Raw genomic sequence first — 57,671 nt, 5'->3', positions numbered from 1 at the left:
TGAACAGGAAAGTCTGGTCGGCCAACAGCAGCGGGTCGCCGTGCAGCAGGTTGATCTCAAACTGGCTGACACCCATTTCGTGCATGAAAGTGTCACGTGGCAGGCCGAGCGCGGCCATACAGTGATACACCTCCTTGAAAAACGGACGCAGGCCGTTGTTGGAGCTGACACTGAACGCCGAATGGCCCTGCTCGCGGCGGCCATCGCTGCCTACCGGCGGCAGGAACGGTTGGTGCGGGTCAGTGTTGGGGGCAAAGACGAAGAACTCCAGCTCGGTTGCCACTACCGGCACCAGGCCCAGTGCCGCATAGCGGGCTCTCACGGCTTTCAGCTGGCCCCGGGTGGACAGTGCCGAGGGCCGGCCATCCAGCTCATTGGCATCGCAGATGGCCAAGGCGCGGCCGTCATTGCTCCAGGGCAGGCGGTGCACCTGACCGGGTTCGGCCACCAGTGCCAGGTCGCCGTCGTCACTGCCGTAGAACTTCGCCGGTGGGTAGCCGCCCATGATGCACTGCAGCAGCACTCCCCGGGCCATTTGCAGACGACGGCCTTCGAGGAAGCCTTCGGCGGTCATCACCTTGCCGCGCGGGACGCCGTTGAGGTCGGGGGTGACGCATTCGATTTCATTGATGCCCTGGAGCTGAGCAGTGCTCATGACGCTTGTCCTTGTTGTTGTAGGCTGACATCAACATAGGCTGGGGGTGTTTAAAATATCAAGCAGCCTATTGGGTGGCTGTGCCGGCCTCTTCGCGGGTGAACCCGCTCCTACAGGTGGATGCGATCCTTGTGCCGGCATCGCCCCCCCTACTCCCGCAAAGTCATGCCATTGGCCGGCAACGGCAACGCCGTCTTGTAGCGCACCTGCTTCAGGGCAAAGCTTGAACGAATATTGGCTACCCCTGGCAAGCGCGTCAGGTAATCGAGAAACCGCTCCAGCGCCTGGATGCTGGGCAATAGCACCCGCAACAGGTAATCCGGGTCACCCGTCATCAGGTAGCACTCCATCACCTCGGGCCGCTCGGCGATCTCTTCTTCAAAGCGGTGCAACGACTGCTCCACCTGTTTTTCCAGGCTGACATGGATGAACACGTTCACATCCAGCCCCAGCACCTCCGGCGACAGCAAGGTCACCTGCTGGCGGATCACCCCCAGCTCTTCCATGGCCCGCACCCGGTTGAAGCAAGGCGTGGGCGACAGGTTCACCGAGCGTGCCAGCTCGGCATTGGTGATGCGGGCGTTCTCTTGCAGGCTGTTGAGAATGCCGATATCGGTACGATCGAGTTTGCGCATGAGACAAAATCACCGGTTTTTTGTGTTTATGCGGAATGTTTATCTGCCCCGCTCGGCAAAGGCAATCAACTTGAGAGAAAAATTCTCCTGCCGGGCCACTAAGATGTAGGTGACGCTGACTTACCAGTCACAAGCCGGTACTCAGCGGCGGCCGCTTCAGAGCTCACAAAAACAAACACCCGAGCGAGCGTAAAAAGCATGAACGAGTACGCCCCCCTGCGTTTGCATGTGCCCGAGCCCACCGGCCGGCCAGGCTGCCAGACCGATTTTTCCTACCTGCGCCTCACCGATGCAGGTCAGGCCCGTAAACCCGCTATCGATGTCGATGCTGCCGACACTGCCGACCTGTCCTGCAGCCTGGTCCGCGTGCTCGACGAGCAAGGCGACGCGCAAGGCCCGTGGGCCGAGGACATCGACCCGCAGATCCTTCGCCAAGGCATGCGCGCCATGCTCAAGACGCGGATCTTCGACAGCCGCATGGTGGTTGCCCAGCGCCAGAAGAAGATGTCCTTCTACATGCAAAGCCTGGGCGAAGAAGCCATCGGCAGCGGCCAGGCGCTGGCGCTGAACCGCACTGACATGTGCTTCCCGACCTACCGCCAGCAAAGCATCCTGATGGCCCGCGACGTATCGCTGGTCGAGATGATCTGCCAACTGCTGTCCAACGAGCGCGACCCACTCAAAGGCCGCCAGTTGCCGATCATGTACTCGGTGCGCGAAGCCGGCTTCTTCACCATCAGCGGCAACCTGGCGACCCAGTTCGTGCAGGCGGTCGGCTGGGCCATGGCATCGGCGATCAAAGGCGATACCAAGATCGCCTCGGCGTGGATCGGTGACGGCGCTACTGCCGAGTCGGACTTCCACACCGCCCTCACCTTTGCCCACGTATACCGCGCCCCGGTCATCCTCAACGTGGTCAACAACCAGTGGGCCATTTCCACTTTCCAGGCCATCGCCGGTGGCGAGTCGACCACCTTTGCCGGCCGTGGCGTGGGTTGCGGTATTGCTTCGCTGCGGGTTGACGGCAACGACTTCGTCGCCGTGTACGCCGCCTCGCGCTGGGCTGCCGAACGCGCCCGACGCGGCCTGGGCCCAAGCCTGATCGAGTGGGTCACCTACCGTGCCGGCCCGCACTCGACGTCGGACGACCCCTCCAAGTACCGCCCTGCCGATGACTGGAGCCACTTCCCGCTGGGTGACCCGATCGCCCGCCTGAAGCAGCACCTGATCAAGATCGGCCACTGGTCCGAGGAAGAACACCAGGCCGTCACGGCCGAGCTCGAAGCTGCGGTGATTGCTGCGCAGAAAGAAGCCGAGCAATACGGCACCCTGGCCAACGGGCATATCCCGAGCGCCGCCTCGATGTTCGAGGATGTGTACAAGGAGATGCCCGAACACCTGCGCCGTCAACGCCAGGAACTGGGGGTTTGAGATGAACGACCACAACAACAGCATAAACCCGGAAACCGCCATGGCCACCACTACCATGACCATGATCCAGGCCCTGCGCTCGGCCATGGATGTCATGCTTGAGCGCGACGACAATGTAGTGGTGTACGGCCAGGACGTCGGTTACTTCGGCGGCGTGTTCCGCTGCACCGAAGGCCTGCAGAACAAGTACGGCAAATCGCGCGTGTTCGATGCGCCCATCTCCGAGAGCGGCATCGTCGGTACCGCCGTGGGCATGGGTGCCTATGGCCTGCGCCCGGTGGTGGAGATCCAGTTCGCCGACTACTTCTACCCGGCCTCCGACCAGATCGTCTCCGAGCTGGCCCGCCTGCGTTACCGTTCGGCCGGCGAGTTCATCGCCCCGCTGACCCTGCGCATGCCTTGCGGCGGCGGTATCTATGGCGGCCAGACTCACAGCCAGAGCCCGGAAGCGATGTTCACCCAGGTGTGCGGTCTGCGCACCGTCATGCCGTCCAACCCATATGACGCCAAAGGCCTGCTGATTGCCTCGATCGAATGCGACGACCCGGTAATCTTCCTGGAGCCCAAACGCCTGTACAACGGCCCGTTCGATGGCCACCACGACCGCCCGGTAACACCGTGGTCGAAGCACCCGCACAGCGCCGTGCCCGACGGCTATTACACCGTACCGCTGGACAAGGCCGCCATTACCCGCCCTGGCAATGACGTGACCGTACTGACTTACGGCACCACGGTGTACGTGGCCCAGGTGGCCGCCGAAGAAAGCGGCGTCGATGCCGAAGTGATCGACCTGCGCAGCCTGTGGCCGCTGGACCTGGATACTATCGTCGAGTCGGTGAAAAAGACTGGCCGTTGCGTGGTGGTGCACGAGGCCACCCGCACCTGCGGCTTCGGTGCCGAACTGGTGGCGCTGGTGCAGGAGCACTGCTTCCACCACCTGGAGGCGCCGATCGAGCGCGTCACCGGCTGGGACACCCCCTACCCTCACGCACAGGAATGGGCTTACTTCCCCGGCCCTTCGCGGGTAGGTGCGGCACTGAAAAAGGTCATGGAGGTCTGAATGGGCACGCACGTCATCAAGATGCCGGACATTGGCGAAGGCATCGCGCAGGTCGAGTTGGTGGAATGGTTCGTCAAGGTCGGCGATATCATCGCCGAGGACCAGGTGGTGGCCGACGTCATGACCGACAAGGCCACCGTCGAAATCCCTTCGCCGGTCAGCGGTACAGTGCTGGCCTTGGGTGGACAGCCCGGTGAAGTGATGGCGGTCGGTAGCGAACTGATCCGCATCGAAGTGGAAGGCAGCGGCAACCATGTGGATGTGCCTCAGCCAAAGCCGGTAGAGGCCCAGGCGGCCCCGATTGCAGCCAAGCCGGAACCGCAGAAAGACGTAAAACCCGCCGCGCACCAGGCGCCCGCCAATCACGAAGCTGCGGCCATTGTGCCGCGCCAGCCGGGCGACAAGCCACTGGCCTCGCCGGCCGTGCGCAAACGCGCCCTGGATGCCGGTATCGAACTGCGTTATGTGCATGGCAGCGGCCCGGCCGGGCGTATTCTGCACGAAGACCTCGACGCCTTCATGAGCAAGCCGCAAAGCAATGCCGGCCAGGCACCGAACGGCTATGCCAAGCGCACTGACAGCGAACAGGTGCCTGTGATCGGCCTGCGTCGCAAGATCGCCCAGCGCATGCAGGACGCCAAGCGCCGCGTCGCACACTTCAGCTACGTGGAAGAAATTGACGTCACCGCCCTGGAAGCCCTGCGCCAGCAGCTCAACAGCAAGCACGGCGACAGCCGCGGCAAGCTGACCTTGCTGCCATTCCTGGTGCGCGCCTTGGTCGTGGCGCTGCGTGACTTCCCGCAGATCAACGCAACCTACGACGACGAAGCGCAGATCATCACCCGCCATGGCGCGGTGCATGTGGGCATTGCCACCCAAGGTGACAACGGCCTGATGGTACCCGTGCTGCGCCACGCCGAAGCGGGCAGCCTGTGGGCCAATGCCGGCGAAATTTCGCGCCTGGCCAACGCTGCACGCAACAACAAGGCCAGCCGCGAAGAGCTGTCCGGCTCGACCATCACCCTGACCAGCCTCGGCGCCTTGGGTGGCATTGTCAGCACGCCGGTGGTCAACACCCCGGAAGTGGCAATCGTCGGGGTCAACCGCATGGTCGAACGGCCAGTGGTGATCGACGGCCAGATCGTCGTGCGCAAGATGATGAACCTGTCCAGTTCGTTCGACCACCGCGTGGTCGATGGCATGGACGCCGCCCTGTTCATCCAGGCCGTGCGCGGCCTGCTCGAACAGCCCGCCTGCCTGTTCGTGGAGTGAGCATGCACCAGACTATCCAAACGACCCTGCTGATCATCGGCGGCGGCCCCGGCGGTTATGTGGCTGCCATCCGCGCCGGGCAACTGGGCATCCCCACCGTACTGGTAGAAGGCCAGGCGCTGGGCGGCACCTGCCTGAACATCGGCTGCATTCCGTCCAAAGCACTGATCCATGTGGCCGAACAGTTCCACCAGACTTCGCGTTTTGCCGGGGCGTCCGAGCTGGGTATCAGCGTAGCCTCGCCGCGCCTGGACATCGGCCAGAGCGTGGCCTGGAAGGACGGCATCGTCGACCGCCTGACCACCGGTGTTGCCGCCTTGCTGAAAAAGCACGGGGTAAAAGTGGTACATGGCTGGGCCAAGGTGCTCGACGGCAAGCAGGTCGAGGTCGATGGCCAGCGCATCCAGTGTGAGCACCTGTTGCTGGCCACCGGCTCCAGCAGTGTCGAATTGCCGATGCTGCCGCTGGGTGGCCCGGTGATTTCCTCCACCGAAGCCCTGGCACCGAAAGCCCTGCCGCAACATCTGGTGGTGGTAGGGGGTGGCTACATTGGCCTGGAGTTGGGCATTGCCTATCGCAAGCTGGGTGCACAGGTCAGTGTGGTGGAAGCGCGTGAGCGCATCCTGCCGACCTACGACAGCGAATTGACCGCTCCGGTGGCCGAGTCGCTGAAGAAGCTGGGCATCGCCCTGCACCTGGGCCACAGCGTTGAAGGTTACGAAAATGGTTGCCTGCTGGCCAACGACGGCAAGGGCGGGCAACTGCGCCTGGAGACCGACCAGGTACTGGTGGCCGTGGGCCGCCGGCCACGCACCCAAGGCTTCAACCTGGAATGCCTGGACCTGAAGATGAACGGCGCCGCCATTGCCATCGACGAGCACTGCCAGACCAGCATGCGCAACGTCTGGGCCATCGGCGACGTCGCTGGCGAGCCGATGCTGGCGCACCGGGCCATGGCCCAGGGCGAGATGGTCGCCGAAATCATCGCCGGCAAGGCCCGCCGCTTCGAGCCTACTGCAATTGCCGCCGTGTGCTTCACCGACCCGGAGCTGGTGGTGGTCGGCAAGACCCCGGAACAAGCCAGCCAGCAGGGCCTGGACTGCATCGTCGCGCAGTTCCCGTTTGCCGCCAACGGCAGGGCCATGAGCCTGGAGTCGAAAAGCGGTTTCGTGCGCGTGGTGGCGCGACGCGACAATCACTTGATTCTGGGCTGGCAGGCAGTTGGCGTGGCGGTTTCCGAACTGTCCACGGCGTTTGCCCAATCGCTGGAGATGGGCGCGTGCCTGGAAGATGTGGCCGGCACCATTCATGCCCACCCCACGCTGGGTGAAGCGGTACAGGAAGCCGCGCTGCGCGCCCTGGGTCACGCCTTGCATATCTGACACTGAAGCGGCCGAGGCCGATTTGGCCCGCTGCGCCGAGAGGCGCTGCGGGTCTTTTTTCATTCAGGCCATGTAAACCTCCAGAAAACAGCGCCATCTCTGAGCGGGCGCTACTCGGAAATTGCGTTCTTGCCTGCCCGCTTGGCCCTGTATAGCGCCTTGTCGGCACGCGCCAGCAGCGCGTCCTGGTCCTCCCCATCCAGCCGTTGCACCACGCCATAGCTCATGGTCAGTCGACAATCCCCCACCGGCTCCACCAGCTCCAGCACCTGGCGCAAGCGCGCTGCCACCTCCAGCGCCTCCCCCAATGCGGTCTGCGGCAGCACGATGACGAACTCGTCGCCACCCCAGCGCGCCAGCAGGTCCAGTTCGCGCAAGCAGGTGCGCAGGTTTTCGGCCACCCGCACCAGCGCCGAATCGCCACGGGCGTGACCGTAGCGGTCGTTGATCGGTTTGAAATCATCCATATCCATGGCAATCAGCGACAACGGCTGGCGAAAGCGCTGGGCGCGCTGGCACTCCAGGTGCAACGCGCTCTCCAGCCGGTAACGATTGGCGACCCGGGTCAACGCATCGCGTTCGGCCAGTTCACGGTTTTCGTCCAGTTGCCGCTGCAACTGCTGGTTAACCCGAGACAACTCGCGGGTGCGTTCGGCCACCTGAAACTCCAGTGACTGGTTCTTCTGCTCCAGTTGAGCCACCAAGCGCTTGCCAGCGTCGATATTGCGATGCGCACCCAGCATGCGCGCCACGGAACCGTCCTCGTTATGCGCGATGATGTAGCCGCTGTCTTCGATCCAGATGTAGCTGCCATCCTGACAACGGCAACGGTATTCAATGCGGTAGCGCTCGTTGCGCTGATTGATATAGGCCTCGAAATGCGCCATTACCCGTGGGTAGTCTTCAGGATGGATCACGCTCTCCCAGGTAAATACCGAGTTGGCCATGGAGTGGCTGGCATAACCCAGCATGCTGTACCAGCCCGGGTTGCGATAAACGTAGCCAGTATTGGCATTCCAGTCCCAGATGCCATCGCTGATCAAATCGAACAAGGTGTGCAACTGCTGTTCACTGAAGCCGGCAGGTACCGGCCTGGTTTCTTGACTCATGGACACTCTCCCTGATGCCCAGCAACTGCGCTCCGATCAAGGGGCTGCCGACAGTGGTGGTAATTGCCGCAGGCGGCAAGATCATGCCTGACACGGGCAAGCATATGCCCGCCCGCGCGTATCGGAAATAGCGCCAAGGCCCTGATTTCGGCCGATAGAATGCTGGCATGGCTTTTGCGCTTGGAAGCTGTCAACGAGATTTCCAAGGAGGAAACATGATAATTGCCCATAACGGCGTGAGCTGGCAGCCCACGCTCCATCAGCCTCGGCACGCCAACGATGAGCAGGCAATGGCCCAGATTGCGCCTGTCCGCACGCCAATATCCACCGCCAACACGGCGAGCCAACAGCAGAACGGAGGCAGTACCGCTCAGCAAAACGCTGAGGATGCTCGTGCAGAAGCTTTTGCCAAACTCAAGGTGATGCTGCAAAACCTGGGTTCTGCGACCAACGAGCCGATCATCGGAGAACCACTGCCACCCAAGACTGCCCGGGAGGAATTTCACGACTTCATGTCCAAGTCGCCTGGCGAGATGATCAAGGAAAAACTGCTGCGTGAGATAGGCCTGACCGAAGAAGAGTACGACGCCCTGCCACCAGAAATGAAAGCAAAAGTCGACGAGTTGATCGCCCAGCGCATGAAAGAAAACATCGAGCGCAAGGTGGAGGAGAAAGCGCAAGAGCAGGTCGCCAAGGTGGATGGCGACCAGGATGAAACGCAACAAGCAGCAAGCCCGATATAGTGAGCTGGCCAAGCGAAGGTGCTTTAACAGCAGCGCGGCGGCGACAAAGGAGACAATTATCGGAATGACAAGAATGGCGTCCCAGGCAGGAATTGAACCATTATCCCGGGGGGGTACCCTATCCAGCAGCACCCATACCACTCTACATTATTGATTTTAAGGGGTAATACCTGAGCATAGCCTCACACCTGAATATGGGTCTAGACCCCTGTTGAGGCTGCAAAAAGACCCTGAGGCCCCGGACACAAAAGCAGTCCTCTGTTGGGGAATGTGAAACGCAGATCTCACAGGTAGTCTTCGGAATGGTTCGGGTAATGAACATCGTTAGGCTATTGTGAGTTGTCATTGAAAACGCCCCGCTACGTTGGCGCATCCCTAGGATGCTATTGCATGCTCTTGGTGCCGCCCCGATGCGCTCTACATCCCACTGAACGAAACCTGAACTTGAGTTACCGACAAGGCGTCATGAACTCTTGGACGAGGTTAGGATTGAGGTTTCTGATCTCTTCACCAAAACCCATCGCCGGGGGCAGCCTCACCCGAGCGCCTGATGCTCGATGGTGTGCTCTGAGTACTCTTCTCGGGAGCTGCGTGGAGAGATGTGCCAGAGCGCTTTGGCCCGTGGTCAATTTGGCGTAACTAGGGGGCATTGGATCAGATGCTCAAACACTTTCATTTGAGGCTGAACCAGCAAGGCTTGATCGATCTGAAAAGCGGGATAATCGACTCAACCGCTATCCGCGCAACCCGACTCTCATCTAATACACGAAGGGAGGAAGCCTGACGAGCCTGCCGATCACGTTCTAGGCCACAGTCGCCGTGGCCTAACAACCGAAATTCACATTCTCTGCAACGCTAGCGGAACACCGTTGCGCTTTCTTCTCGCAGGCGGTCAAGCCAGTGAGATCAGTTACGCCCTGCCACTGCTGGACTTAGTCAGCGGCCCATCAAGCCAACGTGGCGCCCGCGTAAACGCTGTAAATCGTTGCTTGCTAAAAAGGGCTACCACGCCGAAGCGCTATCCGCTATTGCGATCAATATTCAATGCATCCCGCCATCCCACTGCACTCAATGAAGCGCAAACCAAAGCCTGGATTACCAAGACGTTTTGATCGCACCAAGTACCGACAGCGCAACATTATCGAGCACATGCTTGGCTGGCTGACACACTTCGACAAGCTCGCGGAAAGCTAAGAAGCTTTCGCTGGCTTGTTCCATGCGGTGTTTGTGACACCACTTTTGTACAGAGCGTAGAGATTGGTCGGAGTGCCTTCGAAACGGTGAGTCTAAGGATCGAGGGCGCTTGAAACGACCGTTCATCGGGAACGACAAACTAATAAAAAGTCAATTTGTTTTGAAAAACCTAATGTACAAAAAACAAAACCAAGACACAAAAAACCAGCCCCATCTAATTAAAAATACTCGATTTATCAGACGCTTACCAACTTACAACATCAAAAAAAACAAATCATAAGAAATAGAAGAAACGCCATGAAAATCAAGACTTTACATATATTAATTACTAAGAATTGACAATGCACGCACACCAACTAACGCCGCAGCCCAGTATTTAGCCTGCCTCAGATTAGCTATTGACACACCACCCACCCTCTTACTAGCGTGAAGCAAAGCACTAACTATCAATCATTGAAAGGCGCCTGGAAACCACGGCGCCCGAGTAATCTATAGGTGACTGAAATGCTTTGTAACTTTTTCTACACCACATCAATTTATTTAGGCAAAGAGCACCACACGCTCCGTTATTCAGATAGCGCTAGTCACGGAAAAGAGTTTACTCCCCTCACAATTCACCTACGCGAGATGATAAATCAAGGTAGCCACCCTGAGACAATCCGGATGGCGGGATACAGTCTTGCTAATTTTTTAGATTATTTTCAAGAGGGCCTTCGGCACATCAATCCGACGAAGTCAGAGATCAACATACTTTATCGTGAGTATCACTCTTTTCTGACCTCAGGCGAAGCGAGTCCCTCCAAAACCATTCGAAAAATCTGCGAAGTCAAGCGCTCCCCCCTGGTAGACATTTCGAGTTCAAGAACATATCACTCTTTCATAAAACCTTTTCTAAAAAACCTGCTTGACATCCAGCAAACTTATAACGAGTACATTGATAACGGATTAATAGCGGAGCCACCTGAAGCCTCAATGTTGATTGATAGCCTGATAAAAATAACTCCCAGCACTCCCAGGATTCAAGAAAAGGAAAAAAGGAAACTCGTACAGCATGCTACACCATTGACCGCATCAACCGGCTATAAAACGCACCGAGAAAGCCTGACTAGCCACATCCCTTACGAAGAGAACTTTCAAAAGCCTCTTGAGGAACACCAGTTTTTTCCGCTTGAAAAAATCACAGCTCTAGTTGAGAACGCAAGTTGCTACCGAAATTCGTGCCTTTACGCGTTAATCGCAGCGACTAATGCAAGAGACTCTGAAGCAGATCAAATTCTATGGCGCGATATAAACTTCGAATCAAGAGAAATTTTACTCATCGAGCCTAGCACGCGCCACAACCGTAGCGACGCTTATAAAGGTCTTAGCGAATTGCAGATAAACAAATTGCAGTGGAAAGGCCGGGGCACTCCATTAACAGTGTTATTGGAGCCCTACGCCACTTTATTTTTTAAGTACCTCGAGCTTTACATTCGACATGAATACAACCCTAGCTGTGGACATAATTTCATATTCCACAACAGGGATGGCAAACCTCTTTATCTATGCGACTACTCGTCAGTAGTTCTACATCAATTCAAGCAGGCTGCCGCCAGAACACTTCCCGATCAACCCCATATTACTCATAGATTAGGACTTCACAGCTTGCGCCATAGCAATATTTACTTTCTCAAAAACTATGTCGAGCATAGCAATGGGCAGGGCCTGACCGATAGCGAACTCTTGCTTCTAACTGGGCACAAGGATATTAGAAGCCTTCAAAAATATGCAAAAGCAGACCGAGAGCTTCTAATGGAAAAGATATCCTACGCTAATTTTTCTCGAAAGCATGGAGACACTTTATCTAGTACTGAATTTCAAATTCAGTACCTAGAAGAACGCCTTTCCACTTTCAAAGAAAAACTAAAAAATCTTAAATCATAGGAGGTGCAGCATGATCAACCTGACAAAGAAACTAATTATTATAAAGCAAAACAACGAACTAGCCCTCCATGCACTTGAAGCATTAGATTTAATTTCAAAAAACCTTACAACCAATAAGAATTTCAGAACAGCCTTAAAAAAAATTATACAATTATTCAACAACCACACACACGAGGAAGTGACGGAGGTTTTATCTGAGTGGTACAATTTTATCAGCTATAAAAACGGAGCATCTCACCACACCCAACTAAAGAGAAAACGGACATACCTATCGACACTAACAGCTACTGACATTAAGCCTGCAAAAACAATATTGCGAATTATATTTGTCTACCTGCACAAATCCAAGACTGTTATTCTATCTCACAACTTCACACGCCCGATCGGCTCAATCACGGCACTTCCAGAACTGCAAAAGAATTTTTACTCCGAAACCATTCATCCTTTTCTCGACCTTGAAACCAACTCACCAGCGAAATTACTTAATGAAGAACGTGAGTACACGCCCGCTCAGCGACTCTGGCAAACAGGCATAAAGTCCCTCTTAATGTCAACCTTCTTTACTCCAGAAGACATTAATACAAAGGACATTCAGAGTTTGAGGCTGGCACAGCTCAAAACGAAACAAAACCAAATCCTTCCAATCCCCACTACTGAAATAATAGACACGATTTGTAAGTACTTCCCCAACCGCACTCCAGCCGAAGTCAACTTCTGGCTCGAGCAAGCACTTACGGTCAAAGAGCAAGCTGCAGTGCAACACGGAAGCTGCGAAGCCATTATCACAGAAGCTCTAGAAAATCATAACGACCCAATTAAAGTCACGATGACATTATCCAGCTACAGAAGATATGGAGTGAGTAGCTTCTCTTGCGAAAGCGTAGCCGACTATAAACTAGATAACAATGTACACCGTGACAAAAAAATATTTATAGCAGCCTCAAAAATTTGGATAGCGGCTGAGCAAGCGTTTGTAAAATATCTGTCCCCGGAAAAAGCCAAGTCAATTCGCCTGGCGCTGGGAAAAATAAACTTATATCTTTTTGTATACTTACCGCTATGGCTCTCTCACAACCCCCACTCAAAATTTCAATATCCGGGCACACCTGCAGAGTTCACCGGCACTGTTCATTATGACTGCGAAGCGCCCTACTCTTCAGATAGACCGCTTTCAATGTGCGAACTTTTTCGCACACTTAACTATTCAGAAACTCATGGAACACAATCAGTAATACGCTCTTTTTTCAAATTTTTAATTGATTTTGGCTCCGACCTGAAAGGCTGTACTGGCGTCAAACAACCGGTTACAAAAACGCCCAAGAGCAAAAAGTACTACAACGTCACTAAAAACGTATTCACTGGCGACCAATTGAGACTTTTCATTGCTTATCATCACGCTTTAAACTCAGCTGCCGATTATTATCTAGAGAACTCAACTCGATGCATGGCGATCGTAAATAAGGCTCAGAAAAATAAAACGCACGTAGACACGGCTGCGTTAGGTTTCGTGCCGGTGATCTACCTTAACGGAAGAGTTACCTATATTCGTCGACTGCATCCAAGTAGCTTTCACTTCGTTATTCATGACCATACCCCTTACTATAACCCTGGCTGTGTAAGTTTCAGCCTATTTTTGTTGGAATGTGGCGTTCGAGGCCAGACACTACAATGGTTGGATGCTGAGACCTATGACCGAACATCTCAGAGATTGTCTTCGGACTCACTTCAGCTCACTACCTTGTGGCTGAATACCGATAAAATTCAAAAAACCCCTATTATTATCCTTACTACAATGGGTAACCTACATTTGCTGGATGAGCAACGATATTGGCGTAAGCTGATGATCGAAGAGGTAGGTATCACTAGTTTCACCAAGAAAATATTCTATGACAACCAACCTGATTCGCACTGGGGTAAAATCCTCCCTCTGTTTGCAGCTGACGTATTGACGGGAGAACCATTTACAGACTATCAATATAGCGAACTCTGGAAACACCATTGCCTCAATTTTCAAACATGGCTAAGAGACAACACTACCGAGAAAAGCCCTCTAGTTGGTTTCCTACCATTAAGAAACAACTCCTCAAAGACTCCCTTTACTTGGGAAGAATGGGTAAGAGGCATCAGTTCGGACGAAATACTGGTTCTGCACGGGTCACCAACAAATAAAGTTTATATCGGTGATTACACCCCTGTTTCGCTACGTGCTTACGCAACCCCTCATGGAGCCCGAGCGTCGTTTGTGACTGATATGTCTTCCTATCTGCCACCTGATGCTGTAGCACTACTTACCGGCCAAAGCATCAGCACAATTATTCGGTACAATAAAGGCCACGAGCTATTGCAGAGTAGGTTGAAAGGTGTATTTAACAATAAAGATGCGTCCTGGTTCCTCACCAATCCGTTCGACCCAACATTCTCGATGCGTGAAGCGAGAGATAGAATTGAGGACTCCAATAGGCAAGGCACTCTCTCAAGTACAATTGATAAGCTTGGCCTTAACTCGTTCCCGACCTCTAGCAGCCCGCGCGAAATGACTGGCCTTAAGCTCATCGCAACGGATAAATCGCTGAGCCTCGGGGCTTGTTATACCCACATATGTCCTTATAACTTTATTTGCCCAGAGCATATCCTACAAAAATTTGAAGGGCAAAAAAGATGTGCTCAATGTCCTTTTTCCGTTTTTTCTACTCACAACCTGCCAGCGATTGAAGCTCATCGGCAAAAAATGGCAGAAGAGTATCTTAGAATATGCAAAACAGTTGAACGATATACCGCAGGCAACGAAGTATCAACAGCCGAAAAAAGCCGTCTACAAGGGGAAATCAAAAATAGCGCCAAGGAGGTTATAAGCTGGATGCTAGTGGAGGAAGTGTTGTGGGCAAAGGTTGAGCTGCAGCAGGAGAGCACTCGAGAAGAAAAGAATAGAGACTTGATTACCAATGATCGAAAGACTATAGAAAGTGAGATTGTAAGAACTGAGTACAACCACGCGTCTGTCGAGGGCTTTCTCTCAAGACTGGACAGCGCTTGCACATACCCTGATTCTATATCTAGAAACTTTGAATACAAGATTGATCGCGCAACTCGCTTACTTATGATAAATGACGAAAACACCCTAGGCGCGGCAATGATGCCCTCAAGCTATCCAAGCGCAGTGAAATTAGCTGGAATGATTAGATCAAATTTAGAGTTTGATAAAATTAATATTGAACAATTCGTAGGCCTTATAAATCTGGATGATAGCGATTGGGAACAGGCACTGCTGTCATATCGACCGACTCATAAATAACTCACCCCCCAAAAAATCAGGAGAGATAAACTCTTCCTGCCAAATCCAACACCACTTACTACCCAGGATAGAATTGGAGGTTAGCAATGAAAACACCTAACACTTATAGATGGCAGCAGGAGCGCATACAAAAACGCTTGGAAATTATTGAGTCGGCGCTGACAGACATTGACCAACGCAAAGTCAAATTTCAGCAGATCACATACCTAGCCAAATATGTTGCAGAAGTCATCAGACATGCTGAGGCCCGATCACTTGAACAAATAAAAGGTCACGATTTAAAGGTATCAATAACTGGTGGCTGCCGAGGGTCTTCGCTACTTAAAAGTAAAATATATAGGGCTAGATTAGATATTTGGATGCGTCAACATTATAACAACCCGACGCCTGAGACCACCGAAATTACAGAGCTTCGATTTAAACTACTTAAACTCAGTAATGAGCACTCCATTACGCTCGACGAACTCCGAACACTGCAAGAAACCCACAGTCGCAGAGCCGATACTAATATGGTCACCACTGAGCGGAACGACGGAATGACAATAGCTCAGATGATTCTCAACCACTTTAAAGAGTTTTGTGAAATCCAAGATGGCGCTCTTATCGAACCCTCTCCCGGCAGACCTATTATAGTCCCAGCAAACTTGTTTGCTGCTTATTTGAAATGGACGTCTAGCCTCTATTGAAAAAATGCCCCTCAATAAAATCTAGAGATAAGATCTCATTTTGCTTATTCGTTGAACTAGGCTATTTCCCCACCCTCCTGAATTGCCAAGAGTCTAACCCATAGACTTTATATGATCGTATTCTCCGCGCACATCATCAAGCTGATGCCCTCTACTCTCTAGGGCCGGACGGGATCCTACATCCTCCAAAAGCTATTCTTGACCGATTCCTGTACTGCTCCCATGCCCTTTGTTGATACCTGTATGGCCATGCGTGCTTGACACCGTATAGAAAGCATATTCACTGATCAGCCATCCATTGGCGCCCTCAAACTTGGCCGATAAAAGGTCGTTGGTACTCGACAACCGTTACAGTTCGACCAATAGTCTTGTAAGCCTTTGAAAAAGCGACCAGTACAATTTTAACTTCAACTAAATCAAATCCATATATTGACAAAACTTCTTCCCCCGCTGAACACGAAGTCGACATATGACACTCGCATAGCTTGCTTTCCAAAGAGGATGTCCTAGCATAAAAACAATGGCACTCCTAGGAATTCCGTCATGGCTAAGATCTACCAATTCCCTCAACTACAAACCACCGAACTTCGTCCGTGCGGAACCTGTAGGCTCTGGTCAAGGAACGCTACAGAATTGAAGAAGCTTTATGAGCACTACGTGCTTTATGTTGTCACGAGTGATGACCACTTGGTGGACTCCATTATCCATGCATCACTAAATAACGAGCCGAACCCATTAAAAGTGGCTGCAGCATGGCAACTTGGCTCCACCCACTATAATGACCATAAGCTGCGCACCATATTGAAATCGACATTTCAAAATCTCAGCCAAATACGGTTCATGCTGATGCATAGGCTTTCCACCGCTGATGAAAAAATCAGCACGGCCAAGAGGAACATCTCAAAACCCTTGACTGACGGCTATGGCCTGCCAAAAATGCGCGCCTATAAAATTTTCAAAAAAATCTGTTTGGCCTCCTTTAACTGTGAAAGCGACGAATGCTGGATTGACAAAAAAATCTCATATTCGTCCTTTACGGAAGCCTTGCTTACTCACTTGATACAAGATGGCCTTATCAAAGGTAGCATTCTAAAATAATCGATCGCATTACTACACCCTCAGGCATAACCACTCATAAAACACATTATAACGGTTGCGAAAATCATTTCACTTGAGTAATAACGTTACGGGACTGAGGTAGTTGAACTTATTAATGAGCTAGACGTCTTCAAGACATCTGCAGGTATCTGGGCTTTTACTGATATGGAAACAGCAAGCTCGTGTGACATCCATTACTCCCGGACGCCTGTTGCTGTAGCTGCCTATCCAGCTATTGATCCTATATTCGCCGCAGGTCGCATCCCAAACTATGCACTTGTAGATTTGATCATCAAAATTCCGTGCATGGGAGCAATTGAACACACCGCGCTAGCCTTTATCTGCGGTGCAGAGCCGCCGCTTTTTCCTCCAGCAGCCCAGCGAGGAGAAATTCTTGGAGAAACCGCTTGGAAGATTGTGAATGAATATGGCTTAGAGAGCTGTTTCACCCAGCTCAGGCCCTATGGTGATGAAGGTCGTCACTACACAATGCGACCTCAGGGGTTCGACTATCACCCATAAGTCTTTCAAGGATTAATTTTTCCATTGAATAGCGAATAAGCCCTCGCTATTTGCCACTTATCATTCCTAAATTCCGCCAACACTTCATACCCTTCACAGATCGGCAATACAAACACTGAAGCAGCGCGCAAACCTAGACTGTCAATACATTGCAAATATTTGATATCACCCAGTCCTCAAAGCCCATCTTTCAAAATCAAAAAAATCATACTTGACAATTCGCCACCTCTGCACTTTATTGAGAAAACATCCCGCTAAACTTGGTGCCATCATGATCTACTCACGAGTCTTACAAGTCGAACACGAACAACCAAAGAACGAATATGGCGAAGGAGCTTATACTATCTTCAACCTAGTCCAGCCTTTCACGCTTAATCTTAAAAAATCAAAAAGCGTCTGGATCCAATCTCTTGCGGTACTATGGAACAACCAAATTGATACCCGCATTATTGCGATGATCGAAACAGCTCTAATCGAGGGTGCGCTGTCACCAGTACTGCTTCTCCAAGCAACAAAGGGAACTCTCAACATCGTGCATAGCAGCCATACTAGCCACAAGACTCAAGATTATTTCGAAAATACTTGGCATGAAATCGCGGGGAACGCCTGGTACGACGAATGGAGTGCAAATTTCATCTGTGACTCGCAAATTATCTTCAACGACTCAGGTGGTCGTATATTCCGCACTTATGCCGAAAAGATCCTGAGCGATCATAAACTCGGAATGCGCCTGTTCACCACCGACATGTTCCTTCACCACGAGGAATGGGAACCCGAAAAATTATTGGGGCCCAGTGAGTACCAGCCAAGGGGAACAGAGAACGACGATCAAGTTCCTGACGCCTTTGACGACAACATCAGCTTCTAGATGGTTCGCCTCAAGCGCTTTTGGCAGGCCCAATTAAATGACTCACCTGTAGGACTATCATGATGATCTCACTCGAACAAGTCGATCTCTCCAACTCACACCAATACGTGGTAAAAGCAAAGATTCTTCTTAATGAGCTTGGCGTTTTCAAGGATCCTCTAGGTACCTGGGCATTTACCGACAAGAAAACGGCAAGCTCGTGTCACATCCATCACTCCTGCATGCCTGTGGCTGTGGCCGCCTATGCGGCAATCGATCCTATCTTCGCCGCAGGTCGTATCCCAAACTACGCACTCGTAGATTTGATCATCAAAATTCCCTACATGGACGCAGCTGAATACACCGCCCTGGCTATTATCTGCGGTGCAGAGCCGCCGCTCTTTCCATCGGCAGCCCAGCGAGGAGAGATTTTTGGAGACACCGCTTGGAAGATTGTGAACGACTATGGCTTAGAGAGCTGTTTCATCCAGGTCAGGCCCTATGGTGATGAAGGCCGTCACTACACAATGCGACCTCAGGGGTTCGACTATGACCACGATGAGCCTATTCCAGAACTATTGAAGGCCATGCGTAAGGCATACCGATCCATGCGGCCGGTACAGCAGATCATGGTTCTTACCCTGTTGCACCTTTACCGTGGGGAGCGCGACAAAACTTTTCTCATCGGCGGATGCCCAACAAAAATTTCTGCAGTAGAGGCTCTCAAAGCCCTTCGCCAAGATGGCGAGGCTTTGAAGATTTGGGCGCACCTTGTAAGTCATTACGCCGGGTGGTGATCTCTCGGATCCGATTTTCCAGCCGTCTTCGAGTCCAGGAATGAAACCACAGCCCCTGCGGGGAAACACGACATCTCCCCCACCTTCACCAGGTCTCGTAGATTTCCAAGGCACCTCCGCCATAGTGGGGAGAACAGGTAGCGCAAACGGTGAAAGCGCCCAGCCGCGCTTGCCTTGCCCCCTCACCAGAGGGGATGCTGAAGATATTCCTGGCTGAAACGAGCCCTGCATTTGCAGGGTTTCGTCTTTTTGAGGTGCGATGGCGATCACTGCTTCTTGCTCCAGTCCTCGAGGCGTTCACACATATCGATGACGATCACTTTCTCAGCAGTGCTTGCGTCAGCGCCCTTGGAAAGGACGTAATCATCGGGCTGGTCATATCTAAACACCCGGCCCTGGCGAACCAGGTCTTCATAGCAATCCACAATATCCTCCAGGCCGGAGTCTGAACGCGTCATCAATACCTTCGTCTCAGGATCGAACGCCTGCAGCAACTGAGTCAGCTCAGCGACTTTCATGTACACCTCATACTCGATAAACAGCCGGCGTAGATACTCAGCTCAACCCATGCCATGCTGATCTCAGCATAGAAGGCCTCCCCCATCACATAGCCGGCTCTTCGAGCGCGGAGCTGCGACATAAGGCTCACTGCATTGCTAGCTAATTCAGTGGAGGGGTTGAAGCTTTTGCATGAGAACTCGCCGGCTTTCCACCAAAATTTGCCGATTCCGGTGGCCAAAACGATGTCAATGGACTTCCGAAGCGTTACCTCTGCAGCGCTGGGCAAGGGGTAAAGAACACCGCAAACTTTGGAGCTCCAGAGGAGAGCTGATGAGCTGGTCGGTCAGATGGGGCCTGTCTTGTACAGTGTCCGGCATCCTCGGACTCCTACCGGCCAGTGCCCCTTATAAAAAGGGTTGACATAAGTATCAACCGCCGTAGGATTGAGGAATGGTTGGCACTGAGCTCCAATGAGCGAAAGCTTACGACTCCTTGCAAAGACCACGAAACATCCGCCCCGGCCTCGAGCCGGGGTTTTCGTTTATGGATCACACGAACCGTTCTATCCCCTACATCCAAGCGGCCATCACATATCGTCTGCTCCTTGTCGGCGAGCCCGCAGCAGCGACGCTCTCAAACCGCCTGCCAACCCCGACCGCACACCCTCCGATCGCCGTGCATCTTCCTAAACCCCTCCAAACGCCGCCAGAAGTCACCCTGCCTCGGACAGCCGGAAGGACGCGACCGGGGCAAGCCGTGCTGGCGAACATGCATGTAACTTTTTGGGCGACTGGAAAGACAAGCTGATCTGCGACGACTTCGCCGGCTACAAAGCTGGTTTTGACCATCCACCTGTACAACCTGGCAACGCAACACACCCCGAACCTACACGCCTGCAACCACTCATGACTTCCGCCAACGCCACTGCAGTCGATCGTCCTGATCCAGAACCCACATGCCCGACCAGATCGCCAACCAGAATTGTGCCGTTACTAGCCACGGGATGCTCATGACCCAACCAATGGCCTTGGCACCTACGCGCACCCAAGGGGCAGCGTATTTGGGCCCGCCATTTCCGACGGGGACGTACATACCCGAACAGGAAAAAGTGCCAAACCAACGCCAGTAAATTTCTAGCTCCTGCTTGGCAAACTTCACTGCATCCAAATTCCAATGCATGTCCCAACGCTCAGACCACTGGGAGTTAAATGTCGACGTTTGGGTCAAGGTCTGCGTCATACCCTCCGCGATAGGGATATTGCGCCCATCACTCAATTCGATACTGCCGTGACAAAAGCGGTAGGTATCCAAAGAAAACCGCACCCTGTCATCCGTCACGTCGATAAGCTCGCACACTGGCTGGTTGTTCAACTTGAATACGGCGGGTGTCTCATCTACATCAACTGCGATGATCCGATCTTGGTACTTGACCCCCATGCCTCGACCTTCGAACACACATTCAAAACGGTTGACGGTGCCTTGCTTCGCTCTCAGAGCAATTTTGGACACCTGAGGATGCGGATCAGTGGACTCCGCTAGATAAACGCTGCACTCCAGATGCTCGCCAAGCGGCTCCCAAAATGAGCCAAGGCTATACCTACTTGTCCAGCGGCGATGTGAGTGGAGATAGGTTTTGTAAAACAGGGCCTTCTCGACCTTTCTCCAACACCATCCAGCCGCGAAAGCCAAGATTCCCCAAGGAACTGACAGGTTCATTCACTCTTCCTTTTATCTAAGCCTTGCGTAGCAGAGGCCGCGTGCGGCCTTGAACGCCTTGACCGCATGCCTCATTTGATGACCGATCCGTCGATGGCCATTATGGATCTGAATGCTACGCCATGAGCCTCAAACCCAAGCTTTGGCCAGTCAGACCTGTAATCTAGGCAATCATGATGATGTCCATGCACGACCATTTTTGCGCCCATTGCCTGGGCTAGTTCATCGATCTCTGAGAAACCGTGAGGGTGGCAGCTGGGAGCCTCATGGCAGACCAGAATATCCGCCTTCTCCATAGCGAGCGTGAAGTAGTCGTCCGGGTAGATTGCAGAAAGCGCGTGCTGCTTTTTCGTCGCTACGATGTCTTCGTGCTGAGGTCTGAGCGCCAGGCTCTCGAGAAATTCCCGGTAATTCTGGATGCCGGTATCAGGGCTGCCTGGTAGCCAGACTTGGGACTCGAAGGTGCCACCCAAACCAGCTATGCGATGACCTGCAATCTCCACTACCCGACCATGCAGGCTGCGGTCAGCGGAGCCGCTGCCGTGAAGGTTGTGCCAATAAGCCGGCCTATCAGTGTCATGGTTGCCGTGAATGAACCAGACCTCGGTGAGGCTAAGGATTGGGCGCAGGATCAAGTCCAATGACAAGCTGCATTCAAGATCGCCAAGGAAGACAACAGCATCAGGCCGGTGGAGCTTCACAAGCCGAATCACGTGTTCGAAGCCCCCGTGCACATCGCCCAGAAACCAGATCACTGACTCTGCCCGGTTAAGCGTATCCGTTGATGATGTCGCATTGGCACATTGCAGCCCCTCTAATGTAGCGACTCACCTAAGGCCCCGGCCTTATGAACTTGGTAGTCGATGACCGTCTGATAGAGATGGCCTGCCTCAAGGCGCAGACGTTCAGTCTCAGCCGCAGATCGCTTGTGCCACACCGCACCATTATAGGCTCAAATCGCTTCAAGAGCTTGCCTCATCAATGGCTAACCTGTTTCAGCCATCCAAAAAGGTGCGCTGCAATCCAGACATCTCTGGAAAACTTCCGTTGCCACCAGTACACGCGACGCCGCTGAGGATCGATACATAGCGAAAGCGCGCGAGTAATTGATAGATGAGCACGAGAGGTGTGATGAATCGCCCCAGAATAAGCTCAACGACATTCATGCACTCACTCATTCCACAACGAGTAGCGGGCGCAACTGCTCATCTCCCCTTGCCCTGCGATCTCAGCATAGGAGGCCTGGCGACAATACAGCCGATCTTTTCGAGCCCTAAGCAGCAATTGGCTTTATCCGGTATTAAATAGCGGATCCAGCGATCATCCGCATCGCAGGCTGTGTCAAGCGGGCCTCCTCCACCTACGGTGTGAGTGGGTTAATGTCACCAGCAGGTGCTGCCTTAATGACCAGGAGGATCTTAGCTTCCACGCCTCAGGCAACTGAATCTTCCCTTCAAGGCGCCTGTTCTCAGCAGAAAAGCTCCTCTGTGGCCAATTAAGATAGCAATTTGGTATCATAGAGCTCAAATGCTTGAACCTCCTTATCTGCATGAAGTAAGGGATTGCACCATGGGGTATAAATTTTTAATCAAGAAGCAAAATGGAGCCTGGCCAAAGGAAGGGTTACCAGCTTTTGTGCTCGAACAGGACAGGTGGGACGACTATGGATTCAGGACACAGTATCATCTATCTTACGTCACATTGGACGAGTCAGGGCACCGCATAGTTGATCACATAGGGCCCGTAAAGATTCTCCGCATAGGCCAAGCCGATAACGGGAAGGCGCAGGTTAATTCAAGCTTTGACGAATTGGATGATGATTTTTGCTCAGTGGGGCAATCTTTAGACTACTATCAAAGACTGGGACAACTCCCAAGACTCAAAAGAAAACAAGCATTGACTGGCTTACGTGACATTGTTTTCGAACCAGAATTAGAAGAAATCTTCCGAAATGAGAAAGGTTGGGCCACATCCTTATTCCGGGACGAAAAGGACGACAAGTATTTAAAAATCGCTTATGGCTTAGTAACTGGAGACTACACGGAGCTGCCGGGAGAAGAATTAGCCTTCTCGGTAAAATTCGATAATTGGCTGAATGGCTTGGATTTTGAGTTTATCAACCGTAGACCTTACCGACGCGGGCGATCAATCTTACCCGGTCGCATTGCGGTACTCGTAGGTGCCAATGGCTCGGGAAAAAGTACTGTACTCGCTCGCATCGCTCGACTAGCGTTCGCTACCATCGCAGAAAGAAAGGAAATGAAATCCCTCGGTGCTTTAAAGCCTCCGGGAATAGGATTTCCTCGCATTGTGACTATATCATTTAGCGCTTTTGATAGCTTTCTTTTGCCAGGATCAAATACACGAAACCGCAGAAAAATACTTGATGAAATGGCTTCTGGAACAGGTAGGTTCGCATATATTGGCCTGAGAGACCTCACAGCTGAAGGCTCAAGAATTGCAAGAGGCGCGGAGAGTGAAAGCAGTCCTTTCGGGGATGCTGATAGGCTCGGAGCCACCCGACTTAAATCCATTGAAAAAATCGCTGAAGAGTTTTACCTTTACCTATCCAGAATTACCGACCCCACAAAAATCACCATCTTAAAATGTTTACTCAAAGTACTCCTCGCAGGATCTGCATTTGATGAATTCTTAGATCGTGACTTAAGTGAATTAGATAAAGAAACAGTCCTTTCAGTCTTTCTAAAGTGCAGCACCGGCCATAAAATAGCCGCACTAGTCGTCACTAGCCTGATCGCTGTCACAGTGCCCTCATCCTTAGTATTATTTGACGAACCCGAAACACACCTACATCCACCTTTGCTCGCCGCCCTTATGTATGCCATAAGAGCAATAATGGAGAACAATAATTCGTTTTGTATCATAGCTAGCCATTCCCCAGTTGTTGTTCAAGAAACGCTGGGGGCAGATGTAAGTGTACTCAAGCGTGATGGCGACTGGGCCTTTGCTGAGGGTGTAAGCGGAGAAACTTTTGGAGAAAGTATCGGACTTATAACATCTGAAGTATTTGGACTCAACCCTGAGGCGACTGACTACCATCGAATATTGGACGATCTAGTGGATCGGATGGATGACCAAGAAGATTTAGAAGGCCTATTCTTACAAGGTCAAATGAGTCATCAGGCCAGGTCATATAGTATGAGCAGGCGCTTATTTCTGAAAAGGACGAAGAAATAGTGTGGAACCTGAAAAAACCTAGCCTAGCGTCTATTCGCTCCGACTTGGACGCGCTGTTCCCTGAGGGCGCTGGGGAAGGTATTTCCGACGATGACAAGCTCAAAATTTTAGAACTGTACAATGAATACGAGGAAGCGAGGGGTGAGCCTAACCCAGCGTGGAAGACAAAGTCGCTTTCTAATGACTCTAGAGAATTACTATTAACCGCATACGGGCAGGTGTCGGATAAAGGTGAGCTATCCTTGCTTCGGACAGCATTGAAGAAAGGTGCAAAGAAATGTCCCTACTGTGGGTTTGGCGAAATACGCGACCTAGACCATCACCTACCCAAAAAGCACTATAAATGTTTCAGTGTGTTCGCACTTAACCTAGTGCCCTCATGCTCAAAGTGTAATGGCCATAAACCACGAACGCCACCTTCTGCAAGGGAAAAATATCATATTCACGCTTATCTCGATGATGTCTCTAATTATAAATTTTTGGTAGCAGATATTGAGATTTCAGACGGTGGTTTGTCCGCAATATTCAGGATTGAAAAGCGCCCGGGGATGAGCAACGAGTTGACGAAGCGGCTGAGGCAACACCTTACCGATTTCAAATTAAACGAAAGATACGTTGCGCAGGTCACAAACTACCTAGAATCACAAGAGACTGGATTGGACGACAACTTCAGGCTGGGTGGCGCAGCTGAAGTCAGAGCGTATTTGCTTCGCACGGCCGATTCCATCGCGCGTACTAACGGCGCCAATGACTGGAGAGGTGCTCTAGTAGTGGCGCTAGCAGAATCGGAAGATTTTTGTGATGGAGGTTTCTATAAAGTGCTCGGTTTCACCTAGCGGCAAGCCGGCTCGTGCTGCTGCTAGTGAAAGCTTAGAATTCACTGGGCTATCGTTCACCGAACGAATATGCAAAAGGCTTGAGGCAGTTGGCTAATTAGCCAGCTTCTTGGCGTCCGTTGTCACGGGACAGGCCCACCTACGAGCTCTTGCATAGTATTTGAAACCGCTCGGAAATTGAACCTAGAGGTCGAAGCCTTTTTATTTCCCTTAGCTGGAGCGACCTCCCCCTGCTGCGACTTAATGGAGCCACAGGTCAATATTTGGGTGATGAAGCCATGGGCATCTGCTACGCCAGATTTGACCTTTTTAGCCGTCTGCCTAAGCCACCCAGCATGCTTCGGCGCGAGCTCCTGGATACATTTGCCTAGCCCAAAAAGCTCGCAGGTCGCTTCCAAAGCGTTTGTAGGCGGTGTTGTTCCTTGCCTTCCTGCCCTTCTAACCACTCGCCCCCGAACAAGCCTTTGCCGCGATGCACTCCGTAGCAAATTCAGCAGGATGCTGCCCTTGTGAGTCCCTGAGGTGAGAGGTGTCCCTTCCAAAACGATCCAACATTTTATACGTCCGCGCTGCCAATAATTTAGATGCACGTGATTTTAGGGCAATCGACTCAAGTCGTGTACCCGTCGTGCGAGATTATGGGTGAAGTGGATTTGATAATTGAACGCATCGGAACTTACCAATATCCTATACCGCGTACGAGTATAGGACATACGCAATTGCCTCAGTTGGCAGGGGCTTAAGCTGGATGCAGAAGAAGGTTGGCCCTTCGGCGGCCTGAGTCTCACTGGGCCAAAATAGGCACCACGTGCCTATGGTCGCTAAGGCTCGGGCAATGAACGGCACCACTCAGCGTGGGGTGTATTGATTGCCTTATGCCGGTTGTAGTCCGGACTGCCGTCGCTGCACCACACCGGGCCTCTCTCTCCTAGCGTCCTTTTCGCCTGATCCTCTGTTGATCGAGCGGTTCGCAACTGATCGGCATTCTCTGATGCCTTCGCTTCTTTGACGGCTCGCCGCGCCTCCATCAGTACGCGCACCAAGTGCTGACGCTCTTCATCAGAAAGTGCGGGATTGCTGCAGCGCCAGAGCTAACCTTTGACAACGAAATAGCGACCGTTTGGTGTCGTTGGATGCATAGCGCGGGTCTCATGGGCTGCTAGATATCAAAGACAACCAAGGGTCTGTTGTGACTGCAGGATTTTCCCTGTGAGAGCGAGCACCGTGTCACGCTCGAGGGCTCGCGGCTATCACCATTGTATTCAATGGCTTTACAGGTTTCGGATTGGAATGTGTTTCTACCCACAGCGCTCGCTGATGCATGTGCCAGGCATGATTTGCGATGCTTCTCCCTAAAAACAGCCACCAACAACTCAGCCTGGCTAGCGATGATGTTACGGCATTGGATGGCACACATCTGAACACAAATTCTTCGATAGCCGAGAGGGAGCAGTCATCCGGCGCCTCGTTTTTTGAGGCCTCCAAAAATCTGATCCCTTAGCTATTGAGACGCTTAAAGAAAACTAGTAAGGTCAACAAAAAATAATGGCGTATGGCCATAGCACCAAGGGGATACTGTAGTGATAATCGGCTTACTATTCAGAAACTTTAAATGCTATAGCGGTATCAATTATATCCCCGTTTCAATCGGTCATCATTTCAGCGCCTACATAGGTGAGAATGGTGCAGGAAAGAGTTCAATTCTAGAAGCACTTGATGTCTTTTTCAATGGTGGGCAATGGAACGTAAATAATGACGCTCTGGTAGGCGGCCTCTCAACTCGAAAGCCATTCATATGTCCGATATTTCTCCTCGAAAAAGACAAATGGACTTCCTTTGCAAGGACTACTAAAGAAAAAGAAGCATTATCTTTAGTAGAGAATATAAGCAAGGTGCTCTGGAGTGCAACCACGGATTCTTTCAACGCGGCCCAGCGAGAAGACGCCGCCAAGTTCATACAACATCGCGACCTATTAAAAACCAAAATAGATCACAACCAATATTTCCTTTGTGCCTTTGGCCAAGAGTACGAAACAACTGAAAAAAGATATATCTCTATTTTCGGGTCGATCGCAGAGCTACAGAATGTCATCGCAACAAACTATAAACAGCACACCCCAACTAAAGACTACTTAATCAGCGAAGCGACAGCTGCAATCAGCAAATTCGTTCTTCCACACTACACATATATATATACCCCCGCGGAAGTAGACGTAGAGAAATACACAAAAATTGAAAGCAGAGCAGTCCAGAAATTATCAGGAAAAAACATCGAGACAATTCTACGCAATGTTATTAGCGACACCACACTTAAGGATATCAATAAAAAGCTAGCTACTTTTATCACTGAAATTCAAGAAACTTTAGGTGACTATGAGTACAAAAGACCTCAAAAGCGTCAGTCAAACTTGACCTTCTCCGACTTGAGCTCAAAAGTAATCGAAACCTACTTCAACATCAGAGTACTGAACAAGTCTCACGGAAAAACGCGAACCCCTGTCAGCCAGTTGAGCTCCGGCGAAAAGAAGAAAGCACTAGTAGATATCGCATTTGCCTTTCTCAAAAATAATGGCGACCTAGGCCGCGAGGTGATATTTGCAATGGACGAGCCAGAGGCGTCCTTGCATACAGGAGCAATTTTCGAACAGTTTGAGAAAGTTGCGGCCCTGGCAGATTTAAACATTCAGTGTTTAGTCACCACTCACTGGTATGGTTTTGTGCCAACGCTAGCGAAAGGTGCAGCAATAAACATTTTAAAAACTGCTCAAAGCATTGAGACATCACTGATAGACTTATCTTTTTATAGAGAAACCGTAAGGCGACAAAAGGAGAGTAGCAAGGGTTTGCTTCCAGCAGATATCGGCCTCAAAAGTACAAATGATCTCATTCAGACCATTATGTCTTCCCTACGAAAAAAAGAACCCTATAGCTGGATTATCTGCGAGGGCAGCTCTGAAAGAATTTACTTTGAGCAATATTTCAGGCCTGAAATTCTTAGTCGCAAACTAAAAATTCTTCCAGTAGGCGGCGCTAAAGAAGTCAAAAAGATTTTTGACTATCTAGAGCTCCCTATAAAAGAAGACAGCAAAGAAATATATGGCAAAGTATTTTGCCTCATTGATACGGATGAACAGCAAATCGAGTGCGACTGCGCCGATTATAAAAATCTGAAATTACGACGACTACTCGATTTAAGTGGCAATATTATTTTAGTAAAGGGCAATGACAATCGAAAAACCCCACCAACCGAAATTGAGGATGCACTGGACGCTGAAATATTTCTAAAAACATTAGCTGCACTAGCGGTAAATGACCCACAAGTAGACGAACTTTTTAACAAAATACACAAGCCAGACTTCAGCAAATGCGCTCGCTCCGCTTTTGATTGGCGCTCATCAGAATACATTCAGCTAAAAACCATATTCAATCAAGAACATATGAAGTCAACTTTCGCGCACACCTACATACAGGAACTAACAACTGAAGAAAACACCCCTCCAGCTTGGATTGAGGAAATTAGACGCGAATTAACATAAATAGTCATCCTCCGATATATATCAGAGGGCATGCTTTAATATGACGAGCACACGACGTGGAGTCTTATCAGCAGGAGCCGTAGCAGCTGCACGGCTGCTAGCCTGCGGATCCAAGATATTATGATCTTGCGAAGGCTGTAGCCGTATTGCTTAGCCGTTCGGGGCCCGAAAACGGCTAAGCCTCGCTCTCATGGGGCGATAACGATCTCGCGGGCGGCTACTAGCCTTGGGTACAAACAGAGGCCACCCTTCCCGCGTGTAGGCATGACTAACGAACCTTTGGCCATAACATGCATGCATTCGCGACTTTAGCTCTGTGCTGTCATCCGCTCCGATTGGTGAATGGCAGGCTTGGGCAATGCCATGCGAAGGCTTTCACGATACTGCTCCGCCGGTGCCTCATGCATGACCTCTACGACAGCATCGTAATTTTCTCGAATGACCTTCTCGATCTCAGCAATCTCGGCTCTGAAGAATTCTTTCCGCCCATTGACCTTGTTGAGCCGGCCCGACGCAAAATGCTCGTGGAGCTTCGCTTCCAATGCAGGAGCGTTGTTCGAGAAAACCATCGCATGCACGTCGAACCAGAACGGTACCGATGCATCACCCAGCTCATCGACACGATCCATGGGTTCTAGGCGGCGAGTCATGCCGATCTTGTAGATGCCCTCTCCGAAAGCCCCTAGGTTCGAGATCACATACACATACCCGGCTTTGGCGTTTTTCTCGCGGTAATCAATGAGCTTTTCTTCGCTCTCCAGCTCGGCTCGGCCAGCCTCAACTTCGGCCAGCTTCACCAGCAGCGCTGAACGCTCCTCATCGGATTGCACTTGCTCAAGGCGAGCCTGCAGGTCACGCATAGCAGTCGTGAAATGCTTCCGCTCCTTGGCGATTTTCTCTCGCGCCGCGCGAATCTCTTGCTCGAGTTTTTGCTGCTCCCGCAGCTCTTCCCGGGCGCGTTTCGCCTCTTCCTTTTCCTCTTGCTTTTTGATCTGGAACTCATGGGCAAGGTGCAGCTCATCGAGCTTAAGGTCGAGGTAGACCCCAGAAATCTCTACGCTCATGATCTTGCCTAGCCGGTTGCAAGCTTCAAACGATTTGAGGATTCGCTTCTCTCCGAGCTCGACGTTGTCAAATTTCACGTTCGCCACGCAGGCATCAGCTTCGTTGTTGAACGAGCGAATCACCAACTTGATCATGTCGTTGACCAGCTTACGGCCTTGGGCCTGGCTGTTGTTCACCGTCCAGTTCAGGTTGCCGCTGGCCGCCTGCCCATTCTTGATCAGGACTTTCTGACGATCACGGATGTGATCCAGTCGAGCTTTGTACTCCTGGCTGCTGGTTAGCTTGAACTTAGGCTCATAGAGGGCAAAGCTTTCCAGGAGCAGCGTCTCTTCCCAGACGAGTATCTGTCCCTGCAGATCAGTGGAGCGCTGGGCGAGAGCCGCCAATTCCCTTTGAGCACGTTGTGTCTCATCGCGTACATCCGAGAGCCTGGCCTGCTCTTGCGCAATCAGCTGCTGAATATTCACTACATCCATGGCGCCGATCTTCGTAACCAGCTCTTGCAGTTGCGAATGCTGCAGCTGAAGCTCCGCAAGCTGTGTTTCAAGGGCTTCAGCACGCTGTCGATGGGCTGGGCCTTTCAGATAGTCGCTAAACGACATGGGATCCTTCCTCGTTTGAGTCGAATGCTTTGAGTGGGAAAGCACGAGGTAGATATGGATCGCCCGACAACGACCTGCAGTGCGGAGCATTTCTGGCGTTAGCTCAATACACCTCTTCCCTGCTGCGAATGAGCGTAACCGGAGTGAAATCAGAAAGCCATGATGAAGACAGCTAGGGTGAATAGGTTTACGAGTGACCAGCGGTGCTCATATCAAGCTGCTGCCTAGCTTCACTCAACTCCACCTCCGCTTGCCGTAGCTCATTCTTGATGCCCGTCCACATCAGAACCAAGGTGGCAATTTTTTCGCGAGAGGCGCTTAACTCCTCGCCCATCACAAGCAGCTCACTCTCAAGTAGAAGGCACTGGTGCTCGAGCAGCTCCTCTCTCGAGAAAAACCCGAAGCAGTCGCCCTGGGTCTCGTGTGAATTCTTCATAGCGCTCGTCACCGCATGGAGTACAAATGTTCTCCTTCTGAGCTTAGCGAGATACACTGTATGCATCAACAGTGCGTCGACGCAGGGGAACGCTCGTCACACCTCCTCGCTGTCCTGAACAGAGGAACATTCCATTCAGACTGAGGCAGGCCGTGACCTCTACGTGGCGTTACTGAGGACGAGCACATATGGAGGAGTTGTACATGTCACTGAAGTCATCATTCGCCATCGTGCTGCGGACGCTTCGCACCAGGCGAAAAATCTCGCAACGCGACTTCGGAGATACCAGCCGGACTTTCCTTTCCAAACTGGAAGGCGCCCGATCAAGCCTAACGCTGGACAAACTTGAGCAGGTGAGCCACCGGCTTGAACTGAGCTCATTGACGTTGCTGACCCTTACCCTGAGCCAGGAGTCTGGTAGAACTGCCGCAGAACTCATCGATGACGTCCGCTCAGAAATTGAGAGATTGGAACGCGATGGGGATGTGCCGGTCTTAGAACAGGCTGCCCGTCAATCGTGCATACCGCTGGCGTCGTAGGCACAGCTAACACAGATGTGCCCTCCAGCATCATGAATCACAGGCAGTATTCCTGCGAGTCGCCCGCTGGGTGTCGCATAACCTCAATCGCGCCCGGACGCCGCTGGTGATGAGATGGTCGGCCAAGGTTCGTCACTGCTCCAGGTTTCTTCAAGGATCGTTCTGAACACACCGCTGAGCCCGGGGTGCTTACCCGTTGCTTGGAGCTCTTGAACAAGCGCCTGCAGATCCCTGGCCTCTTGGGCCGTTAGGATCAAGTCGCAATAGTGCAGCCCTTCTGTAGCTTTTGTGAGCTGAGCTTTGTAGTCGTCCTGCATGAAAAAGCCTCTATGTGCGCCGGCGGCTACCCGTTTGCATGCTGGGTAGAAGAACCTCAAAGCTGTTCAGGATCTATGCGAGTAACCGACTTGTGTTCGTGCGACCCACTTCTTTTCAGCGCCGCCTGCATATCGCAACCTACCTGGTCTCAGCTCAAAAAAATTGGGGGCAGCTCTAAATTTGTTCACGAGGGCAAAGCTAGCCGGCCTGACGGCCGAAGAAAGCGACTTTTTTACCAAGCATCCTACCCAAAGTCAGGTGATCAACGCGTGCTGATGGTCAAAAAATAGACAGGATTTTCAGAGCGTAAAGGAATGGCAACAGCTGAAGCGGTAGGAGTGAAGCCTGATTTGGCGAGGGAGCCCGAGAGCTCGCTGCTTTTTGTTGATTACAAAATATATACTCCGTCTCGCAAAAAAAATTTCAAGGGGGGGGGTTGAAATTATTTTTCGTGAGCCCTTTTCTAATCCCCTGTCATCTACGCAAAAATGCCTGCTCTGCTGGGCGAACCAGCTCAAGCCGCACACGATCAGGCATCGCTCACATCCCGCCTTGGCGGGCTCAAAAGGCTCTGAACTGATGGCGGTTTCGAAACCGGCATCGAGTCAGTACGTCCATCCGCTTAAAGAGCATGGAGTCATTGATCGCCTGGAGCCTCTTCTATCCGCCCTACCGAAAGCAGACTCGCGATCCTGCATAGCCAGCGGGGCTACGCATTTGGTGCCGTTACTGATGGGCTCAGCAGATAAGACCTCGTTCTCAAGCCATAAAAAACCTCCGAAAGCGGAGGTTTCTTCAGTCCTTACGACTTACTTAGAGAGCCAGCTTTCTACTTCATCAGAACCGTATTCAGCTTTCCAGGATTTCAACTTCGAGTGGTTGCCGCCTTTGGTCTCAATAACTTCGCCCGTGTGGGGGTTTTTATATTGCTTGACCTGGCGAGCGCGACGCGGAGCTTTCTCAACCACTGCAGGCGCAGCACGGCGACCAGATTGCGGATCCAGTATGTTAATGATGTCACGCAAGCTGAAGCCGTACTTGGCCAGCAAATCGCACAGCTTGGTCTCAAACTCGATCTCTTTCTGAAGCTCACTGCTGCCCTTCATAGCTTCCAGCTCAGCCAACTGGGCAGCCAATTTTTGCTCAAGCTGACGAAACTCTGCCAATCGCGACATCGTGTAAACTCCCTAATATGTAGATGACCTTAAGAGAATCCTAACGCAGTTTTAGTTCAAAACCAAATAAAAATCAGGGCCACCAGTCCTCGACTTTCTTACTGCTGCTCCAGTAGCCGTACTCTGAGTTCGGCAAATCTACGGACAGGTCGATAACTTTAGAAATATCCACTTTTAATGGATCAAGGAGCTCAACTTGTTGTCTAGCCCAGCTAACCCACATCGCTAGTGCCATTTGAGTTGCTTCATCCTCAGGCGAAGCTTCGATTGTCGCCTCAATGAATGATCGCAGCCGCTGGGCGCGCTCCCAGCCTTCTAGATTTTTCATCACAATTTGACGCAACTTGTCCAGACGACGCTGCTGGTCAATCCCCTCTCTGCGCACTCGCTCCTCCTCAGCCCATCGACGGCGACTAGCTTCTTCGGATGATCGTTGGGCTTGCACAGATAGGGCGATACGAGCGAAACCTGTGAGGATCTGACCGAGCTTCGACTCAAGCCTCCCTGTCTTGCTGTCAGTCCAAGTTTTTTGAATGAGAACCTCGGATCGTGCGTCGACGATGAGGGAAAATACGCCAGTGGGCTCCCACCCAAAGCGAGCCGCTCTCATCGCGGTAACGTCAGGCCTCCATTGCTGCCCAGGCTTGAAAGGCTTCGGAGGAGGCGGTGGAATATCGAAGCGTCGCATCCGTTCCTGGATCGTGATGAGTAGCTCTTCCCCGTCGACTTGCACGAAGCTACCGTTACTACCAATGCCCCAAGTGTACCCCAACGACTCACTGGCTTTGATCAAGCTGTCGTAGAGAAGCGCGCAGCGATCCATCTCATTCCGGGATATGTGCGAGTTCAATACCCTGGTTTTGTCCAATACCAGTGCACTGTTGAGCTCCTTGGCCTTTCTCGCTGCACCAAGCCATTTTAGTACCAACGGATGAGGGTCAGTTAACTCCGTTGGCACGATCAACATCGTAGGATCTTTGATTACATTTTCTGGCCTCAGCCTGGCAGCCTTCTCGACATTCAAAACGTGAAACGTGACAGGTGTGGTAGAGGCTGGAGGCTTTGGACGACGCGGGCGCTTTGAGACCGGCTTGGCCCAGTGCCCCCGGGCAGGCAACGTGATCCCCGCTTTGCGGCAGGCCTTCGACAAGCCCACATCCGAGACACCTATTTCCTTTGCGATGATGAGAACAGGTCGCTCCCACACCATTTCAAATAGCTGCTGAGGTGTGAAGGTCTTTTCGACGTACATTACTCACCCTTTGTGGCATCCAAAGCGTTGTACCAATCAGCGTATGGCGAAAGGTCTACCCGACAGCGATTGTAGTCCGGGCTGCCGTCGTCCCACCAAACGGGCCCCCGCTCGCCCAGACGCACTTTGGCAGCATTCACTCGCGCACGCGCAGATTTGAGCATGCTCGAATCGTCGGCGCGCTTGGCCTTTTTGACATCTCGTCGAGCATCCATCAGGTCATGCACAAGGCATTGCCGATCCTGCTCATTCAATGAAGGGTTCGTGCAGCGCCAGAGCTGACCTTTGACAACAAAATAACGTCCGTCGGGTGTCGTTGGATGCATAGCGCAGATCTCGTGAGCGATACATCAGAGACACCGGAGTTGACTCAAAGGATGCATGTACGGGGGACAGATCGCCACATTATCTGACTCGTCCTTCGTGGAGGCAACGCAACCTGCCAGCTGTATGCACGAGGGGAGCAAGACAGCTTTCAATAGCGCCATAGAGCACATTTGTACTCCAAATATTCCTGTCACTGCATCCACCAACCACTCCTATCCTGCGTGTTTTCCGGAGCCCCTGTGACACAGGGTATCGTCGATGGCTGATCACTGAGAGACACAGGCAGCGTATGACTGAACATAACCAGCACGACGTACCGTCAGGCGCTTTGACGGCGCGGGACGTCTGCCAAGTGTTGCGAGAGGCGGTGTTCGGGCGCCGGACAATGACCAAGATTGGCAGCCAGTCCTGGGAGCAGGTGTACGCCTGCCATTTCGAAGTGGATGTAGAGGGATGGCGGATCACGATCTACAACGACTGTGATGAGCTGGACTATTGCGAGCGGTGCGTTAGCCCGGATGGGCAGCGCTGGGATTTCGATCCTGGTGACCGGACAGATCCGGTTGCCCTGTTATCGACATGGGAGCATCAGAGCCTGGAGCGCATGTTGAAAGCCTTGTAGAGCGTTTATGGCGTGCCCTACCGGGCCCAGCTGTCGTGAACCGAGCCATTCGCCTTGCGACGACTTGGCCCTTGGGCGACCTTTTATCAGCCCGGCGCGCTCCGCTTAGTGTCTGTCATTTAGTGATCTTTCGAAGACGGCTTGATGCCGCTAAGGCGGCTGCCGCTCCAGCCAGCCTCAGTCGGCTAAGCTGAATAGTATCGGCGATGGCAGTTGGAAAATTGCTCGCCGGGCCCTAGCCGGCCACTTCTAAAACGGACAGATTACATTTCGAGGGTGCAAAGGAAATGCGCAAGAAAGGTCAATCTTGGTTTCTGCCGCTGCTAGCTCTCCTCCTGATGATCTGGGCCATTGGCAAGAAAGATTCACCTAAAACTGAGCCACCAGTCAGCCAGGTACCGGTTAGCACTTTGGCAGCAACCTCGTCCGCAGAACCACAACCTACACAAGCCTCGGCGCCCGAGCATTTCGTCAACGCGGACAAGCTGAATTTGCGCGCTCAACCGGGAGGGAAAGTAGTCTCCAGCCTCAAGCGCGGGGAGAAGGTTCAGGTCTATGAGCAGAAACAGGAATGGGCGCGCATCAGCCTCGACGGCCAGCCGGAACGGTGGATTTCGTACACAAACCTCTGCAGCGGCTCGAACTGCTTCGTCACCCGGCAGCCGAAAAGAAACCAGCCAGCTCCCCAGCCTGCGCGCATCAACACGTCCGGCTATAGCTCTTCGTGCCCCTGCTCTTCAGGTCGAGTCTGTATAGGCCCCCGGGGCGGTCGCTACTGCATCACTTCTGGTGGGAACAAGCGGTACGGTGTGTAGTAGGGGCTTTCAGTGGCTAGGCTCCGCCGGCCCACCGAGCGCGCGCAGTTGATAGTCGGTGACTGCTTGAAACTGGTACTCCGCCATGAGACGAAGACGCTCAAGCTCAGCCCCCGTCACACCGTTGGCTTGAGCTTGGTGGTACCGTTTCAAAGCATCCACTGCATCGGTGTACATCGGATGGTCTGGAAGCAAAACCTTGCTGAGATCCTTCTTCATCTTGATTACTCTGATGACATGGGCATGGATAGCTCTGCGACGATGACAATGGCTCGACAGTTTTCAATATTTGGAGCATCGGACTCAACTAGATCCCAGTTGAGCAGGGAGGCCAGTTCAAGATTATTCAGTTTAGGCCACTCCCTCGGCGCGAAGCCCTTTAGCGTTCTGCGAATCTGAATGCTTACACTGTCATCGTCTCTCTACCGCAACAAAAGTGCAGCGGAAGACTCCCTCAAGAAACTGGGCAGCCCAGCAGGAGTCTCCATTGGCCTGTCCTGTGACAACGGACGCCCTGAGGCTGGTGATTAATCCACACAGGGTTCACAAAGGCTAGGACAAGGGGCTCTATCAGAACAACATCAATAAAGCCGTTCAATCAACGGCAATCCATTCATCTGCGGTCGAGCGAACAAGTACCCTTGCATCAAATCAATCCCCAACGCCCCCAGCGTTTGGCATTCTTCGTCAGTCTCAATCCCTTCGGCAATAAGCGTAATGCCCAACCGCTCGGCCACCAATACGATACCGGCGACGATAGCCTGGCGAACCGAATCGTGGTTGATTCCCCGAGTGAGAGCCATATCCAGCTTGAGTACAGCCGGCTGAAATTCTGCGAGTAGATTCAACCCTGAGTAACCCGAGCCGAAATCGTCAATCGCAGTGGTGAAGCCCTGTAGCTCGTACTCCTTGAAGATTGATTTCAAGTGTTCGGTGTCTTCGATCCGCTCGCCCTCGGTCACTTCGAACATCAGCAGATTGGCGGGGAAGTCGAATCTTCGAGTAGCCTCTAAGGTAGCCCGGATACATGTGCTAGCACGGTAGACGGCGTTGGGCAGAAAATTGATGCTCAATTTACACTCTTTCCGCCCCCCCAAGCCGAGCCCAGCCGCTTGCTCGATGGCCTTCACGCGACAGGCCTGATCAAAACGGTACAGATTGTCGGGCGATACCTTGGCCAAAATGTCCGCAGCGCTTTCACCGTTCAGTCCGCGAACCAGTGCCTCATAGGCGAACGGCCTACCTGAAGGCACATGGATTATGGGCTGGAACGCCATGGTAATTTCGAAATCCAGGCTAGCAAGGTCACGACATTGGGAGCAGCCAATCGCTAAAAAGGGCTGAGGGAAAACAGGTTTGCTCATGGGATATCGTAGGGGTTACGGAGTATGGCTTTGCAGAATGCTTGAATCTGCATCTCAAGCCAATCTCCCCCACCCAATCCATCTCAGTGGATTGACTGGCCTAACGTGCCGGCCTTGTGTAACTGGTAGTCGATGACTGTTTGATAAAGGTGGTCAGCTTGCACGCGAGGCCGTTCCACCTCGTCGACTGGTCGCTCTTGATCAACGGCTTGCTGATGGGCCAGTATCGCTTCAAGAGCTTGCTTCAAGAGGGACTCTCCCGCCTCAGCCATTCCCAAGATCGTTCTCTTCACTTAGGGTACCTGCAATGTCTGTTTGTGCGGTGAGTTTCGGACATCAGCATCCCAGATTCTGATCCGAAAGCGATAACCCTATGGCCGGTCGCTTACCGAATCGCCACGATGAACTATTGAGTTAGTGCATGCATGACGATCAGGCAGGTGAGTTCAGACAGTAAGGCCTGAGCATCCGCCTGGTAACCTTCGCACCACCGCTCGTGCCAATCCATCGGAGAACCCTGTTCCTCCCACTCAGCCAAGGCAAGTGCGTTGACGATCTCCATCTCAAACCAAATAGACTCCCACCTGGCAGCATCCGAGACCAGGGTTGTGTTCTGCCAGACAAACTCCGTCAGCTCCACGAACACCGACCACGACTTTAGATCCTTGTGTGCGCCACGGGCCAGTGCTATGAGCTCCGACGACGTGAGCATTGCTGTTCTACTATGACGCATTGTGGATATTCAAAATCTCGCACCTGATTAAGCTGCTTCCCGCTGAGCTGCTCGTATAGACCCTAGCGCCGCTACAAAATCTTCCGACTTCACTCGTTTGACACTGCAAGCGTTCCATAGTGATGGAATAGCATGAGTCTCGGCTGCAAGCAAAGCAGCCTCCCAGTAGCCTTTCAGTTTCAAGCTGCCACCACCCACTGCGAGACGCGAGGGGTTGAGCAAATTTATGATACTGGCCATCCCTAGCCCCAACGCCTCACCACCGGCCCTCACTGTTGCCGTGGCGATAGGGTCATCATCATTTGCCAATCGAGCGAGAGCTTCTCCACTGACGCCAAGCAAGTTGGCCATAGCCCCGCCACCGGCTATCTCATCCAGCCTCTTGACGGAACCATCAACATGCAGCGGTAGATACCCAAGCTCCCCAGCCCAGCCATTTACACCACGCAATTCCCGTCCGTGGGTCATGAATGCAGCACCGATGGCTGTGCCCGCCATGATCACGCCACCAGTAAAATCATTACTAACATCCTGCATTTCTTCCTGTAGGCCTCGACATCATTGATGACTGTTATTTGGCAACCAAGTGCTTTGAGGGAGGTTTCTGGACGCCAGCCTGTCAGATTTGGCAGGACATCGCAGCTAACGATCTCGCCATCAAAAGCGACAAGGCCAGGTACAGCGATACCAATCCTAACCGGGCACAGATTGACATCATCGATGAAGGCGTGGAGTTGGGCAGAAAAGTCTTCGGGGGAATAGCCAGGCCCCGTTTCAAAACGCTTTGAATAAGCTCCGCATACTAGCAATAACTTAGTACCGCCCAAGTCGGCGCCAATAATGATCTCATTTCCTTCGACGGCACTGTGCATTGCGATACCTTTGGTTAGCAAACGACTGGGTGGAAATATTCAGCACTTGAGTTGGAGTGGTGCATCCTCTTCAGTTGTGCGGACTGGGGAAAGCTTTAGACATTGCGCACGTCACGGCAAGTTGCCCAGCTCATCGCTCGTGATGCGGATCAAGCCTTTACCGCTAAAGGCTCGATCCTGCAGGCCTTCAAGATGATCTGGAAGACGCTCGAGCGAGGCGACATTCAAACTCTCAGGCTTCCACTCGCCCCTCCCCGATGAGGTGAGAACGCTCTCGCCTGCGTCTACGAGGTCTTGCCAGGCACGATCGTCACCGAACGTATGCAATGCCCACGGTGCACCTCGTGCATCGAAATTGTCCGAGTGACACTGTCCGAGTGACACACCTGACTTCGCTGCGGGTTTGGAAGTCAGATCTGGGCTTTAAGAAACAGATAAAAAAGCTCAGACTGCGACTTGATTCCTAGCTTACTGTAGATATGCTTGCGGTGAACCCTTACAGTTTCAGAAGATATCGAAAGCTTCCGACCTATTTCCTTGCTTGAGCAGCCGCTTAGCATCATGCGCGCAACTTCGAGCTCCCGCACTGTCAGCGGCGTTTCGACTTTATCTAAACCATTATCCAAGTGGCTTTGCCACTTAGGTGAGGGCGCGATATCCACCATTCCTTTTTCAAACCTGAACCGTTGGCGCATCGTAGCCAACACCCAGGGCTGCACTAAATTGAGTAGAGCGATCTGAGGCTCACTGAATCGCAGTCGGCTGCCCAGTGAAAGGCACAACGTACGCCCTGGGTCGAGTTGAACATTGTATTGAATTTCGTCAGCGACAACATTAAGTCGGAAATAGCGTTGATAGTAATCAGTTCTCTCGAAGCATTCAGGAGCTACGTCGTTTAAATGTACAAGGCCACTGATCGTCGCCTCTCGGCTTGCTCTATAGAACGGATCAAGGAGATAAAGACCTTTCAGATAATCCTGGAATAGTGGGTCTTCTCCACCATCTGCACCGGGAGATTCCGCATACACCAATGGCCGACCATCACTGAAAAGAAGCGCAACCCAGCTATCGAATTCAACGTATTGCTTCAGCAGTCTTACGAGACGGAGCCAGAAGTTGGGCTGATCCAGTGCTTCGAGCAACTGTCCGACTGAGCGATGCCAGGCGATGTCCTGCAGTGTAAGGTTCATGTCTACCCCATATGGGTTACCACAAGGGCGTAATTACCCTAGCCAGAGCAGCGGCGGCATACTCAATCGGGCATGGCCAGCCCGGTGCGCCTCTGTGCCACTTTACCTCAAGCTGCCGCGGTAGCTGTGCCAGACCTCTTCTTTGTCAAGCATGTGACCACCGCCGCGTCGTCAGGAGCGAAAATGAAAGTAGAACTGATCCAATTGGCTGGTCGCGACGGTGACACGGCTTACAACCTGGAGCGAACCCTCGAGGCGATTCACTCCTGTGCGTCAGACGCGGATCTCGTCGTGTTTCCGGAAACTCAGCTGATGGGTTTCCCCACCGAACAGAACATCTCGTTCATAGCCGAACCCCTCGATGGGCCCACGATCACCGCCGTGATCCATGCAGCGAAGCAGAAAAACTTAGGCGTTGTGGTGGGCCTTGCAGAAGCCGGTGAAGACGGTCGATTTTACAACACGACCGTCCTGATTACACCTGAAGGCATCGCCTTGAAGTACCGAAAAACGCATCTCTGGTCATCCGACAAGGGCATCTTCACTCCAGGTGACCGCTACGCGACAACGCTTTTTAAGGGCGTTCGGGTAGGACTTCTGATCTGTTTCGATATCGAGTTTCCCGAATCCGCGCGGGCGTTGGGGCAGCTCAGCGCAGACTTGATTCTGGTCACCAATGGCAACATGGATCCCTACGGGCCAACGCATCGCACGGCGATCAGCGGACGGGCGATGGAGAACCAGGCCTATGCGGTGATGGTCAACCGAGTCGGCGTAGGCGATGGGAATTTGATTTTCGCAGGTGGAAGCGCGGTGGTTGATCCATACGGCGAAATTCTTTGCGAAGCAGGTCGCGAGCCTTGTCGGATACAGATGGAGATCGATATGTCACGCGTGCCAGCTGCAAGGAAGGATTACAGCTATCTGGCCGAGCGCCGCTTTAACCTTCCCGGCCAGCTCAACGAGCATCCTGATGGGTTAAGGGAGCTTCTCATCCCGGCCAGCTGAGTCGCTCAGCAAACCTCATTTATATACATGCCAAGGCCTCGGCTGCGCCTTGGCAAATCCACTCCATAAAAAACACAAACCGGAGTAATAGACATGGCCCAATTGAAGCGAACCCTTTCGCTGAGTGCGGTTACGCTGTTCGGTATCGCCTACATGACGCCGATTATAGTCTTAGGCACCTTCGGAATTCTCGCCGACACCACAGGCGGATCGGTACCTTCAGCCTACCTTGCCGCATCCATCGCTATGCTCTTCACAGCCTTGAGCTACGGAAAAATGGCGAAGGCATTCCCGGTAGCGGGATCCGCCTATACATACGTTCGAAAATCCATTAGCCCGAAGCTCGGTTTCCTGGCCGGGTGGGCAGTGCTTCTCGATTATCTGTTCCTTCCCATGGCCATCTGGCTTATCGGTGCGGCCTATTTGCATTCAGCGTTCCCAAGCGTACCTCACCCGTTCTGGGTTCTCGCCTTCATCTGTCTCACCACCGTTATCAACATCGTTGGCCTGCAGTTGGCCAAAACGATCAACGGCGTCCTGATGTTGCTGCAGTTCTTGGTATTGATAGCTTTCATCGGGCTAGCTGCGCACTACGCCACCGGGGATCTCAACCAGCCCCTCTGGTCGCTCAAACCTTTCTACCAGGACAGCTTCCAACTGCCTCTCATCATGAGCGGCGCGGCCATTGCCTGCTACTCCTTCTTGGGCTTCGACGCGGTGAGTACTTTGACCGAAGAAACGCATGAGCCGCGAAAAACCATTCCTCGGGCAATTCTTCTGATCACTGTGCTGGGCGGTATCATCTTCATCGTCGCAAGCTATTTCGTACAGCTAGCACACCCTTCCACAGATTTTGCGAATGCAGACTCAGCAGCTTATGAAATTGCCAAAAATATTGGCGGTGACATCTTTGTGAGCTTCTTCCTGATCGGCTTGATCGTTGGCCAGTTCACCTCCGGCTTATCAGCGCAGGCAAGTGCTTCTAGACTTTTGTTCGCGATGGGCCGAGACGGCGTCCTCCCGAAGCGCCTTTTCGGTCGCTTGAGCGAACGTTTCGGCACACCCGTCATGAGCATCATCCTCTGCGGCATTGTTGCCCTGCTGGCGTTACGAATGGACGTTACCACCTCGACCTCCTTCATCAACTTTGGCGCATTCCTGGCGTTCAGCCTCGTTAACCTCTCAGTGATTTTTCATTACTGGCTTGCTGAAGGAAAACGTGGCCCTAAGGCAGTAATTTTGTATCTCGTCTTTCCTTTGAGTGGATTGGTAGCGGATCTGTGGCTTATGGCGAGCCTGGATCACATGGCTATCTACTTAGGACTCGCTTGGCTAGCCGTCGGGATGATCTATTTAACCGTCATCACCGGAGGTCTGCGTCGGCAGCCGCCCGAAATGCACTTCGAAGAAGCATGAGCAAGGGATAGAAGGTACCAGCACTGACGATTCAAGCCATGCGCCGCCCACCTAATCAAGCACCTGCTGTGTTGGATAGAATTAGCTGTTACTACCAGACGTTGACGTACCCCTCTACTGAATTTTCACGCAAAATAGGACAGTTTTAACCTACCCTACAAGATTGACCTCGCCCGCCTAGTAGCGGGCATTCTTTTGCTCGCAATTACCATCGGCTCGGGCCAATCGTCCGGTAGGCTGTCCGTGACTTGTCCCAGAGCAAGACCAAGCCCGAACTTTTTTCTCGTGGAATGCTGGGCAAGCGAGGAGTCAATAAGCGAGCATCAGCAGACGCTTCACTTTATTGAGGGCCTTAGAGAAATTGAACCCTCCCACTGACACAGATGTATAAACTCGAAGAGCGCGCGTTGGCAGTACATACCCGAGCCAAGCCCGACAAGCGCTTCTACGGGATCTACCTCAGTAAAGCTGGCGAGGCGTTGCTTCTCCAACTCAGCAGCATCGCCATCGAGAGCGACCTTGAGGCGACCTCGGCCCTTTGTGATAATGAGCGCAACACGCTGTTTGAATTACTCAAGAAGGTTTACCAGGACGGAATTTCTACGGCGGCGAACTGCTTCGCCTTGTGTCTGCGGTGCTAGGGGCCTACTTGCCCACTTAGTTAAACGCCCTCTTACTGACCAGCTTTCGCCTAAAGCCCCCGCATGCTTCACCGAATCCCCGCGATTCAGTCGGTAGCCATGCGCGCTACCGCTTCCGGTACAGAAGATTGCTTAACGATTACCGTCCGCGAAGGAATGTCCACGAACAGGCATTGACCATGGATGCCCCCGGCCATAACGACTTGGCTGTTACCATTGAAGACATACCATTGGCTGCGGTATGAGGCGCTGGGCGTCCATTCAGAGAAGTCTTGATTGGCGGCGTAGATAGCGGAATCCGCTCCGCGAATAACACGCTCTATCGCGCCTGGCGCAATCAACTGCTCGCTGTTGTGCTTGGCCACGATCACCGTTTTCGATAAACGTCTAAATACGTCCTTTCAGCGTCAGCCATTGCATTTACCCAATCATGGTGAATGTGAGTACAACGGTGATAGTGGCCTGACGTTATCAGCGGCTTGGCCACGTCCAAAGCCCTCGATTACAGCCTGAAACGCTGGGTAGCGCTGACGCGCTACTTGGACGATGGTGCTGTGCCCATCGACAACAATCAGGTAGAGAACCAGATACGGCCATGGGCGCTTGGCCGCTCGAACTGGTTATTTGCCGGGTCGCTGCGCAGTGGAAAAAGGGCGGCGGCAATCATGAGTCTGATCCAGTCGGCGCGTATGAATGGGCACGATCCGTATGCCTATCTCAAGGATGTGCTGATGCGGCTGCCGACACAGCGGGCGAGCGAAATCACGCAATTACTCCCGCAGCATTGGGTGCTTGCCTGAGACAGGCTAAGTGGACTTCGCCAAATAGTCAGCTCAAAGGCTGAATGGCATCAACAATTCGGAAGCGACTTTTCTCAGCATGTAGGTTTCGCGCAAAATTGATTGCCCCATCGAAGACTCGTGACGCTGCATGACGGCTTCATTGTGCGTGATGGCTTCATGCAGGTTGATCCAGACAGGCCGCATACCATTAGCGATTTCGTGGCTTTCCATTCTCACGGGCTCTAGCTGGGGCGCTACTTCGCATTGATAAAAATGCGAGGTCATGTGCATCAGGTCGTACTGTGGTTTCCAGTAGGGCCGGTACTCCTCGATGTAACCGTAATGCTGGAGCACCTGTATCTCACGAGCACCAGTCTCTTCCTCAAGCTCACGCTTCAGGCCTGTGACAATGTCCTCGTCACCATCAAGGCCGCCTCCAGGAAAGCTGAAGTCGTTATAGCGCTCGGTGAACAGCAACAGGATCTGTTCACCCCGCATCACGATGCCGCGTGCTGCATGTCGACGGAATACTCTGCCCTGCTTGGATTTCAGCTCGGGGTGAACAATTTCAGTTATGAGTCGCATATGGTCTCGTTACGGCAAGATCAGTTAGTCATCGTCCAGGGTGGCCATGGCATTTCCGCAGTTCTGGAAAGATGTGGCCAGTGGAACTGGCTCAGCGAAGCAGCAATACGGGTACAGTGGATGTACGCAGCATCGTCGTGGTCGTACTGCCTATCAGAAACTGCCTGATGCGTGAGTGCCCGTACGCTCCCATGACCAAGAGGTCAATGCCGTGCTCTGCCTGATACGCATGCAGTGTCGACTCTACTTCGCCTGGGCGGATCTCGGTATGCACCCGCGAGCCAGAAGAGGCAAGCGTGGTTCGTGCTTTCTCCAGCGCGTTCTGGTTGTCTTCAGAATCCGTTCCAACCATGACGATATGAATTGGCAGGCCTTCGCACAGCGGGCTTGAAGCAAGGGTCTGCACAGTCTTGCGGCCTGTCGCGCTGCCGTCAAATGCCACCATGACCGTTTCTGGCTTCTTAAACTGGCTGGTTGTAATCAAGATGGGACGGTGGATGGTTCGGACTACCGCTTCAATCTGGCTGCCAAGGCTCTGGGGTCTGCGCGTGCTGTCCTCACCGACCCTCCCAATCACCAATAATCGAATATCCTCTTGCAGGTCGCTCAGGCTCTCGACGAGATGGCCATGGCGCTGCTTCAGATCAGGTGACATGGCGCCAGAGATGACTGTACGCTCGCGAGCTTTTTCAAGCATGTGCTGCCCATGCTCCAAGGCCAGTTTTGCCCGCTGCGCATCCAGCTTAGCCAACTCTTCCAGTAGATGTTCTCTGCTACCGAGACCGATATTGCCACTGAGGTCAGCGGATGCAGGAAATTTCTCCCTATCCAGCACATGAAGCAGGGTCAGGGGAGCGCTGAGTCGTTGCGAGGCCCATGCTGCGTAATCGCAGACCGCCAATGAGGATTGTGAGTTATCAATGCATGCCATTACATGGGTCATTGTCGTTCTCCTTAGTGGCTCATGAGCTTGTCGATGGCACCGGGTTTGTCATGCACGCCGAAGCGGTCAACGATTGTTGCGCTGGCTTCATTAAGACCGAGCACTTCAACCTCAGCGCCTTCACGGCGGAACTTGATCACGACCTTATCCAGCGCTGCGACGGCGGTGATATCCCAGAAATGCGCCTGTGTGAGATCGATGGTGACCTTGTTAAGCGCTTCCTTGAAGTCAAAAACCTCAGTGAACTTGTCTGCAGAGCTAAAGAACACTTGGCCCACGACGTGGTAAGTCCGATGCGATTTTGACTCTTCCAGAGTGCTCTTGATATCCAGGTAGTGCCCGACCTTGTTTGCGAAGAACAGGGAGGCCAGCAGCACACCTACCAGTACGCCGTAGGCCAGGTTATGAGTGGCCACGACGACCACGACGGTCGCCACCATGACGAGGTTGGTCGACAGCGGATGCTCTTTCAGATTACGCAAAGAATCCCAGCTAAAGGTGCCGATGGACACCATGATCATCACAGCCACGAGTGCCGCCATAGGGATTTTGGAGAGCCATTCGCCAAGAAATACCACCATCAGCAGCAGGAAAACCCCGGCACACAATGTCGAGAGACGGGTGCGGCCACCAGATTTCACGTTGATGATCGACTGGCCGATCATGGCGCAACCTGCCATGCCGCCAAGCATGCCGGCAGCGATGTTGGCCACACCCTGGCCTTTGCACTCGCGGTTTTTGTTGCTGATGGTATCGGTAAGATCGTCGACGATGGTCGCGGTCATCATTGATTCGAGTAGACCCACTACTGCCAACGCAGCCGAATACGGGAAGATGATGCGCAGGGTTTCAAAATTCAGCGGAACTTCAGGCCAGAGGAAGATCGGGAGCGTGTCAGGCAGTTGGCCCATGTCACCGACGGTGCGGATATCCAAACCGAGGTAAATGGCGATGGCAGTCAGCGTCAGAATGCACACCAATGGAGAGGGGATCAGCTTGCCGATTTTCGGTACATACGGAAACAGGTAGATGATTCCCAGGCCCGCAGCGGTCATGGCATAGACATGCCAGGTGACATTGGTCAGCTCAGGCAATTGCGCCATAAAAATCAGAATCGCCAATGCGTTTACGAAGCCGGTGACTACCGAGCGTGAAACAAAGCGCATCAACGAGCCAAGCTTCAGGTAGCCGGCAAGGATTTGAAGTACGCCACATAGTAGAGTCGCGGCCAGCAGGTACTGGAGTCCATGCTCTCTTACCAGCGTAACCATCAACAGTGCCATGGCGCCTGTCGCCGCCGAGATCATTCCGGGGCGTCCGCCGACAAAGGCGATGACAGCACAGATACAGAAGGAGGCGTAGAGACCGACTTTGGGATCTACCCCGGCGATGATGGAAAAGGCGATGGCTTCCGGGATCAGCGCGAGTGCGACCACCAGCCCCGCGAGCACGTCGCCACGGACGTTGGAAAACCACGTTTGTCTAAGTTTTTGCAGCATAGAAAATATCCAAGGCAAAGCATCGCGCACGCCAAGGGAATGGCGAGCGAATCGATACAAATTCAAATTTTGAGGATTTTTTTGCTGTGTGCTGAAGGTGTAAAATCAGGCGTACAGCAGTGCGCACCCGCGAGCGAGGCTAGCGGAAGCAGGTTGTTGCGAGGGGGCGTAGCGCTAAGGCGGCGTAGGCTGCCAGTAGATCGTTTGGAGTACAGTCATGCTGGTGTTCCTGTAGCTCAAGGGGTATGCGGAGCAGAAGTATACAATGAAGCCATCGTCGATTGCGACCCGCTACCAAGCTCCGCATGAGCTGCGTCAGATACAGACTTCTCCGATGGGTACACCTGCGGGCAAGGCTTTGTTTTCCAACCGTTCTTGTCTGAGCCGGTCTGTGTGCTGAGAGGTGAGTTGGCCAGACGGTTACCGTTTGAGGTCTCTCATTTAGTGATCTTTCTAAGAGGGCTTCAGACCGCTAAGGCGGCTGGCGCTACAACCAGCCTCACTCGGCTAAGCTGAATAGTATCGGCGATGGAAGATGGAAATGAGGTATGCCTTCGAGGTTTCTCGATGCTCCGAATCATGCCGCAGGGCTGCTGAATGAGTCAGCTCTCACGCATATGCCGCTCTTGGCGCTCCTCGCGCTCCTTCGCCTCAATACTCAGCGTCGCTGTAGGGCGCAATAGCAACCGCCGCAAGCCAATGGGCTCGCCGGTTTCCTTGCACCATCCATATTCCCCGCGTGAGATTCGCTCCAAAGCTTCATCGATCTTGTCCAAGAGTTTTTTCTCGCGCTCCAGAAGGCGTAATTGCCACTGCCTCTGCTCTTCAACCGTACCCAGATCGGAAGGATCGCTGCTTGGCTCAAACTCACGCATCACCTGGAATTCTCCAGAGATGCGCTCTTGAAGCTCCGCCCGCTGACACAGCAAGAGCTCGCGAAAAAACTCCTGCTGCGCAGCATCCATGTAGGCCTCATCGGGCATTGATAGCAGTTCTTGCTCGGTCATGTCGGTCGCTTCCACATCAGTAATGAGGTTTATCAGGAACGCTGCGCACCGAAGGCGAGTGGTAACCCTTGGCAACCCTCATTAAGCCGCCTTTCGTGCCATGCAATCTGCCCAGATACGATTGTGGTGCTAACACGATGACGCAGCCGATGATTCTGGAACGGCGTCCACTGGCAGTGAGCAAGGATGGGATCAAGGCTGACGGGGCGTGGACTTTCAAGCCGCTCAATCAATGCCAGATCAGCCCAGTAACCTTCGCGCAGGTATCCACGCTCTTGAATCGCGAACAAATCGGCGACCGCATGGCTGGTTTTGTGCACCAGTTGAGTAATCGGCAGAATCCCCTCCTCGACCAACTCGAAAAGAGCCGGAAAAGCATGCTGCACTAGCGGCAGGCCTGAAGGTGCCGATGCATATGGCCGCTGCTTCTCCGCCAAGGTGTGAGGCGCATGATCAGTGCCGATCACATCGATACGGTCACAGAGCAATGCTTGCCGCAAAGCATCTCGATCCTCACGAGTTTTGATGGAGGGATTGCACTTGATGAGATTCCCAAGGCTTGCATAGTCACGGTCATCGAACAGCAGATGGTGCGCGCAAACCTCAGCGGTGATCAGCTTGTTTGCCAGCGGCCCGGGCTCGAACAATCCCAGCTCTTTGGCCGTAGTCAGATGCAGCACATGCAACCTTGTGCCGAATTTGTTAGCCAGCTCCACCGCCAAGCGGGAAGAACGGAAGCACGCCTCCACATCACGAATTTTCGGATGCATCTGCGGCGGAATGAAATCACCGAATTGCTCCCTGTAACGCGCCTCATTAGCCAGGATTGAAGGCGTGTGTTCGCAGTGCGCCAATAGAATCGTGGGTACGCAGTCAAAGAGGCGCTCAAGCACCTTGGGATCATCAACGAGCATGTCTCCCGTAGATGCCCCCATAAACACCTTCACCCCAGCCACATGGCGAGGATCTAGCCCCGCAACGATATCCAGGTTGTCTTTGCTTACGCCAAAATGAAAGCCATAGTTGGCTACTGAGGACGCCGCGCCCCGTGCCTTTTTGTCGGCAAGGGCGTCGACAGAAAGTGTCGCAGGATTGGTGTTAGGCATGTCCATGAAACTGGTGATGCCACCTGCGACAGCGGCTCGAGACTCACTTGCCATGGTCGCTTTATGCAAGGCACCTGGCTCTCGAAAATGCACTTGATCGTCGATCATCCCAGGCACAAGCCAGCAACCTTGCGCATCGATTTCGACAGGCACGTTTTCGCTACCGATGCTTCCGGCGATCTTCTCAATCCGACCGTAGGCAATAAGAACGTCGGCATCGAAGACTTCACCCTCGTTCACTAGCCGAGCATTTCTGATAAGGATGCGGGTCATGCTGGAGCCTCCCCTGGATTGCCAGTCACCACCACCTCATCACCGTCAATTACGTTATAGAAACAGCTGCGACGACCCGTGTGACATGCGGCCCCGACCTGGTCGACGAGTAGCAGCAACGCATCTCCATCACAGTCCAAGCGAACCTCCTTAACGTGCTGAACATGCCCAGATGTCTCGCCCTTACGCCAGAGGCCCTGCCGAGAACGCGACCAGTAACAGGCCCGACGGGTTTCCAAGGTTTCTCTGAGCGCGTCTTCATTCATCCAAGCAAGCATCAGCACCTCACCGCTGTCATGCTGCAGCGCAATTGCAGCGACGAGACCTTGAGAGCTCCAGGGCACCTGACTGAGCACGTCACTTAAAGCGAAGCGGCTTCCCGCCTCCGCCTGTTCGAGCTTGAGAAACATGATCCGAGATCCAAATCGCAACAGTTATGTTATAACATATCATAGATTTGCTCTAGCATGAGAATTTCACCTCCCAATTCAGACCCATTAGGTAAGCATTTATGAGCGAAGCCCCTACCCTCTCCGTCAACACTGAAACGTACGCCGACACCGAGCTGGCTTGCCTCGCGGGAGCTAAAGCTGCCCTCTATCGGTGGGCAGCAACCGTCGCTACTCGCGATGTCGACAAGATTCTTGAGCTCTATGCCACAGATGCCATTCTGGTTCCTACCCTGTCCAACCAGGTGCGTGATTGCGATGACAGTCGCCGGAACTACTTCGAGAATTTCCTAGCCAACGATGGCCTTGTCTGTGACATCCAGGTCTTCAAAAAACGGGTAAGCCGAAAGCTGGGTACCGTGGTTGTTGGAGGGCTCTACACCTTCGTCTACCGTGATGGTGGCGAGCAACGCGTTGTGCCAGCGCGATTCCTTTTCACTTTTGAGCGCATCAACGACGAGTGGCTGATCACTGGCCATCACTCTTCGATCGAGGCTTGATCCAATCTAGGCTTGTCCCTATACGGATGAGCCTGCTCTTCTGATTGCTCGCTTATACAGATTGACTCATGAATCACTTTCCAGCACTAGGAAGCTATCCTGCCGTACGTCTTCGTCGCAATCGTGCTGACGATTGGACACGTCGGCTGGTAGCTGAAAACACGCTGTCCGTAAACGATCTGATATGGCCAATTTTCCTGAAAGAAGGTGCGGGTCTAAATGAACCCGTGAACTCAATGCCAGGCCAGCTAAGGGTGAGCCTGAATGAACTCATTGACCATGTCGGGCGAGCCATGGAGCTCGGAATTCCCGCTATAGCGCTGTTTCCGGCGACATCACCAGAGCGAAAAGATAGCGAAGGCAGCGAAGCGCTTAATCCGGACAACCTGGTCTGCAAGGCAGCCAGATTACTGAAGTCGACCTTCCCTAACCTCGGTCTCATTGGCGACGTAGCCCTGGATCCCTACACCGACCATGGTCACGATGGCGTGCTGCGCAAGGGTTTGGTAGCAAATGATGAAAGCCTTGAGCTTCTGGCGCGACAGGCCATTGTCCAGGCACAGGCTGGCATCGACACGCTCGCGCCTTCGGACATGATGGATGGACGCATCGGCGTATTGAGATCAGCCCTGGACGCAGCAGATCTCAAAGACGTACGACTCATGTCCTATGCGGCCAAGTATGCCTCTGGCTTTTACGGGCCATTCAGGGACGCCCTCGGCTCCTCTGGAGCACTGAAAGGCGATAAGCGCACTTACCAGATGGATCCCGCAAACAGCGACGAGGCCCTGCTAGAGGTTGCTCTGGATCTGCAAGAAGGTGCGGACATGGTCATGGTCAAACCAGGCATGCCTTATCTAGACATCATTCAGCGCGTAAAGGCGACATTCGCCGTTCCGACTTTTGCGTATCAGGTAAGCGGTGAGTATTCCATGATCAAGGGCGCCATTGATCATGGATGGCTGGATCCGGACAAGGTCATCCTGGAGTCCTTGATGGCGTTTAAGCGAGCCGGCTGCAGCGGCGTACTCACCTACTTTGCCATCGAGGCCGCTCAGCGATTGACCCGCGGTTGACATCAAGATCTCGCAACGTTGAGCAGGCTGCAACGTCGCGAGAGTACGCTATCCCTCAGGCTGTTTCGGCTCTGGCCTGAGAGGCGATCAGACTGCCTGGTGGTGGCTGCTGCCGGAAGTAGCTATCCACCCCAGCGAAAATCGCATCGGCAATTTTGCGCTGGTGACGTGTATCGTGCAGCCGTCGACAGTCCCCGACGTTGGAGATGAAACCTGTTTCGACCAAAATTGATGGTATGGCGGCGGACTTGAGTACCGCGAACCCAGCCTGCTCAACCTTCGACTGATGCAGCCCCGAGACCTGTCCCAACTGCGAAAGCACCTGATGCCCAAGATCCAAACTGGTTGAAATGGTGGCATTCATCGACATGTCGAGCAGCACACCAGCAACCATCGGATCTTCTTTCCTTAGCCTCACGGCCAAGCCACCACCGACAGAATCAACCCCGTTTTCTCGCTGAGCCATCCAACGCGCCATTGAAGAACTGGCGCCATTCTGCGACAGCGCAAAGACTGATGCCCCTGAAGCGGTAAGTCTTGGGGCTGCATCAGCATGAACAGAAACGAACAGATCAGCGTTCAGACGCTGCGCTACTTCTGCCCGCTTGCGTAGCGGAATGAATATATCGCCGGAGCGCACGAGCCGAGCTTTGTAACCCTTCTGGGCATCAATTCGTTTAGCCAGCAGCGTCGCGATCTGGAGTGCAATAATTTTCTCCTGCTCCCCTTTTGCACCAACCGCACCCGGGTCTTTACCGCCATGTCCCGCATCAATGACTACTAGGAGGTCTCGGTTGACCTTCCCCTTTGCTTGTACCGGTGATTGCTGAGTAGCTGCTGCGACGGCACTCCCCCTGACAGGTAGATCAGGAAGAAGCAGCTCCAACTTACGCCCATTGCCTGAGATAGGCCGAAGCTCCCCTTGAATACCTGACTTGGCCAGATCCAGGACAATTCGCAGATTCCCCGTGGGTGTTTTTCCGCTACGTACAGCGCGGATCGGTGTACCGTCGAGCAAGAGACCGTCCAACGTCGTATCGAGTGCTGCTTGCTGAAGATCAAGTACCAAACGCGGCGGAGACTCCAAGCTGAAGCTGCTCGCAGTTACCGGGCCGGTCAGGTCAAGCAGAAGCTTGGTAGATCCCCCCGAACGAACGACACTCACCCGCCGAACTGCCTGGGAAGCCTGCGCAGCAAACGAGGCCGGCAGCGCTAGACCAGCCAAGATAAATTTCAACAAGCTACGTCTGTCCATACACCTTCCGCACATTCAAAAATTTCCGCTGGCCAGACAGAATCTCGGCACTTCATACGCCTTCAACCGCCCGGAACCCTGACACGCCCTCGCGATTTTTTTTGTGGCGTGCTCATGAGTGTTACGTTATAACATGGCTTTTATGGATATTCAGACTCAAGTTTCACGTTCGACAGGGGGGCCGCATGCAATTGACCACTAACCAGCAACGGGTGCTGGCAACCCTTCAGCAGTCGAGCAGGCCGCTGAGCGCATACAAGATCCTTGAGCGCCTCAAGAGCGAGGGTTTCAAGGCCCCCATACAGATTTATCGAGCACTCGGCTGCCTCGCCGAACGTGGTTTGGTGCATCGCCTGGAATCTCTGAATGCTTATGTGAGATGTGCTCCCCCTTCTACCGAGCAAGGGGTAAGGGCGTTTGCAATCTGCGACTCATGCGGCCACGTCGATGAGTTCATCGTCCCATCGCTCAACCGGTACCTCGGCACCTGGATGAAGCAAAACGTGTTTTCCCTGGGCAGCTCAACCATAGAGCTCCATGGGAAATGCGCGACTTGTAGCAAGCTCGATCGCACCTCCGACAGTTAGCACCGACGAGCCCCCTATTTTCGTCACCCTTTTCCGTGAGGCCTCCTGATGACAGCCCAACATTCAAGTGAAGCGAAAAAGCTTCCTGTGACAGTCCTTTCTGGCTTTCTGGGAGCCGGTAAAACCACGTTGCTCAACCACATTCTGAATAACCGTGAAGGTCGACGGGTCGCGGTCATTGTCAATGACATGAGTGACGTCAACATCGATGCTGCATTGGTTCGTGAGGGAGGCGCAGAGCTTTCCCGTACCGATGAGAAGCTGGTTGAAATGAGCAACGGCTGCATCTGCTGCACCCTGCGTGAAGACCTGCTGCTTGAGGTAGATCGCCTCGCCAAAGAAGGACGATTCGATCAGCTAGTCATCGAGTCGACTGGCATTTCTGAACCCCTGCCCGTGGCGGAGACCTTCACCTTTGAAGGTGAAGATGGTCGCAGCCTCGGCGAGGTAGCTCGGCTCGACACCATGGTCACCGTAGTGGATTCGTTCAATTTCCTCCGCGACTACAGCTCGCGCGACAGCTTGCAGGCACGAGGTGAATCGCTGGGAGAAGAGGATGTTCGCACCGTAGTAGATCTGCTGATCGAGCAGATCGAGTTCTGCGATGTGATCGTTCTCAACAAGATTGATCTGATCAGTGAGGACGAGCGGCAACAACTCATCGCGATCCTCAACAGCCTGAATCCTCGGGCAAAGATGGAGATCTCAGAGTTTGGCAAAGTCCCTCTGGATCGTGTGCTCAACACAGGCTTGTTCGACTTCGACGAGGCCTCTCGAGCCCCGGGCTGGCTGCAGGAAATGCGCGGCACCCATACACCTGAAACGGAAGAGTATGGGATCCGCAGCTTCGTATACCGCGCCCGTCGGCCATTCCATCCCGAGCGATTCCATGAGCTAGTGGAGCGTGAATGGCCAGGCGTCGTGCGTTCAAAAGGCTACTTCTGGCTCGCCAGCGAGCCGGCAATGGCGGGCAACTGGTCGCAAGCAGGCGCAGTGGCCCGACATGGCCCAGCGGGCTACTGGTGGGCAGCCATCCCACAAGACCGCTGGCCGACGGATACCGAGTCCGTCGAGAACATTCGCGCCAAGTGGGACAAGGACGTGGGCGATGCACGACAAGAGCTCGTACTCATCGGCATGGACATGGATGAGCCCGCGCTGCGCGCAAGCTTCGATGCCTGCTTGCTCACCGATGAAGAAATGGCGTTAGGCCCGAAGGGCTGGATGAAATTGGCCAACCCACTTCCAGGCTGGAACTGAATTGAAAGAGCCCTCCTGTCATGGGAGGGCCAGACACCTGCGGACATACCAAATGAGTGCACAACTACCCGACGTTTCCGTCACCGATCTTGCCCCGACCCTTGGCCCTCTGGAATGGGTTGGCATGCAAGGCATCGACATACCGGTGACGATTGACGAAGCGGGCTATCACCGCGAGCTTCATGCCAGAGCGGACGTACAAGTCGATCTACCTGCCCCCCAAGTCAAGGGCATCCATATGTCCCGGCTCTATCGCCTGCTGGACAGCTGGGGAGAAGGTCATCACATCTCACCACCGCATGTTCGCGAGTTGCTTAGCAGCATGATCGAAAGCCATCACGATTGTGACAGCCGAAGCGCTCGCCTCCAACTGGACTTCGATCTCCTCGTGCGCCGCCCGGCACTCGTCACCGAGGGTTTGTCTGGCTGGAAATCGTACCCAGTGAACGTGAATGCATCCTTGGTAGAGGGCGCTTTTTCCTTGAGCGTTGAAGCCACGATCGGCTACTCATCAACGTGCCCCTGTTCAGCGGCGTTGTCGCGGCAGCTAGTCGAAGAAAGCTTCCTGAAAGCGTTCACAAATCAGTCCGCAGTTGAACCGGCGATCGTGGCGCAATGGCTGCGTGCAAACGCATCCATAGCAACTCCACATAGCCAGCGGAGCGAGGCGCATGTCTCTGTCTTGATTGATCAAGACGCTGCCAATTTGGGTCTCCTCTCGTTGATCGACTCGGTAGAAAATGCGCTGGGTACGCAGGTGCAGACCGCGGTGAAACGAGCCGACGAGCAAGCCTTCGCAGCACTGAATGGGCAGAATCTCATGTTCGTAGAAGATGCCGCACGGCGGATTCGTGCAGTCCTTTCGAACTACCGAGCCCCGAGAGTCCACGTCAAACACCTGGAAAGCCTACACCCTCATGACGCTGCTGCGTGGTCTGCTCCTCACCGACATGAGGCTGATCATGGGAAGTGAATCGCAGCGCTCGTTGATCCCCGTCACGCTGCTGACTGGATTCCTGGGCAGCGGCAAAACGACATTGCTAAACCAGTTGGTGAGGCAGCCGGCGTTTGCCAACACGCTGATCATCATCAACGAATTTGGTGAGATGGCTCTCGACCATCTTCTGGTTACCTACAGTAACGAGAACATTATCATGGAAATGGGCAGCGGCTGCGTCTGCTGCACCATTCGCGGAGACCTTGTCCAGATGTTGCAAGACATCACATGGCGTTTCTCGCGGGAGGGGAGCCGCCAGTTTGATCGTGTACTAATCGAAACGACCGGCTTGGCCGATCCTGCACCGATCATCCACACGCTCATGACGCATGCTCAAATTGCGCCAAAGTATCGACTTGATGGTGTAGTCGCGACAGTAGACCTAGCCACCGGAATGGCAACGCTTGATGGTCATCAGGAGGCGATCAAGCAAGCAGCCATGGCTGACGTGCTGCTGCTCACCAAAGGTGACCTCGTGAGCCCAGAACACAGGGCCGATCTGCTTGAGCGGCTCGCCGACATCAACCCGGCAGCACCTCGGTGGGAAATTCAGAACGGCGAGCTGCTGGCTGAGAAGATTCTGGGTTTGGGCCTGTTCACCCACGAGGGTAAGTCGCCCGATGTCGAAGGCTGGTTAAAGGAGCACGCATACAAGGCCAGCTCTGCCCCTAAATTCCAAGTCGCACCTCAGCCTGAGAACAGTATGAATCGAGGGCTGTTCTCTGCGGGCTTGCGAGCACCTCAACAGGACGTAAACCGCCACGGCGACCGAATTCGTGCGTTCTGCTTCACAATTGACAACCCCATCAGTGAACTTGCTTTGGAATGCTGGCTCGAGGTGTTAATGACCTTGCTGGGAAGCGACATCCTCCGGGTTAAAGGCATCCTCAATATTGAGGGACGAGACACGCCGATCGCCCTCCATGGCGTGCAGCACATCTTCCATCCGTCCGCGCCGCTTCCTGCATGGCCGACTGAAGACCGGCGTTCCCGCTTGGTCTTCATCACTCAAGACGTGACACGAGAGATGATCGAGGCGACGTTCAGAGCCTTTAAAGACAAGGCAGGGCATATCGAAGGCATCAGCGTATGAGGTCGAGCATCCACCTTCACAACACCCTCACCCGGCAGAAAGAAGCGTTGCGCACAGAGCAGCCTGATCGGGTGACCATGTATGTATGCGGCCCTACCGTCTACAACTACGCGCACATCGGCAATGCTAGACCTGCAGTTGTCTTCGACATCCTTGCCAGAGTCCTGCGCCACGAATTTAACGAGGTCGTTTACGCGCGAAATTTCACGGACGTGGACGACAGGATCAATGCTGCAGCAATCGCGTCAGGCTCTCCCATAGCGGACATCACCAGCCGCTTCATTGATGCCTACCATGAAGACATGGCAGCCCTTGGAATCGCCTCACCCGACCTGGAACCACGTGTTACCGACCATATTCCAGAGATCATCGCGCTGATCAAACGACTCGTTGAGCGCGGCCATGCCTACGTCGAGCAAGAGCATGTGCTCTTCCACGTCCCCTCGTACCCCGCATACGGCCACCTATCAGGGCGCTCACCCAAAGACATGTTGGCGGGGGCAAGGGTCGAGGTAGCTCCCTATAAGCGCAGCCCTTTGGACTTCGTTCTCTGGAAACCTTCGACCTCTGAAATGCCCGGCTGGAGCAGCCCTTGGGGACGAGGTAGACCAGGATGGCATGTAGAGTGCTCTGCCATGATTGGTCGACACCTGGGCCATACCATCGACATTCATGGTGGAGGCCAAGATCTTATTTTCCCTCACCACGAAAATGAGATTGCTCAGGGCGCATGTGCGAACGGCACACTCTACTGCCGCATGTGGGTGCACAACAGCTTCGTTACCGTCGATGGGCAGAAGATGTCCAAATCACTGGGCAACGTATTGTTAGTCCGAGATCTGCTTGCTCAGGCACCTGGAGAAGCGATTCGATTCGCGCTGCTGTCTACCCATTACCGCCGTCCGATGGACTGGAATACGCAGCGCCTGCAGTCTGCTGTCCAAATCCTGATTAGGTTCTATACCTCACTGTCGAAGGTCAGTTCGTTGATCGCTCCTGCTGATGTGGCGCCGGACGACCAAGTGCTGAATTCGTTAAAGAATGACTTGGGCGTAACCGAGGCACTGGCCCGGCTGCATGTAATCAGGTCGGAGCTCGATCAGGCGGGGACAGATGAAATGCGGTCGCTCAGTAAAGCACGGTTGCTCAAATCTGCTGGACTGCTCGGCCTACTGCAGCAAGAGCCTCACGCCGCCCTCGCTGCCTTGACCCCCCCAGTAGTGCCTTTGGAACAACCGCTGAGTCATCGACAGCATCTTGAGTCATTGCTGGAAGCAAGAAACAAAGCACGTAGTGCGCGCGACTTCGCGAGAGCCGACGCCCTGCGTGACGAGTTGCTAGAAGCTGGCTTCAGCATCGAGGACAGCCCAGAAGGCTCCAAGCTGCTCCCGGCAGCAAGGAGCGTGATATGAAGCGATGGCCGAACACGATTCTGATTGCGCTGGTGCGCG

The 57,671-nt window shown here is 53.2% G+C and carries 54 protein-coding genes and 5 pseudogenes (2 of these 59 cut by a window edge); 31 read left to right on the top strand and 28 right to left on the bottom strand.

Translation table 11 applies throughout. The features are described 5' to 3' along the window. Nucleotides 1-574 carry the beginning of a glutamine synthetase family protein gene (locus QCL51_RS07225; protein ID WP_162149605.1) on the bottom strand. 668 nt of this gene lie to the left of the window's left edge, so only the first 574 of its 1,242 coding nucleotides appear in the window; the start codon lies at nt 572-574; its stop codon lies off the left edge, out of view. Between the two features lie 230 nt (nt 575-804). Then, nucleotides 805-1,290: a Bkd operon transcriptional regulator BkdR gene (bkdR, locus tag QCL51_RS07220; protein ID WP_003254485.1), complete on the bottom strand. Its 486-nt coding sequence runs from the start codon at nt 1,288-1,290 to the stop codon at nt 805-807. A 198-nt stretch (nt 1,291-1,488) separates the two neighbouring features. Here bkdR and QCL51_RS07215 point away from each other — a divergent pair, with 198 nt between their 5' ends. The 4 genes from QCL51_RS07215 to lpdA are packed head-to-tail and all read left to right on the top strand — an operon-like array spanning nt 1,489 to nt 6,435. Continuing rightward, on the top strand, nt 1,489-2,721 hold the full coding sequence (locus QCL51_RS07215; protein WP_028696948.1) for a 3-methyl-2-oxobutanoate dehydrogenase (2-methylpropanoyl-transferring) subunit alpha: 1,233 nt from the start codon (nt 1,489-1,491) through the stop codon (nt 2,719-2,721). A gap of 1 nt (nt 2,722) precedes the next feature. After that, nucleotides 2,723-3,781, top strand: coding sequence for an alpha-ketoacid dehydrogenase subunit beta (locus tag QCL51_RS07210; protein WP_003254487.1), 1,059 nt, complete (start codon nt 2,723-2,725; stop codon nt 3,779-3,781). Further along, nucleotides 3,782-5,053, top strand: a complete 1,272-nt coding sequence (locus QCL51_RS07205; protein ID WP_021785142.1) for a dihydrolipoamide acetyltransferase family protein — start codon at nt 3,782-3,784, stop codon at nt 5,051-5,053. Between the two features lie 2 nt (nt 5,054-5,055). Beyond that, the gene (gene lpdA, locus QCL51_RS07200; RefSeq protein ID WP_084850662.1) at nt 5,056-6,435 is read left to right on the top strand and encodes a dihydrolipoyl dehydrogenase; all 1,380 of its coding nucleotides are present in this window, start codon (nt 5,056-5,058) and stop codon (nt 6,433-6,435) included. A 110-nt stretch (nt 6,436-6,545) separates the two neighbouring features. On the opposite strand, the gene QCL51_RS07195 is transcribed toward lpdA, so the two are convergent. Then, a complete protein-coding gene (locus QCL51_RS07195) occupies nt 6,546-7,544 on the bottom strand; it encodes a diguanylate cyclase (RefSeq protein ID WP_021785140.1) in 999 nt (332 codons plus the stop codon). Between the two features lie 215 nt (nt 7,545-7,759). On the opposite strand from QCL51_RS07195, the gene QCL51_RS07190 reads away from it, so the two are divergent. The 9 genes and pseudogenes from QCL51_RS07190 (at nt 7,760) to QCL51_RS07150 (ending at nt 18,646) form a co-directional block, all read left to right on the top strand. Beyond that, nucleotides 7,760-8,287 carry a hypothetical protein gene (locus QCL51_RS07190; protein ID WP_274148033.1) on the top strand — a complete coding sequence of 176 codons (528 nt, stop codon included), beginning with the start codon at nt 7,760-7,762 and terminating at the stop codon, nt 8,285-8,287. 473 nt (nt 8,288-8,760) lie between these two features. Further along, nucleotides 8,761-9,518 (top strand): annotated as a pseudogene (locus tag QCL51_RS07185) (IS5 family transposase). A gap of 467 nt (nt 9,519-9,985) precedes the next feature. After that, nucleotides 9,986-11,404 (top strand): tyrosine-type recombinase/integrase, encoded by a 1,419-nt coding sequence (locus QCL51_RS07180; RefSeq protein WP_338444883.1) that lies wholly within the window; start codon nt 9,986-9,988, stop codon nt 11,402-11,404. A gap of 10 nt (nt 11,405-11,414) precedes the next feature. After that, nucleotides 11,415-14,696, top strand: coding sequence for a hypothetical protein (locus QCL51_RS07175; RefSeq protein WP_338444713.1), 3,282 nt, complete (start codon nt 11,415-11,417; stop codon nt 14,694-14,696). Nucleotides 14,697-14,782: 86 nt separating this feature from the next. After that, nucleotides 14,783-15,382: a hypothetical protein gene (locus tag QCL51_RS07170; RefSeq protein WP_338444712.1), complete on the top strand. Its 600-nt coding sequence runs from the start codon at nt 14,783-14,785 to the stop codon at nt 15,380-15,382. A 543-nt stretch (nt 15,383-15,925) separates the two neighbouring features. After that, complete coding sequence (locus tag QCL51_RS07165; RefSeq protein ID WP_338444711.1) at nt 15,926-16,480, top strand: hypothetical protein; 555 nt, start codon at nt 15,926-15,928, stop codon at nt 16,478-16,480. Nucleotides 16,481-16,645: 165 nt separating this feature from the next. Then, nucleotides 16,646-17,002: a hypothetical protein gene (locus tag QCL51_RS07160; RefSeq protein ID WP_338444710.1), complete on the top strand. Its 357-nt coding sequence runs from the start codon at nt 16,646-16,648 to the stop codon at nt 17,000-17,002. A gap of 271 nt (nt 17,003-17,273) precedes the next feature. Next, nucleotides 17,274-17,870 carry a hypothetical protein gene (locus QCL51_RS07155; protein WP_338444709.1) on the top strand — a complete coding sequence of 199 codons (597 nt, stop codon included), beginning with the start codon at nt 17,274-17,276 and terminating at the stop codon, nt 17,868-17,870. A 59-nt stretch (nt 17,871-17,929) separates the two neighbouring features. After that, nucleotides 17,930-18,646, top strand: coding sequence for a hypothetical protein (locus QCL51_RS07150; protein WP_338444708.1), 717 nt, complete (start codon nt 17,930-17,932; stop codon nt 18,644-18,646). Between the two features lie 266 nt (nt 18,647-18,912). On the opposite strand, the gene QCL51_RS07145 is transcribed toward QCL51_RS07150, so the two are convergent. The 4 genes from QCL51_RS07145 to QCL51_RS07130 all read right to left on the bottom strand — a co-directional run bounded on the left by QCL51_RS07145 (nt 18,913) and on the right by QCL51_RS07130 (nt 22,029). Beyond that, nucleotides 18,913-19,164, bottom strand: coding sequence for a hypothetical protein (locus QCL51_RS07145; RefSeq protein WP_338444707.1), 252 nt, complete (start codon nt 19,162-19,164; stop codon nt 18,913-18,915). A gap of 886 nt (nt 19,165-20,050) precedes the next feature. Next, the gene (locus tag QCL51_RS07140; protein WP_338444706.1) at nt 20,051-20,863 is read right to left on the bottom strand and encodes a hypothetical protein; all 813 of its coding nucleotides are present in this window, start codon (nt 20,861-20,863) and stop codon (nt 20,051-20,053) included. A 71-nt stretch (nt 20,864-20,934) separates the two neighbouring features. Continuing rightward, nucleotides 20,935-21,618, bottom strand: a complete 684-nt coding sequence (locus QCL51_RS07135) for a metallophosphoesterase (RefSeq protein WP_338444705.1) — start codon at nt 21,616-21,618, stop codon at nt 20,935-20,937. Between the two features lie 240 nt (nt 21,619-21,858). Continuing rightward, nucleotides 21,859-22,029: a hypothetical protein gene (locus QCL51_RS07130; protein ID WP_338444704.1), complete on the bottom strand. Its 171-nt coding sequence runs from the start codon at nt 22,027-22,029 to the stop codon at nt 21,859-21,861. 361 nt (nt 22,030-22,390) lie between these two features. Between QCL51_RS07130 and QCL51_RS07125 the strand changes: the two genes are divergently transcribed. Together QCL51_RS07125 and QCL51_RS07120 are read left to right on the top strand one after the other, a co-directional pair. Then, nucleotides 22,391-24,061, top strand: a complete 1,671-nt coding sequence (locus tag QCL51_RS07125; RefSeq protein ID WP_338444703.1) for an AAA family ATPase — start codon at nt 22,391-22,393, stop codon at nt 24,059-24,061. Continuing rightward, nucleotides 24,061-24,897, top strand: a complete 837-nt coding sequence (locus tag QCL51_RS07120) for an HNH endonuclease signature motif containing protein (RefSeq protein WP_338444702.1) — start codon at nt 24,061-24,063, stop codon at nt 24,895-24,897. The genes QCL51_RS07125 and QCL51_RS07120 overlap by 1 nt, the downstream gene beginning before the upstream one ends. Nucleotides 24,898-25,718: 821 nt before the next feature. Here QCL51_RS07120 and QCL51_RS07115 read toward each other — a convergent pair. Beyond that, a pseudogene (locus tag QCL51_RS07115) lies at nt 25,719-26,036 on the bottom strand (hypothetical protein). A 441-nt stretch (nt 26,037-26,477) separates the two neighbouring features. On the opposite strand from QCL51_RS07115, the gene QCL51_RS07110 reads away from it, so the two are divergent. Then, nucleotides 26,478-28,433, top strand: coding sequence for an AAA family ATPase (locus tag QCL51_RS07110; RefSeq protein WP_338444701.1), 1,956 nt, complete (start codon nt 26,478-26,480; stop codon nt 28,431-28,433). Nucleotides 28,434-28,741: 308 nt separating this feature from the next. On the opposite strand, the gene QCL51_RS07105 is transcribed toward QCL51_RS07110, so the two are convergent. Beyond that, entirely contained in the window at nt 28,742-30,100 is a 1,359-nt protein-coding gene (locus tag QCL51_RS07105; protein ID WP_338444700.1) for a DUF4041 domain-containing protein, read from the bottom strand. A gap of 639 nt (nt 30,101-30,739) precedes the next feature. Here QCL51_RS07105 and QCL51_RS07100 point away from each other — a divergent pair. Then, a complete protein-coding gene (locus QCL51_RS07100) occupies nt 30,740-31,075 on the top strand; it encodes an XRE family transcriptional regulator (protein ID WP_338444699.1) in 336 nt (111 codons plus the stop codon). Nucleotides 31,076-31,158: 83 nt separating this feature from the next. Here QCL51_RS07100 and QCL51_RS07095 read toward each other — a convergent pair whose 3' ends face one another. The 4 genes from QCL51_RS07095 to QCL51_RS07080 all read right to left on the bottom strand — a co-directional run bounded on the left by QCL51_RS07095 (nt 31,159) and on the right by QCL51_RS07080 (nt 34,146). Beyond that, entirely contained in the window at nt 31,159-31,392 is a 234-nt protein-coding gene (locus tag QCL51_RS07095; RefSeq protein ID WP_338444698.1) for a hypothetical protein, read from the bottom strand. A gap of 810 nt (nt 31,393-32,202) precedes the next feature. Continuing rightward, on the bottom strand, nt 32,203-32,568 hold the full coding sequence (locus tag QCL51_RS07090; protein WP_338444697.1) for a histone-like nucleoid-structuring protein, MvaT/MvaU family: 366 nt from the start codon (nt 32,566-32,568) through the stop codon (nt 32,203-32,205). Between the two features lie 73 nt (nt 32,569-32,641). Continuing rightward, nucleotides 32,642-33,820, bottom strand: a complete 1,179-nt coding sequence (locus QCL51_RS07085; RefSeq protein WP_338444696.1) for a hypothetical protein — start codon at nt 33,818-33,820, stop codon at nt 32,642-32,644. Continuing rightward, on the bottom strand, nt 33,820-34,146 hold the full coding sequence (locus QCL51_RS07080; protein WP_338444695.1) for a hypothetical protein: 327 nt from the start codon (nt 34,144-34,146) through the stop codon (nt 33,820-33,822). The genes QCL51_RS07085 and QCL51_RS07080 overlap by 1 nt, the downstream gene beginning before the upstream one ends. Before the next feature lie 290 nt (nt 34,147-34,436). On the opposite strand from QCL51_RS07080, the gene QCL51_RS07075 reads away from it, so the two are divergent. Then, complete coding sequence (locus QCL51_RS07075; protein ID WP_338444694.1) at nt 34,437-34,769, top strand: hypothetical protein; 333 nt, start codon at nt 34,437-34,439, stop codon at nt 34,767-34,769. 287 nt (nt 34,770-35,056) lie between these two features. Continuing rightward, a complete protein-coding gene (locus QCL51_RS07070) occupies nt 35,057-35,584 on the top strand; it encodes an SH3 domain-containing protein (protein ID WP_338444693.1) in 528 nt (175 codons plus the stop codon). 9 nt (nt 35,585-35,593) lie between these two features. Here QCL51_RS07070 and QCL51_RS07065 read toward each other — a convergent pair whose 3' ends face one another. The 7 genes from QCL51_RS07065 to QCL51_RS07035 form a co-directional block, all read right to left on the bottom strand. Further along, nucleotides 35,594-35,803 (bottom strand): hypothetical protein, encoded by a 210-nt coding sequence (locus QCL51_RS07065; RefSeq protein WP_338444692.1) that lies wholly within the window; start codon nt 35,801-35,803, stop codon nt 35,594-35,596. A 362-nt stretch (nt 35,804-36,165) separates the two neighbouring features. Further along, entirely contained in the window at nt 36,166-36,948 is a 783-nt protein-coding gene (locus QCL51_RS07060; protein WP_338444691.1) for an EAL domain-containing protein, read from the bottom strand. An 83-nt stretch (nt 36,949-37,031) separates the two neighbouring features. After that, on the bottom strand, nt 37,032-37,241 hold the full coding sequence (locus tag QCL51_RS07055) for a hypothetical protein (protein ID WP_338444690.1): 210 nt from the start codon (nt 37,239-37,241) through the stop codon (nt 37,032-37,034). A 113-nt stretch (nt 37,242-37,354) separates the two neighbouring features. Next, the gene (locus tag QCL51_RS07050) at nt 37,355-37,660 is read right to left on the bottom strand and encodes a hypothetical protein (protein WP_338444689.1); all 306 of its coding nucleotides are present in this window, start codon (nt 37,658-37,660) and stop codon (nt 37,355-37,357) included. A gap of 48 nt (nt 37,661-37,708) precedes the next feature. After that, nucleotides 37,709-38,218, bottom strand: a complete 510-nt coding sequence (locus QCL51_RS07045; RefSeq protein ID WP_338444688.1) for an ROK family protein — start codon at nt 38,216-38,218, stop codon at nt 37,709-37,711. Continuing rightward, the gene (locus QCL51_RS07040) at nt 38,182-38,553 is read right to left on the bottom strand and encodes a hypothetical protein (protein ID WP_338444687.1); all 372 of its coding nucleotides are present in this window, start codon (nt 38,551-38,553) and stop codon (nt 38,182-38,184) included. The genes QCL51_RS07045 and QCL51_RS07040 overlap by 37 nt, the downstream gene beginning before the upstream one ends. A gap of 410 nt (nt 38,554-38,963) precedes the next feature. Then, nucleotides 38,964-39,743, bottom strand: a complete 780-nt coding sequence (locus QCL51_RS07035; RefSeq protein ID WP_338444686.1) for a helix-turn-helix transcriptional regulator — start codon at nt 39,741-39,743, stop codon at nt 38,964-38,966. Nucleotides 39,744-39,926: 183 nt separating this feature from the next. On the opposite strand from QCL51_RS07035, the gene QCL51_RS07030 reads away from it, so the two are divergent. From QCL51_RS07030 to QCL51_RS07020, 3 genes and pseudogenes are all read left to right on the top strand, one after another. Continuing rightward, complete coding sequence (locus tag QCL51_RS07030; protein WP_338444685.1) at nt 39,927-40,751, top strand: carbon-nitrogen hydrolase family protein; 825 nt, start codon at nt 39,927-39,929, stop codon at nt 40,749-40,751. A 93-nt stretch (nt 40,752-40,844) separates the two neighbouring features. Beyond that, the gene (locus tag QCL51_RS07025) at nt 40,845-42,167 is read left to right on the top strand and encodes an APC family permease (RefSeq protein WP_338444684.1); all 1,323 of its coding nucleotides are present in this window, start codon (nt 40,845-40,847) and stop codon (nt 42,165-42,167) included. Nucleotides 42,168-42,535: 368 nt separating this feature from the next. Next, nucleotides 42,536-42,808, top strand: a pseudogene (locus tag QCL51_RS07020) (hypothetical protein); the annotation flags it as partial. Nucleotides 42,809-42,894: 86 nt separating this feature from the next. Here QCL51_RS07020 and QCL51_RS07015 read toward each other — a convergent pair. Next, a pseudogene (locus tag QCL51_RS07015) lies at nt 42,895-43,167 on the bottom strand (hydrolase); the annotation flags it as partial. Between the two features lie 114 nt (nt 43,168-43,281). Here QCL51_RS07015 and QCL51_RS07010 point away from each other — a divergent pair. Then, nucleotides 43,282-43,608: pseudogene (locus QCL51_RS07010) on the top strand (transposase); the annotation flags it as partial. Between the two features lie 33 nt (nt 43,609-43,641). On the opposite strand, the gene QCL51_RS07005 reads toward QCL51_RS07010, so the two are convergent. The 6 genes from QCL51_RS07005 to hisI all read right to left on the bottom strand — a co-directional run bounded on the left by QCL51_RS07005 (nt 43,642) and on the right by hisI (nt 49,413). Further along, entirely contained in the window at nt 43,642-44,175 is a 534-nt protein-coding gene (locus QCL51_RS07005) for an NUDIX domain-containing protein (RefSeq protein WP_338444683.1), read from the bottom strand. Nucleotides 44,176-44,266: 91 nt separating this feature from the next. Further along, nucleotides 44,267-45,118, bottom strand: a complete 852-nt coding sequence (locus QCL51_RS07000) for a universal stress protein (RefSeq protein ID WP_338444682.1) — start codon at nt 45,116-45,118, stop codon at nt 44,267-44,269. 11 nt (nt 45,119-45,129) lie between these two features. After that, nucleotides 45,130-46,617, bottom strand: coding sequence for a SulP family inorganic anion transporter (locus tag QCL51_RS06995; RefSeq protein WP_338444681.1), 1,488 nt, complete (start codon nt 46,615-46,617; stop codon nt 45,130-45,132). A 602-nt stretch (nt 46,618-47,219) separates the two neighbouring features. Next, the gene (gene dksA / locus QCL51_RS06990) at nt 47,220-47,624 is read right to left on the bottom strand and encodes an RNA polymerase-binding protein DksA (RefSeq protein ID WP_267273197.1); all 405 of its coding nucleotides are present in this window, start codon (nt 47,622-47,624) and stop codon (nt 47,220-47,222) included. A 32-nt stretch (nt 47,625-47,656) separates the two neighbouring features. Further along, entirely contained in the window at nt 47,657-49,003 is a 1,347-nt protein-coding gene (locus QCL51_RS06985; RefSeq protein WP_338444680.1) for a dihydroorotase, read from the bottom strand. After that, complete coding sequence (hisI, locus tag QCL51_RS06980) at nt 49,000-49,413, bottom strand: phosphoribosyl-AMP cyclohydrolase (RefSeq protein ID WP_338444679.1); 414 nt, start codon at nt 49,411-49,413, stop codon at nt 49,000-49,002. The genes QCL51_RS06985 and hisI overlap by 4 nt, the downstream gene beginning before the upstream one ends. A 101-nt stretch (nt 49,414-49,514) precedes the next feature. Here hisI and QCL51_RS06975 point away from each other — a divergent pair, with 101 nt between their 5' ends. Both QCL51_RS06975 and hemB read left to right on the top strand, forming a co-directional pair. Beyond that, nucleotides 49,515-49,952: a DUF4440 domain-containing protein gene (locus tag QCL51_RS06975; protein WP_338444678.1), complete on the top strand. Its 438-nt coding sequence runs from the start codon at nt 49,515-49,517 to the stop codon at nt 49,950-49,952. 68 nt (nt 49,953-50,020) lie between these two features. Then, nucleotides 50,021-51,028 carry a porphobilinogen synthase gene (hemB, locus tag QCL51_RS06970; RefSeq protein ID WP_338444677.1) on the top strand — a complete coding sequence of 336 codons (1,008 nt, stop codon included), beginning with the start codon at nt 50,021-50,023 and terminating at the stop codon, nt 51,026-51,028. Between the two features lie 55 nt (nt 51,029-51,083). Here the strand turns inward: hemB and QCL51_RS06965 are convergent, their stop codons facing one another. Next, a complete protein-coding gene (locus tag QCL51_RS06965) occupies nt 51,084-52,283 on the bottom strand; it encodes an N-acetylmuramoyl-L-alanine amidase (RefSeq protein ID WP_338444676.1) in 1,200 nt (399 codons plus the stop codon). Between the two features lie 185 nt (nt 52,284-52,468). On the opposite strand from QCL51_RS06965, the gene QCL51_RS06960 reads away from it, so the two are divergent. The 6 genes in view from QCL51_RS06960 to yidD are tightly spaced (at most 52 nt apart) and all read left to right on the top strand, a layout consistent with a single transcriptional unit that may run on beyond the window. Next, nucleotides 52,469-52,870 carry a Fur family transcriptional regulator gene (locus QCL51_RS06960; protein WP_338444675.1) on the top strand — a complete coding sequence of 134 codons (402 nt, stop codon included), beginning with the start codon at nt 52,469-52,471 and terminating at the stop codon, nt 52,868-52,870. Nucleotides 52,871-52,918: 48 nt separating this feature from the next. Further along, nucleotides 52,919-54,130: a zinc metallochaperone GTPase ZigA gene (zigA, locus tag QCL51_RS06955; protein ID WP_338444674.1), complete on the top strand. Its 1,212-nt coding sequence runs from the start codon at nt 52,919-52,921 to the stop codon at nt 54,128-54,130. Between the two features lie 52 nt (nt 54,131-54,182). Then, nucleotides 54,183-55,103, top strand: a complete 921-nt coding sequence (gene folE2 / locus QCL51_RS06950; RefSeq protein WP_338444673.1) for a GTP cyclohydrolase FolE2 — start codon at nt 54,183-54,185, stop codon at nt 55,101-55,103. Further along, nucleotides 55,048-56,220, top strand: a complete 1,173-nt coding sequence (locus tag QCL51_RS06945; protein WP_338444672.1) for a GTP-binding protein — start codon at nt 55,048-55,050, stop codon at nt 56,218-56,220. The genes folE2 and QCL51_RS06945 overlap by 56 nt, the downstream gene beginning before the upstream one ends. Further along, nucleotides 56,217-57,632, top strand: coding sequence for a cysteine--tRNA ligase (cysS, locus tag QCL51_RS06940; RefSeq protein ID WP_338444671.1), 1,416 nt, complete (start codon nt 56,217-56,219; stop codon nt 57,630-57,632). Before QCL51_RS06945 ends, cysS begins: the two co-directional genes overlap by 4 nt. Then, nucleotides 57,629-57,671, top strand: the start of a protein-coding gene (yidD, locus tag QCL51_RS06935) for a membrane protein insertion efficiency factor YidD (protein WP_338444670.1). The gene runs 212 nt beyond the window's last position; only the first 43 of its 255 coding nucleotides appear in the window; the start codon lies at nt 57,629-57,631; its stop codon lies off the right edge, out of view. The genes cysS and yidD overlap by 4 nt, the downstream gene beginning before the upstream one ends.

This window comes from Pseudomonas sp. LTR0, assembly GCF_036630035.1.
In the GTDB taxonomy this organism is placed as follows: Bacteria; Pseudomonadota; Gammaproteobacteria; order Pseudomonadales; family Pseudomonadaceae; genus Aquipseudomonas; species Aquipseudomonas putida_Y.
Note: the sequence above shows the minus strand (reverse complement) of the source record. Positions and strands in the feature narration are given on the sequence as shown.

Coding starts and splice junctions, on each gene's coding strand:
- bkdR (WP_003254485.1), bottom strand. CDS start 1,290: ATGCGCAAACTCGATCGTACCGATATCGGCATTCTCAACAGCCTGCAA.
- QCL51_RS07215 (WP_028696948.1), top strand. CDS start 1,489: ATGAACGAGTACGCCCCCCTGCGTTTGCATGTGCCCGAGCCCACCGGC.
- QCL51_RS07210 (WP_003254487.1), top strand. CDS start 2,723: ATGAACGACCACAACAACAGCATAAACCCGGAAACCGCCATGGCCACC.
- QCL51_RS07205 (WP_021785142.1), top strand. CDS start 3,782: ATGGGCACGCACGTCATCAAGATGCCGGACATTGGCGAAGGCATCGCG.
- lpdA (WP_084850662.1), top strand. CDS start 5,056: ATGCACCAGACTATCCAAACGACCCTGCTGATCATCGGCGGCGGCCCC.
- QCL51_RS07195 (WP_021785140.1), bottom strand. CDS start 7,544: ATGAGTCAAGAAACCAGGCCGGTACCTGCCGGCTTCAGTGAACAGCAG.
- QCL51_RS07190 (WP_274148033.1), top strand. CDS start 7,760: ATGATAATTGCCCATAACGGCGTGAGCTGGCAGCCCACGCTCCATCAG.
- QCL51_RS07180 (WP_338444883.1), top strand. CDS start 9,986: ATGCTTTGTAACTTTTTCTACACCACATCAATTTATTTAGGCAAAGAG.
- QCL51_RS07175 (WP_338444713.1), top strand. CDS start 11,415: ATGATCAACCTGACAAAGAAACTAATTATTATAAAGCAAAACAACGAA.
- QCL51_RS07170 (WP_338444712.1), top strand. CDS start 14,783: ATGAAAACACCTAACACTTATAGATGGCAGCAGGAGCGCATACAAAAA.
- QCL51_RS07165 (WP_338444711.1), top strand. CDS start 15,926: ATGGCTAAGATCTACCAATTCCCTCAACTACAAACCACCGAACTTCGT.
- QCL51_RS07160 (WP_338444710.1), top strand. CDS start 16,646: ATGGAAACAGCAAGCTCGTGTGACATCCATTACTCCCGGACGCCTGTT.
- QCL51_RS07155 (WP_338444709.1), top strand. CDS start 17,274: ATGATCTACTCACGAGTCTTACAAGTCGAACACGAACAACCAAAGAAC.
- QCL51_RS07150 (WP_338444708.1), top strand. CDS start 17,930: ATGATGATCTCACTCGAACAAGTCGATCTCTCCAACTCACACCAATAC.
- QCL51_RS07145 (WP_338444707.1), bottom strand. CDS start 19,164: ATGAAAGTCGCTGAGCTGACTCAGTTGCTGCAGGCGTTCGATCCTGAG.
- QCL51_RS07140 (WP_338444706.1), bottom strand. CDS start 20,863: ATGAACCTGTCAGTTCCTTGGGGAATCTTGGCTTTCGCGGCTGGATGG.
- QCL51_RS07130 (WP_338444704.1), bottom strand. CDS start 22,029: ATGAATGTCGTTGAGCTTATTCTGGGGCGATTCATCACACCTCTCGTG.
- QCL51_RS07125 (WP_338444703.1), top strand. CDS start 22,391: ATGCTTGAACCTCCTTATCTGCATGAAGTAAGGGATTGCACCATGGGG.
- QCL51_RS07105 (WP_338444700.1), bottom strand. CDS start 30,100: ATGTCGTTTAGCGACTATCTGAAAGGCCCAGCCCATCGACAGCGTGCT.
- QCL51_RS07100 (WP_338444699.1), top strand. CDS start 30,740: ATGTCACTGAAGTCATCATTCGCCATCGTGCTGCGGACGCTTCGCACC.
- QCL51_RS07095 (WP_338444698.1), bottom strand. CDS start 31,392: ATGCAGGACGACTACAAAGCTCAGCTCACAAAAGCTACAGAAGGGCTG.
- QCL51_RS07090 (WP_338444697.1), bottom strand. CDS start 32,568: ATGTCGCGATTGGCAGAGTTTCGTCAGCTTGAGCAAAAATTGGCTGCC.
- QCL51_RS07085 (WP_338444696.1), bottom strand. CDS start 33,820: ATGTACGTCGAAAAGACCTTCACACCTCAGCAGCTATTTGAAATGGTG.
- QCL51_RS07080 (WP_338444695.1), bottom strand. CDS start 34,146: ATGCATCCAACGACACCCGACGGACGTTATTTTGTTGTCAAAGGTCAG.
- QCL51_RS07075 (WP_338444694.1), top strand. CDS start 34,437: ATGACTGAACATAACCAGCACGACGTACCGTCAGGCGCTTTGACGGCG.
- QCL51_RS07070 (WP_338444693.1), top strand. CDS start 35,057: ATGCGCAAGAAAGGTCAATCTTGGTTTCTGCCGCTGCTAGCTCTCCTC.
- QCL51_RS07065 (WP_338444692.1), bottom strand. CDS start 35,803: ATGAAGAAGGATCTCAGCAAGGTTTTGCTTCCAGACCATCCGATGTAC.
- QCL51_RS07060 (WP_338444691.1), bottom strand. CDS start 36,948: ATGAGCAAACCTGTTTTCCCTCAGCCCTTTTTAGCGATTGGCTGCTCC.
- QCL51_RS07050 (WP_338444689.1), bottom strand. CDS start 37,660: ATGCTCACGTCGTCGGAGCTCATAGCACTGGCCCGTGGCGCACACAAG.
- QCL51_RS07045 (WP_338444688.1), bottom strand. CDS start 38,218: ATGCAGGATGTTAGTAATGATTTTACTGGTGGCGTGATCATGGCGGGC.
- QCL51_RS07040 (WP_338444687.1), bottom strand. CDS start 38,553: ATGCACAGTGCCGTCGAAGGAAATGAGATCATTATTGGCGCCGACTTG.
- QCL51_RS07035 (WP_338444686.1), bottom strand. CDS start 39,743: ATGAACCTTACACTGCAGGACATCGCCTGGCATCGCTCAGTCGGACAG.
- QCL51_RS07030 (WP_338444685.1), top strand. CDS start 39,927: ATGAAAGTAGAACTGATCCAATTGGCTGGTCGCGACGGTGACACGGCT.
- QCL51_RS07025 (WP_338444684.1), top strand. CDS start 40,845: ATGGCCCAATTGAAGCGAACCCTTTCGCTGAGTGCGGTTACGCTGTTC.
- QCL51_RS07005 (WP_338444683.1), bottom strand. CDS start 44,175: ATGCGACTCATAACTGAAATTGTTCACCCCGAGCTGAAATCCAAGCAG.
- QCL51_RS07000 (WP_338444682.1), bottom strand. CDS start 45,118: ATGACCCATGTAATGGCATGCATTGATAACTCACAATCCTCATTGGCG.
- QCL51_RS06995 (WP_338444681.1), bottom strand. CDS start 46,617: ATGCTGCAAAAACTTAGACAAACGTGGTTTTCCAACGTCCGTGGCGAC.
- dksA (WP_267273197.1), bottom strand. CDS start 47,624: ATGACCGAGCAAGAACTGCTATCAATGCCCGATGAGGCCTACATGGAT.
- QCL51_RS06985 (WP_338444680.1), bottom strand. CDS start 49,003: ATGACCCGCATCCTTATCAGAAATGCTCGGCTAGTGAACGAGGGTGAA.
- hisI (WP_338444679.1), bottom strand. CDS start 49,413: ATGTTTCTCAAGCTCGAACAGGCGGAGGCGGGAAGCCGCTTCGCTTTA.
- QCL51_RS06975 (WP_338444678.1), top strand. CDS start 49,515: ATGAGCGAAGCCCCTACCCTCTCCGTCAACACTGAAACGTACGCCGAC.
- hemB (WP_338444677.1), top strand. CDS start 50,021: ATGAATCACTTTCCAGCACTAGGAAGCTATCCTGCCGTACGTCTTCGT.
- QCL51_RS06965 (WP_338444676.1), bottom strand. CDS start 52,283: ATGGACAGACGTAGCTTGTTGAAATTTATCTTGGCTGGTCTAGCGCTG.
- QCL51_RS06960 (WP_338444675.1), top strand. CDS start 52,469: ATGCAATTGACCACTAACCAGCAACGGGTGCTGGCAACCCTTCAGCAG.
- zigA (WP_338444674.1), top strand. CDS start 52,919: ATGACAGCCCAACATTCAAGTGAAGCGAAAAAGCTTCCTGTGACAGTC.
- folE2 (WP_338444673.1), top strand. CDS start 54,183: ATGAGTGCACAACTACCCGACGTTTCCGTCACCGATCTTGCCCCGACC.
- QCL51_RS06945 (WP_338444672.1), top strand. CDS start 55,048: ATGACGCTGCTGCGTGGTCTGCTCCTCACCGACATGAGGCTGATCATG.
- cysS (WP_338444671.1), top strand. CDS start 56,217: ATGAGGTCGAGCATCCACCTTCACAACACCCTCACCCGGCAGAAAGAA.